The sequence below is a fragment of the Comamonas sp. MYb21 genome (assembly GCF_037479395.1).
GTDB lineage: Bacteria > Pseudomonadota > Gammaproteobacteria > Burkholderiales > Burkholderiaceae_C > Comamonas.
Genome location: NZ_JBBGZC010000007.1, coordinates 254,113 through 310,878, shown reverse-complemented (window position 1 = coordinate 310,878; position 56,766 = coordinate 254,113). Strand labels below are relative to the sequence as shown.

The following is a 56,766-nucleotide window of genomic DNA, read 5'->3' as shown; positions in this document are numbered from 1 at the left end:
ATATGGCTCTTCAAAAAAGCGACCGCATCCTGCTGGGCCTGCGCATGGCGGGTGGCCAGCGCGTCGTAGCGTGACAGGTCCAGGTCGATCAGCGCATAGTTGCCCGCCGCGCCATCGATCTGCCGCTTGGGTGGCGAGGCCTGCAGGATCACACCGGGGATCGCGCGCGATTCGGCCAGCAAAAACAGGCAGATCTGCGCCACATGGGTGCCCGTGGTGATGTTGAGCCAGTACTGGGCGCTGTCGCTGTCGAAGTGGTAGCTGCTGGTCCAGTCGTAGAGCGCGCCGTAGACCTCTTCAAAGTCCCAGGGGTCGCGGATCGGCAGCTCCACCAGGTGGACTTCGGTCTCGGGGCTCACGGTGGCAATGTCCTTTTGCACCAGCCGCGCCAGGTCCACATGCGCGCGGGTGTAGAGCAGCTCCATGCGGGCCACCACCATGTCTTCATGCTGGGTGATGGCCACCGAGGGCCGCCATTTGCTCCAGCGGCCTGCGCCGCGCCCGCTGTCGAGCTGGGTGCCGAGAAAGCCGATGACGGTGATGGGTTTCATAGGGATGGAATCAAATGAATTAGCTTAAATTCTAGTATGACTAGCTAAATCAATATATTTCTAAAAATTTTTATTGCATGTCCAAAACGAAGTTTTGAAAAAATTCCATTTTATTCAACAGCTTGATGATAAATTTTAGTGGCGGCGCATAGTTGGCACACTTCTGGCAAATAAGATGGCAAGCGCCACGTGGCGTGAGTCGGGGAAAGCAGGGCGAGGATCCTGCTTTCCCACCGGACGGGGCCAAGACGCAACTGCGCAAGCCCGCACAGATACAGAAGAAAGAACAGGGAACAACATGACCTACGAACAACGACAAGTGCCCAATGGCGTGCCGATCAAGATGTGGACCAATGGTGTGCCGGTCGAGGCCGAAGCGCAGAACCAGCTGGCCAATATCTCGCGCCTGCCTGTGGTGTTCAAGCACGTGGCGGTGATGCCTGATGTGCACTTGGGGATTGGTGCCACCATCGGCTCGGTGGTGCCTACGCTGAAGGCCATCATCCCGGCGGCGGTGGGGGTGGACCTGGGTTGCGGAATGATGGCCTGCAAGACCACGTTGACGGCCAGCGATCTGCCCGACAACCTGGCGCCGATCCGCGCTGCGATCGAGCGGGCGGTGCCGGTGGGTATGACGCCCAAGCGCTATGGCCGCGACAAGGGAAGCTGGGAGACGCCGCCTGAGGAAACCGATGCCGCCTGGACGGTGCTGGTGAAAGAGTTCGAGGAGATCTGCGAAGCGCACCCGCGCATGAAGAACACCAACAACTACAAGCACCTGGGAACCCTGGGGTCCGGTAACCACTTCATCGAAGTCTGTCTGGACGAGAACCAGGCCGTGTGGATCATGCTGCACTCGGGCTCGCGCGGGGTGGGGAACGCCATTGGCACCCACTTCATCGAGCTGGCCAAGAAGGATGCCGAGCTGCACCAGCGCAACCTGCCCGATAAGGACCTGGCCTACTTTGAAGAAGGCGCCGCCTACTTTGGCGACTATGTCAAAGCGGTGGGTTGGGCGCAGAAGTTTGCGCGTGCCAACCGCGAGGTGATGATGGTCCGCGTGATCCATGCCTTGAAGAAGGTGATCAGCAAACCGTTCGAGACGCACCTGGAAGCGGTGAACTGCCACCACAACTATGTGCAACGCGAGACCCACTTTGGCCAGGAGGTGTTTGTGACCCGCAAGGGCGCCGTGAGCGCCCGCCAGGGTGAGCTGGGCATCATCCCGGGAAGCATGGGGGCCAAGAGCTTTATCGTGCGCGGTAAGGGCAACCCCGAGAGCTTCAACAGCTGCAGCCACGGCGCCGGTCGCACGATGAGCCGGACCAAGGCCAAGAAACTGTTCACCGTCGAGGACCAGATGCGCGCCACCGAAGGCGTGGAATGCCGCAAGGACGCCGAGGTGATCGACGAGATCCCCATGGCCTACAAGGACATCGACGCGGTGATGGCGGCGCAGAGCGACCTGGTGGAGGTGGTGTACACGCTCAAACAGGTGGTGTGTGTGAAGGGGTAGACAAGGGGGCGGCCATGGGGCCGCAACCCTGAGGAGAAGGGTGATGAAGAGCAATAAGCAACGCAAGACAGAGATCAAGCAGCGCCGTTGGGCGCGCATGGAGGCGCAGCGTGAAGCAGCGTTACGCCCAGCCATGCCGCATGGCGCCTTGGCTGCCGATGTGCAGCGTCTTGAACTGATCCATGGCGAGCCTTTTTGGCTCCCGGGCTATTACGTCGATACCAGCTACCGCTGCTGTGATTGTGGCGCCGCCTGTGTCTGGACCGCGCAGGACCAGAAATGGTGGTACGAGCAAGTGCAAGGCAGCCTGTATGCCAGTGCCAGCCGCTGCAAGGACTGCCGTACCCGGCACCGCGCCTGGCGCCAAAGCCATTGTGATGCGGCGGAGATGGCAGCCTTGCGTGCGCTATGGCGTGCCCGCCCCGATGCGTCTGCCCGTGCCCGTGTGCATGCGGCCTTGCAGGCCAAGGCGCCGGATTTGCGCAGCCTGGCAGCGCAGGCCCTCGCCTGGTGGTGGGTGCAGTTTGGTGACAAGCCAGCGCATGCGCAGCTGGAGGCGCTGAGCCTGGAGCGCAGCTGGGCGCCGCGTATCGACCGCATCTTGCGGCGCGAGCTGGAGCTGCGCCCCGGCGTGCATCGCGTCTGCCGAGTAGTTACCTATCCCCGCGTGACCATGGGCGCTGTGCTGTCCGGCCATTGAGCCCAGCCAATTGAATCAGAAGAAGAACACAGAGAGAGGGAACGATTCCAATGCAAATCGCAAGCCAATTCATAGAAAAGGGCTAATCGAGATCGACGGCTCGCAAGGCGAAGGCGGCGGCCAGATGCTGCGCACGGCGCTGGCGCTGTCGGTCATTACGCAAAGGCCGCTGGCGATGCACAGCATCCGGGCCAGGCGCTCCAAGCCGGGCCTGATGCGCCAGCACCTGGCCTGTGTGCAGGCAGCGCAGACCATCAGCGATGCACAGCTGTCGCCCATCGCTGCGGGCGTGATGGAGCTGCAGTTTGCGCCGGTGACGCTCAAGGCCGGGGACTACCGCTTCCCGATCTCAGGCGCGGGCAGCGCCATGCTGGTGCTGCAGACAGTGCTGCCGGCGCTGCTGATGGCTGATGGCGCGAGCACGGTGCAACTGTCGGGCGGCACGCACAATCCGCTGGCGCCCAACTTCCACTTCATTGAACGCGCCTATGCGCCCCTGGTGGCACGCATGGGGGCGGGGCTGGACATGCGCCTGCGCCGCTATGGCTTTTACCCGGCGGGCGGTGGCGAGGCGCTGGCCTGCATCAGCCCGGCAGCGCAAGGGCTGCAGCCTTTTGACCTGCTGGCGCGCGGCATGCTGCAGCATGTGTCGGTGGAGGCGGTCTGCGCGGCCGTGCCGCGTGGCGTGGCGATGCGCGAGTTCGATGAGCTGGCGCGGCTGACCGGTTGGGACCGGCGCGCGATGGAGCTGCTGCCGGTGGGCCAGGAGGAAGGCCCGGGCAATCTGCTGCAGGCCACCTTGCGCTATGACCATGTCACCGAGCTGTTCTGGTGCCTGGGGGCGCACGGCGTATCGTCCGAAGCGGTGGCGCGCAAGCTCTGCCAGGACCTGCGCGATTACCAGAAAAAGCCCGATGCCGCTGTCTGCGCCTACCTGGCCGACCAGCTCTTGCTGCTGCAGGCGCTGGCCGTGTGGCAAAGCGGCCAGCCTGCAGCCTTCAGCTGCAGCGAGGCCAGCGCGCACCTGCACAGCAATATGGCGGTGATTGCGCAGTTTCTGCCGCTGCGCATGTCCATCGAGACAGCCAGCGCGCCAGTGGTGCGGATTGCTCCGCTCTAGCACCGCTCTAGCGCAACGCATGGGGCGCTGGGCGGGCTGGCTAGTACAGCCCACCTTCGAGCGCCTGCATGCCATGGCGCAGGCGGGCCTTGTTGCAGGCCTCGCTGCCGGTGGCAAACTCCCGGCAGGGCGAGGGACGCCATTCATAAATACCGCAGGCGGCTTGCTGGCCAATGGTGCCGGTCAAGGCCGCGCAGCGTGGGCGGGCATAGTCGGTGCCGCGCATGCGGCAGGTCGAGTCGTTGACCTCTTCGGCCAGGCCCGAGGGCACACGGCCGCCGTTGCTGTCGCATTCATGGACGGAAAAATCAACGCGAAAGCTGGCGCAGCAGGCGCCGCAACTGAGGCAGGGATGGGGCATGGGGCATGGGCGTTGTTTGGCGGCTATTGTAGTTTTGCGCCGCTGAACGCCACAAAAAAGCCCGCTGGGTGAGCGGGCTCGGGCTGCGGTGCAGAAGGCGCCAGGTTTACTTGGCGGCCAGCGCTTGCTTGATCCAGCCGTCAAACTTGGCCTGGTGGTTCTTGATCCAGGTGTCGGCATGGCGCTGGATATCGGCGGTCTTGTTTTCGCCATTGCGCATCAGCAGGTTCTGCGCGGTGATGTCCTCGATGGGCACCTGCATCAGCGCAAACAGCTTGGCGGCGGCCGGGTTGGCGTCGGTCCATTTCTTGTTCGCGAGGATGTACTGGTTGTTCACCTTGAAACCATAGTTCTTGCCGTTGGGCAGGCGGGTGTCGTCATCGCCCTTGGCATTGGGGATGTTGGGCACCTGCAGCCAGACGACATCCTGGCCGGGCTTGAGCACGCCGTTGACCCAGTAGGGGGTCCAGACATAGTAGAGCACCGGCTTGCCCGATTGGTAGCGGGCGATGGTGTCGGCAATCAGCGCCGCATAGTTGCCCTGGCGGTGGGTCACGCTGCCTTCCAGGCCCAGGCCCTTGAGGTGCTTGTTGATCGCCAGCTCGCAGCCCCAGCCGGGGTTGCAGCCGGTCAGATCGGCCTTGCCGTCGCCATCGGTGTCAAACAGCTTGGCGATCTTGGGATCCTTGAGCTGCATGATGTCGGTGATCTTGTACTTCTCGGCCGTGGCCTTGTCGATCAGGTAGCCCTGCGCCGCATTGGTCGAGAACATGCCCTCACGGTAGAAGACCTTGGCGCCGCCATTGCGCTCATAGAACTCCTGGTGCAGCGGAATCCAGTGGTTGGCCATAAAGGTGGCATCGCCCTGGCCGACCACCACGTGCTCGGTGCCGTTCTCCAGCCCCTTGGGGTCCTTGACGGTGTAGCCGAGCTTTTCCAGCGCGCGCGAGACGATCAGGGTCTGGAACATCTCCTCGTCCACGGTGCCCAGCAGCGGCAGCACATCCTTGCCCTTGCCGGGCAGGTCTTGCGCCTGGGCGACGGGGCCCCAGGCCATCAGCGCGATGGCGGCGGCGCAGGCCAGGTGGATGGGGCGATTGAGGCGGTTTTTATCAGTCATGGTCTTCTCCTTGGATGGATACGCGATGCACCCGATGTGCACCGAGAGGGAACATGGGCAGCCCTGGGGCAAGACGGCGCCCGGCCGGTGGTGCCGGCTGGTCTGTGTGCAGCTGGCGGGGGGGCTTGGGGCTGCGCAGCACTGGCGCTGCAGCGGTGGGCATGGCGGCATGCCCAGGGGGAAAGGCACCGGCCCGGCAAGGTCCTGCCAGGCGGGTGCTGCAGGCAGGCTTATTGCGCCTTGGCGGCGTCCAGCGCCGTCTTGATCCAGCCGTCAAACTCGGCCTGGTGGGCCTTGATCCAGCCGTCGGCATGGCGCTCGATATCGGCTGGCTTGTTCTGACCGTCCTTCATCGCCAGGTTCTGCGCGTTGATGTCCGCGACCGGCAGCTTCATGATTGCAAACAGCTTGGCGGCCGCTGGGTTGGCTTCGGCAAACTTCTTGTTGGCGACGATCTTCTGGGTGTTGAGCGGGAAGCCGTAGTTCTTGCCGTTGGGCAGCGCGGTCTTCAGATCGGCCTGGTTGCCGGGCAGTGCGGTAAACGGCACTTGCAGCCAGACGACATCACGGCCAGGGCGCAGCTCGGCGCTGACCCAGTACGGCGTCCAGGTGTAGTAGAAGATGGGCTTGCCGGACTTGTAGCGGGCGATGGTGTCGGCCATCAGCGCGGCATAGGTGCCTTGCACATGGGTGACGGTGTCGCGCAGCTTGTAGGCCGTCAGCTGGTGCTCGATCGCGCCCTCGCAGCCCCAGCCGGGGGTGCATCCTGTCAGGTCGGCCTTGCCGTCCCCATCGGTGTCAAACAGCTTGGCGATCTTGGGGTCCTTGAGCTGCTCGATATTGGTGATCTTGTGCTCGTCGGCGGTCTTCTTGTCGATCAGGTAGCCCTGCACGGCGCTGGTCGAGTACTCGCCTTCGCGGTAGAGCTTGTCGGCGCCGCCGGCATTCTTGTAGAAGTCGGCCTGCAGCGGATCCCAGTGGTCGGCCATGTAGGTGGCATCGCCATTGCCGATCGCCACGTGGGCGGTGGCGTACTCCACCTCGCGGATGGGCTGCACGTCATAGCCGAGCTTTTGCATGGCCTTGTTGACCAGCAGGGTCTGGAAGGTCTCTTCGGCGATCGAGCTTTGCAGCGGCTGGACCTTGATGCCCTTGCCGGGCAGGTCCTGGGCCACAGCATGGCCGGCGGCGGCCAGGCCAGCGGCCAGCAGGCTGGTGGTCAGCAGGCTTTTGACCATGCGGGTGGGGGCCGCGAAGGCCTGCCAGGAATGGGGGGTGGATGTCATGGATGCTCCTTGTTAGGGGTTCGGCGCGGGCGCAGTGCGCGCCGCCGATCAATGTGCAAATGGGGCCAAGCGGGTGGGCAGGGCAGCGGGCGGTGGCGGCTGCCCTGGCTGGGCTTAGGCGGCAGGCACGGCGTCCTGGCCGGGCTGCGTGGGTGCCTGCGTCTGCTTTTGGGCGACTGCCTGGGGCAGGGGCTTGGGCGCAGGGCTGGCTTCTGGCTTGTGCAGGGCGCGGGCGATGAGGCCGGCCGGGCCGGTCTGCCACCAGTGGCGCACGCCACGGCGGGGCTGGCCCATGGCCTGGGTGATGCGGTCGAGCAAAATAGCCAGCAGCACAATGCCCAGGCCGCCAACAGTGGCCAGGCCCATGTCCAGGCGGCCAATACCGCGCAGCACCATCTGGCCCAGGCCACCCACGGCGATCATCGAGGCAATCACCACCATCGACAGCGACAGCATCAGCGACTGGTTGATACCGGCCATGATCGAGGGCATGGACAGCGGCAGCTGCACCTTCCACAGCAATTGCAGAGGCGAGGCACCATAGGCACGGCTCGCTTCGATCAGGTCAGGGCGTACCTGGCGGATACCCAGGTTGGTCAGGCGCACCAGCGGTGGCAGCGCAAACACGATGGTCACCACGACGCCTGGCACATTGCCAATGCCAAACAGCATCACCACCGGCACCAGGTAGACGAAGGCCGGGGTGGTCTGCATGGCGTCCAGCACCGGGCGGAAGAACTTCTGCGCCCGGTCGCTGCTGGCCAGCAAGATGCCCAGCGGCAGACCGATGATGATGCAGAAGGCCAGCGAGGTCAGCACCAGCGACAGGGTGACCATGGCCTCGTGCCAGATGCCCAGCATGCCGATGATCAGCAGCGACACCACGGCCCCAATGGCCAGGGCGCCGCCGGCAAATTGCCAGGCGATCAGCGCCAGGATCGCCACCATCGCGAGCATCGGGATGGCGGTCAGAAAATGCTCCACACCGGTGAGCGTGGCGTCAATCGGCGCGCGCACGGTCTGGAAGAAGGGGCGGAAATTGGCCACCACCCAGGTCAGGCCGCTGTTGATCCAGTCCTGCACCGGCAGGCTGCCGTCCCAGAGCTGGCTCAGGTGGAAGCCGCTGTCATGGGCGGCCTGCGCATGCTGCGCCGCAGCCTGGGCGGCGTCCGCGGTCTGGCCCACGGCGTCGGGGCCGCCCAGCCAGTCGGTGTTGCCCGAGACATTGCCCACGGCAACCCAGGGGTCGTCCACTGGTGCGGCCTGGGCGGGTGCTGCAGCGGCGTCCGTAGCGTCGGTGGCGGTCCATGCGGTGGCCGCACTCGAGCTCGTCGATGCGGTATCGGCCCAGGGGTCGGCCGCAGCAGTGTTCTGGGCGATGGTCAGCGTGTTGTCGGTACTCATGCGGCACTCCTGTTGTCGTTGTTGTCGGTATTGGCGGCTTCAGCGGCAGCGGCCTCGGTGGCCGCCTGCATGGCGATCACCGCAGGGTCGGTCGGCGGCACCGGCGGCGTGTCGCGGTCCAGGAAGCGCAGCAGGGTGTTCTTGCTGATTGCGCCGACAAAGCGGCCATCGGCACGCAGCACCGGCAGCGGGCAGGGTGCCTGCGCAACCTGTCCAAACAGATCGGCCACCAGCGCGTCTTCGGCAATGGGCTCGACCTTGTCCAGGTAGGCATGCTGCAGACCCAACGGGCCGACATGGCCCTTCAAGGCATTGCGCAGGGATTCGGTCGAGACCGTACCCAGGTACTGCTTGCGGGGCGAAACGACATAGGCAAAGTCCCGGTCCTCGTCCTGCAGCAGTTGCATTGCGGCGCGCGCACCGCGCTGGTCGCTTTCCTTGACGATGGTGATGCCACGGCGCGCGATATCGGCGGCCTTGAACACGGCTGCGGCATCCACGCCCTGGATAAAGGCGCGCACATAGTCGTTGGCAGGGTTGCGCAGAATGTCGTCAGGCGTGCCGACCTGCTGGACCATACCGTCCTTCATGATGGCAATGCGGTCGCCAATGCGCATCGCTTCGTCCAGGTCGTGCGAGATGAAGACGATGGTGCGGCGCTTGATCTCCTGCAGGCGCATCAGCTCGGACTGCATTTCGGTGCGGATGATGGGGTCGAGCGCCGAGAAGGCCTCGTCCATCAGCAGGATCGAGGGGTCCGATGCCAGCGCACGGGCCAGGCCCACGCGCTGCTGCATGCCGCCAGACAGCTCATCGGGGTAGCTTGCGCCCCAGCCGGCCAGGCCCACCTGCTCGAGCGCTTGCTCGGCAGCGGTCAGGCGCTCTTCGCGGGCCACGCCGGCCAGCTCCAGGCCGAACGCGGTGTTCTCGACCACGGTGAGGTGGGGCATCAGCGCAAAGGACTGGAACACCATCGAGATGTCCTTGCGGCGCAGTGCGCGCAGCTTGCTGTCCGACAGCTGGTTGATGTCCTGGTCATCGACGACGATGGCGCCGCTGGTGGGCTCGATCAGGCGGTTGAGCATGCGCACCAGGGTGGACTTGCCTGAGCCCGACAGGCCCATGACGACAAAGATCTCACCGGCTTCGATGGTGAAGTTGGCGTCAAAGACGCCGATGGAGTTGCCGGTCTTCTCCATGACTTCTTGCTTGGTGGCGCCTTTGCGCACCAGCTCGAGCGCGGCTTTTGGGGAATCTCCGAACACCTTGAAGACGTGCTCGATACGGATTTGTTTGGCCATGTGTGGCTCCTCCCTAAGTTGTAGTGGCTACAACGCTGAAGACGCCCCTGAAGGGCGTCGTCCAGCACGGGACCGTCAATCTCTCAACCCTGATGCCGATAGCTGCGCCTGGCTGTCGAAGCGACAACCATGGCAAGCCCTCGTGGTGTGGGCAGGACACGCAATGTGACCAACAATTTCTGCCTGTACCGGGCGTGCATGCCAGCAGCGATGGGCTCCAGGGTCGAGCCAGGTACAGGGTCTCTCGTGCGCATTGAAACCCGATCGTTTCAATCACGCGAGCGCGGCGGACACTGTAAAAAGGCCACCACGCCGGGGCATCAGGGCCGGGAATATTCCGGCCTGTTGACGGACTTTGGCGTGGCGCCAAAGACCCGACGGAGACGATCCGCACCTGTCAGAAAGGCACGGATTACCTGCGTTGCAGGTTGTAAAACATCCCTTAAGTATACGTATTGGAAATATAGAAGTCAAAAAAAGCGGGTTTCATCCGGGCGAATTTAGCGCTCAACGCGGCCATTTGCAGCATCTGATTTCTGTTTTGCTACTTTTTTAATAGCAATAAAAAACCAAATATGGTCGGATCAAGCGGTCAGGGCTTTGCATGAGAAGGAAACATCTAGTTTCAATTTTATGCGAAGCCAATGCAGAAAAGACCCCAATTTTGGCAATTACGCACCGATCGCGTTGCTTGTACTGTGGATGCTGTCTTTTAAGGGTAAATGACTACTGATATCTGAAAACCAAAGGCTGCCATGTAGGAATTTTTCGCCAATATGGATCGCCAAAGCGCCCATGAAAAAGCCCCGCACGGGGCGGGGCTGGAGGGGGCGCGTAGCGGCTGCTGGATCAGTGGCTGTCCTTGTGCGCAGGGCCTGCGGGGTGCAGGATGCGGTCGGTCCAGGCGATGGCCAGCGCGGACAGCAGGAAGACCACATGGATGATGGTCTGCCACATCAGCACCTTCTCGCTGTAATTGGGCGCATTGATAAAGGTCTTGAGCAGGTGAATGGAGCTGATGCCGATGATGGACAGGCCCAGCTTGACCTTGAGCACCGAGGCGTTCACATGGCCCAGCCATTCGGGCTGGTCCGGGTGGCGGTTGAGGTGCATGCGGCTGACAAAGGTCTCGTAGCCGCCGACGATCACCATGATCAGCAGGTTGGAGATCATCACCACATCGATGAGGCCCAGCACCACCAGCATGATGATGGTCTCGTTGAGCGCCGTGATCTGGACGTCGGGCGAGTAGCCCACCGAGGTGACGAGGATGCGCAGCGCGGTATCGCTGCCAAAGGCCGCTTCAACCAGGTGCAGCAGCTCGACCAGGAAATGCCAGACATACACCAGCTGGGCAACGATCAGGCCCAGGTAGAGCGGCAGTTGCAGCCAGCGGCTGGCAAAAATCAGCGCCGGCAAGGGGCGCAAAGGAGCATTTTGAGGGAGAGACATGGTGGAGGGGGTAGTGGAGAGAGAGCCCTGCAGCAGGTTTGGAATCTGTGTTTCGGCCGTCCATCGCTGAGGTCCGTGCCAGCCTGTCTGGATGCTGGCTCAGCGCGTGCGGAAATGCCGCTAAAAGAGCGTCGCGCATTGTAGCCAGCGCCCTGCGTCTGCAGTGTGGCGATTGGGAAAATTCCTCGCCCCGATCGGGTGGTTGGTTTTGTCTATCGCAAGCGGTGGCAGCCACTGCTGCCTTGTCAGATGCCTGTAAGTGCGCCGGTCCACAGTAGCAGCGATTTTCATACCTACAATGTTTGCAAAGGAGACCCACCCATGACAGCCCCAGCCCAAGGAACCATTGAATCCGTTCTGGTCGAAAACCGCGTATTTCCCCCACCCGCCAGCCTGTCTGCCACGGCCCGCGTCGGCAGCATGGAGGCCTACCAGGCGCTGTGCGCCGAGGCCGAGTCCGACTTTGAAGGTTTTTGGGCGAAACGTGCCCGCGAGCATGTGCAGTGGACCAAGCCCTTCACCGAAGTGCTGGACCAGAGCAATCCACCGTTCTTCAAGTGGTTCCAGGATGGCGAGCTCAACGTCAGCGCCAATTGCCTGGACAAGCACATCGGCACGCCGGTGGAGAACAAGACAGCGATCATCTTTGAAGCTGATGATGGCCAGGTGACCAAGATCACTTACCGCGAGCTGCTGGACAAGGTCAGCGCCTTTGCCAATGCGCTCAAGGCCCAGGGCGTGCAAAAGGGGGACCGGGTCCTTATCTATATGCCGATGACCGTCGAGGGCATTGTGGCGATGCAGGCCTGCGCGCGCATTGGCGCGACCCACTCGGTGGTGTTTGGCGGCTTCTCGGCCAAGGCGGTCAATGAACGCGTCATCGATGCCGGCGCGGTGCTGATCATCACGGCCAACTACCAGATGCGCGGCGGCAAGGAGCTGCCGCTGAAGGCGATTGTCGACGACGCGCTGGCCATGGGGGGCTGCGACACCGTCAAGAAAGTGCTGGTGTTTGAGCGCACCCAGACGGCTTGGAACAAGGTCGACGGCCGGGATGTGAGCTTTGGCGAGGCGCTGGCCGGCCAGAGCAAGGAATGCGCGCCGGTGCCGGTGAATGCCGAGCACCCGCTCTTCATCCTGTACACCAGCGGCTCCACCGGCAAGCCCAAGGGTGTGCAGCACGCCAGCGGCGGCTATGTGCTCTGGGCCAAGATGACGATGGAGTGGACCTTTGATCTGAAGCCCAGCGATGTGTTCTGGTGCACGGCCGATATCGGCTGGATCACCGGCCACACCTATATTGCCTACGGCCCGCTGGCCGCTGGCGCGACCCAGGTGGTGTTCGAGGGCGTGCCGACCTTCCCCAATGCCGGGCGCTTCTGGCAGATGATCGAGCGCCATGGCGTCTCCATCTTCTACACCGCCCCCACGGCGATCCGTTCGCTGATCAAGGCGGCTGACTCGGACGACAAGGTGCACCCGCGCAACTGGAACCTCAGCAGCCTGCGCATTCTGGGATCGGTGGGCGAGCCCATCAACCCTGAAGCCTGGATGTGGTACTACCGCAATATCGGCGGCGAGCGCTGCCCGATTGTCGATACCTTCTGGCAGACGGAGAACGGCGGCCATGTGATCACGCCGCTGCCGGGCGCGACGCCGCTGGTGCCGGGCTCCTGCACCCTGCCGCTGCCGGGCATCATGGCCCAGATCGTCGATGAGACCGGCAAGGAGCTGCCCAATGGCACCGGCGGTATCCTCGTGATCAGCAAGCCCTGGCCGTCGATGATCCGCACGATCTGGAACGACCCCGAGCGCTTCAAGAAAGCCTATTTCCCCGAAGAGATGGGCGGCAGCATCTACCTGGCCGGCGACGGCGCGGTGCGCGATGCTAAGACCGGCTACTTCCGCATCACCGGCCGCATCGACGATGTGCTGAACGTATCGGGCCACCGCATGGGCACGATGGAGATCGAATCGGCCCTGGTCGCCAAGACCGACCTGGTGGCCGAGGCGGCCGTGGTGGGCCGGCCCGATGACATGACGGGCGAGGCGATCTGCGCCTTTGTGGTGCTCAAGCGCTCGCGCCCCACCGGCGACGAAGCCAAGCAAATTGCCAAGGAGCTGCGCGACTGGGTGGCCAAGGAGATCGGCCCGATTGCCAAGCCCAAGGACATCCGCTTTGGCGACAACCTGCCCAAGACCCGCTCGGGCAAGATCATGCGCCGGCTGTTGCGCTCGATCGCCAAGGGCGAGGCGATCACGCAGGACACTTCCACCCTGGAGAACCCGGCGATCCTCGACCAGCTGTCCGATACGCACTGACCGGTAAATGTCAACAAATGGCGCGCTGAAGCCTCCCAGCGCGCCAAGTCGTTGTTAAAGCTGAAGAACCGCTAGGAAATTGCCAGCATTGGCTGACAAGCGCTGGTGCATGGACCGTGCTATGGTCTATGCGTTCCACTATTGCCATCAAAATCCACTATGCGCAGCATTCTTCTTCTCATCATCGCCGTGCTCATCGGCGGCCTGGCGGCCCTCAACTGGGAGGTGCTGTCCACCCCGTCCGAGGTCAACCTGGGCCTGACCACCATCCACGCCCCGCTCGGTGTGCTGATGCTGGCGCTGACGGTGCTGCTGTGCGTCATCTTCATCGCCTATGTGCTGTCCTTGCAGGGCTCGGTCATGCTGGAGGCGCGCCGCCACAACAAGGAGATGACGGCCCAGCGTGAGCTGGCCGACAAGGCCGAGGCATCGCGCTTTACCGAGCTGCGCCAGGTGCTGGAGAGCCAGCACGCCGCTGGCCAGTCGGCACTGCTGGCCCGCCTGGCAGAGCTGGAAGCCCACCTGGTGGCCCGTGCCCAGGAGTCGGACAACAGCAATGCCGCTTACCTGGGCCAGATTGAAGACCGCATGCGCCATGTCGAGCCGCCGCGCAATACGTTCTGAAGGACGCACTTGCGCAGCCAGCAAAAAACCACCTCGCGAGGTGGTTTTTTCATGGGAGTGGGCCGGCAGGCCCGACCTGCATGCGAGGCGCTCTTTACTTGAGGGTCAGCACCCAGTCGGCCAGTTTCTTGGCATCGGCTTCGCTGACCTGGGTGTTGGCGGGCATGGGCACGGGGCCCCAGACGCCGGCGCTGCCCTTGATGATCTTCTGGGCCAGCATGTTGGATGCGCCGGGCTGGCCTGCAAACTTGGCGCCAATATCTTTGAATGCGGGGCCCACTACTTTCTTGTCGACCGAATGGCAAGCCATGCAGTTCTTGGATTGGGCCAATGCCTGATCAGCCCACGCAGGTGCGCTGGCCGACAAGGCCAGTGCCGTGGCAATCAGAATACGGTTCATCGTGTTATCTCCTTAGCGCATGAGGTACATTAATTCTAATGGCTCGCTGCAAGCGCAGATTCTTTGGACTGCGCGGCGGCCATGATGTTCCGCAACCGAGAACACTTTACGAGCCCGATACCCAAGTGGCCAAGCGAGCGAGAAGAGGGAGAGACCATGTATTTTCTGATCCTGGGGATCATTCTGCTGTTGTTGAAGTACCTGGAGATAGGCCCGGTGGCGGCTTGGTCCTGGACTGCCGTGCTGGCCCCTTTTGGCCTGGCTGCGCTGTGGTGGGCCTGGGCCGACTGGTCGGGCTACACCAAGCGCAAGGCGATGGAGCAGGAGGTGCTGAAAAAAGAGCGCCGCCTGCAGAAATCCAAGGAAGCGCTGGGCCAATCGGCCCGCCGGCGCCGCTGACAGCGGCTGCTGGGGCACCAACCGCCGACGAGGCGGTTTTTTTCTGCCCGCCCGCTGCCCCTACGGCCTTTACTGGCTGGAACCCGAGTGTCTCCGTCATTTGCCCAGCTGCGCGATAATCATCGCTCACATCGGCGTGCACTCAAGAGGTTCTCGCCAACTTGCCCGCTGGCCCTGGCGTATATCCAGGCCCGCACTATGCAAGACAGGCCGCATTCTTATTGTTTACTGATTCGTACACCACGATGCCCGCATACCGTTCCAAAACCTCTACCGCCGGTCGCAACATGGCAGGTGCCCGCTCCTTGTGGCGTGCCACCGGCATGAAAGACGACGACTTCTCCAAGCCCATCATTGCGGTGGTCAACTCCTTTACCCAGTTCGTTCCGGGCCATGTGCACCTGAAGGACCTGGGCCAGCTCGTTGCCCGCGAGATCGAAGCGGCAGGCGGCGTGGCCAAGGAGTTCAACACCATTGCCGTCGATGACGGCATTGCAATGGGCCATGACGGCATGCTTTACTCGCTGCCCAGCCGCGAGGTGATTGCCGATTCGGTCGAATACATGGTCAACGCGCACTGCGCCGATGCCATGGTCTGCATCTCCAACTGCGACAAGATCACCCCCGGCATGCTGATGGCTGCGATGCGCCTCAATATCCCCGTGGTGTTTGTCTCGGGCGGCCCGATGGAAGCGGGCAAGGTGCGCCTGGCCGTGCCGGCGGCTGACGGCAGCAAGACCATCCAGATCAAGAAGCTCGACCTGGTCGATGCGATGGTGATGGCCGCTGACAGCAATGTGAGCGATGCCGATGTGGCCGAAGTCGAGCGCTCGGCCTGCCCGACCTGCGGCTCCTGCTCGGGCATGTTCACCGCCAACTCGATGAACTGCCTGGCCGAAGCGCTGGGCCTGGCCCTGCCAGGCAATGGCACCGTCGTGGCCACCCACTCGGACCGCGAGCAGCTGTTCAAGCGCGCAGGCCGCCTGATCGTGGAGCTGGCCAAGCGCTACTACGAGCAAGACGAAGCGACCCTGCTGCCACGCGCCGTCGGCATCAAGGCCTTCGAGAACGCGATGACCTTGGACATCGCGATGGGCGGCTCGACCAACACCATCCTGCACTTGCTGGCGATTGCGCAAGAGGCGGACATCGATTTCACGATGACCGACATCGACCGCATGTCGCGCACCGTGCCGCAGCTGTGCAAGGTGGCGCCCAATACCAACAAGTACCACATCGAAGACGTGCACCGCGCAGGCGGCATCATGGCCATCCTCGGTGAGCTCGACCGCGCCGGCAAGCTGCACACCGATGTGCCCACCGTGCATGCCAAGACCATGAAGGACGCGCTGGACCAGTGGGACATCGTGCGTACCGAAGACGAGGCCGTGCGCACCTTCTACATGGCGGGCCCTGCCGGCATCCCCACCCAGGTGGCTTTCAGCCAAAGCACGCGCTGGCCCAGCCTGGATCTGGACCGCGCCGAAGGCTGCATCCGCTCCTACGACCATGCCTTCTCCAAAGAAGGCGGCCTGGCCGTGCTGCGCGGCAATATCGCGCTGGATGGCTGCGTGGTCAAGACCGCCGGTGTTGATGACTCGATCCTGGTGTTCGAAGGCTCGGCCCATGTGGTCGAGTCGCAGGACGAGGCGGTGGAAAACATCCTGAGCGACAAGGTCAAGGCTGGTGATGTCGTGATCGTGCGCTACGAAGGCCCCAAGGGCGGCCCCGGCATGCAAGAGATGCTCTACCCGACCAGCTACATCAAGTCCAAGGGCCTGGGCAAGTCCTGCGCACTGCTGACCGATGGCCGTTTCTCGGGTGGTACCTCGGGCCTGTCGATTGGCCACTGCTCGCCAGAGGCAGCGGCTGGCGGCGCGATTGGCCTGGTGCAAAACGGCGACCGTATCCTGATCGACATCCCCAACCGCACCATCAATGCGCTGGTGAGCGACGAGGAATTTGCCAAGCGCCGCGAAGCGCAAGATGCGCTGGGCTGGAAGCCTGCCAAGCCCCGTCCACGCAAGGTGTCCACCGCGCTCAAGGCCTATGCCAAGCTGGTGACCTCGGCCGACAAGGGCGCGGTGCGCGATATCTCGCTGCTGGACTGAGCGTCCTTCGCCTTCCATGAAGAACCGCCCCAGGCGCAAGCCGGGGGCGGTTTTTTCATGGGGCAAGTGGGACAGATGGGGCAAACAGGGCGGACATCAGCGCACTTGCCCCGCCGCCACCAGTTACCAGTGCAGGCAGATCTTGCCAAAGTGCTGGGCGCTGATCTGGTGCGCAAAGGCATCGGCGATTTTCTCCAGCGGGTAGCTGCTGTCGATGATGGGGCGCAGCGCCAGCTGCTCGAGCGCACGCACCAGGTCTTGCTGCTGCTCGCGGCTGCCGACGATCAGGCCTTTCAAGGTCTGCTGCTTGCGCATCAGCTCGACGGTGGGCACAGCGCCGGCAAAGCCGGTCAGCACACCAATCAGCGCAATATGGCCGCCAGGCGCGCAGGCGCGGATGGACTGTGGCAGCGTGCCGGGGCCGCCCACTTCCACGACGATATCGGCGCCGCGACCGCCGGTGGCCTGCAGCACCGCATCGCCCCATTCGGGCTGGTCACGGTAGTTGATGACGGTGTCGGCGCCCAGGGCACGCAGGCGCTCTGCCTTGGCGGCGCTGGAGGTGGTCGCAATCACCTTGGCGCCCATCGCATGGGCCAGCTGCAACGCAAAAATGGAGACGCCGCCGGTGCCCAGCACCAGCACGGTTTGCCCCGCCTCGATGCGGCCGTCAACCACCAGCGCGCGCCAGGCCGTGAGGCCGGCGGTGGTCAGGGTGGCGGCTTCCTCATGCGTATAGCCCTTGGGTGCATGGGTAAAGGCCGTGGCGGCCATCGTGACCTGCTCGCGCGCAAAGCCGTCCACACCATCGCCGGGCACGGTGGCAAAGGTGGAGGGCACCTGCTTGCCCGATTGCCACAGCGGGAAAAAGCAGGACACCACGGCGTCGCCGACGGCAAACTCGGTCACGCATTCGCCCACGGCCGTCACCACACCGGCGCCATCGGCCATCGGGATGCGGCCATCGGCCGTGGGCGAGCGCCCAGCGGCAATGGCCAGGTCGTGGTAGTTGAGCGAGCTGGCATGCAGGCGTACCTGGATTTCGCCGGCGCGGGGCGCGGCAGGTGCTGGCAGGTCGACCAGCTGCAGGTGGTCCAGGCCACCGGGGGCGGCAACTTGTATGGCTTTCATGGCGTTTCTCTTTCCTGGGTTGCTATCACGTTGAAGAGCGGTGAAGGCTGCACGGCGCAGCCACCCGGCCATCATGCAAGCGCCGGGCGCAGAAAGCCAGAACCAACATATTTGTGGTCTAGTATTAAAAATGTAAGCAATGCATGGGCATTGGCTTGGCGCTAGGATGGCGCCCTGGTCGTCTGGCTCGGTGGAGAGAATATGAAGCGTTTGAACAGCAAAAGTGGTTGCGCGGTGGAGGTGACCTTGTCCGTCATGGGCGGTACCTGGAAGCCGATTGTGCTTTTCCATCTGCTCCATGGCACCAAGCGCTTTAGCGAACTGTCCCGGGCCATTCCCAATGTCACCCAGCGCATGCTGACCTTGCAGCTGCGCGAGCTTGAAGAGGCCGGCATTGTTGCGCGCACCGTTTATGCCGAGGTACCGCCGCGCGTGGACTATGCGCTGACCGACATGGGGCGCAGCCTCAAACCGGTGCTGATTGCGATGCGCGACTGGGGCATGGACTATGCGCAATCCCAAGGGCTGGAGGACGAGGCGCCAGGCGTGCAGGCCAGCTGCGCGGCCTAGTCCTAGGTCCCCGCTCGGGAGGATAATTCTCCTCTCTGATGTTGCGTGCCCACCTGCCATGATGTCCCGCTTTCCCATCCTGCGCGCGTTTGCGCTGCTGTCCGCGCTGTTTTGTCTGGGCCTGGCGTTGGCCGGCGCTGTGACGGCGCAAGCGCAGGAGCGGCCCGTCTACCCGAGCCAGCCGGTCAAGCTGGTGGTGCCCTTTGCGCCGGGCGGCTCGACCGATATCGTGGCGCGCCTGCTGGCCGATGCGATGCGCGAGCCGCTGGGCCAGCCGGTGGTGGTGGAAAACAAGGCCGGTGCCGCCGGCCTCATCGGCGCCGAGGCGGTGGCCCGTGCCCAGCCCGATGGCTACACCGTTGGCGTGGGAACCATCAGCACCCTGGCCGTCAATACGGTGATGCTCAAATCGGTGCGCCGCGATCCGCTGCAAGCGCTGGCACCGGTCATTGCACTGGCGCAGATTCCGTCGGTGTTCTCCACCCACCCCAGCCTGGGGGTACACGATCTGCAGGGCCTGGTGGCTGCGTTGCGCGCCAAGCCCGAGCACTACACGATCGGATCGGCGGGTGTGGGCTCCATCGGCCACCTGATTGCCGAGGCGATGAATGAAGCGCTGGGCGTGCGCCTGCGCCATATTCCCTACAAAGGCCAGGGCCCGGTGATCAACAGTGCGCTGGCCGGCGAGACCCAGGTGCTGAGCGACCAGTACCCTTCGTCGAGCAGCCTGGTGCAATCGGGGCGGCTGGTTCCGTTTGCCGTGGCCGCGCCCCAGCGGCTGCCGGCGCTGCCGGGCGTGCCGACCCTGGCAGAGGCCGGCTTCCCCGCGCTCAACCGCCTGGCCATCACCTGGTTTGGCTTGGTGGCGCCCGCTGGCACGCCGCCGGCCGTGGTCGACACCCTCAACCGCGCAGCGCAAGAAGCGATGCGCCAACCGGCCGTGCAGGCGCGCCTGGCGCAGTTGGGTGTTGTGCCCATGGGCGGCAGCCCGCAAGATTTTGCGCTGCTGATCAGCGATACGCGTGCCCAGATCCAGCAACTGGTGCAGCAGCGCAAGCTGGTGCTGGACTGAGCGTTTTGAAAAGCGCAGGTAAAGCGTGATTCGTGCTTTCCAAACCACTGGCAGTTTCAGGAACGTTGATCTACAATCGGCCAACTTTTTTATCAGGAGTAACCCTGTGGACTTACCGAGTTGTTGGCCAGCGGCCAACCGACCACAGGCAAGGTAATCGCAAACGCCCCAGCTTTGCGCGCTGCCTTGCCCAACCAGGCGGGCAGCTGTCAGGCGCCGTAGTTTTTTAGACCTACGCGCCTACGGCATCCCATTCGATCTTCCAGTCTTGCCCCGTGGCGAGTGCCTTTGTTGCGCGCTGCCACGCCGGGTGTGGGAGCTTTTCATGCCACTGCGTATGTCTTCGCTGGCCCCCTTGCGCGCACTGCGGCGCAAGGCTGCGCCATGGGCCATCACGCCTTGCTGCGGTCTGGGCTTGCCCTGCCGCCTGCAGCGCCAGCTCGCGACCATGCTGCGCCGCCGCGCCCCGGTGGGCAAGGGCGCAGCGCAGTCCTGCTCGGCATCGGCTGCGCTGGACCCCTTCAGTCGCTGACCTTTCTTCTGTCTGAGGTGCATATGTGCGGCCGCACTGCAGCGGCAGCGCAGCTGCACGCCTGTATTGCTTGCAGACGCCATGCGGCGCGGATCAGCCGCGCCCCTGGCTGGGAGATTGGTCATGTTGAACCTGCTGAAGAATGGATTCGTCAACTTTTTGCGCTCGCGCCACTGGGGCGTGCATTTCCGCCGCTTGCCCATGTTGGAGCAACTGGCCCAGACACCGGTGGATGCCGGTATTTCCAAGGCCATGGGCGAGCGGCTGCGCGACGCCGCCCATGCCCCTGAACCCGCATTGCTGCACAGCCTGAACACCAGCCGCCAGGGCCTGGACGATGCACAGGTGCAGCAAGCCCGTGCGCAAGCGGGCTGGAACAGCATTGCGCAGGACCAGGCCATGACCCGCAGCGAGCACCTGTGGCTGTGCTTTCGCACGCCTTTCAACCTGCTTCTGACGGTGCTGGCCGCCGTCTCCTGGCTGACCGGCGATACCAAGGCCACGGTGGTGATCGGCAGCATGGTGGCGCTGGCCACCGGCCTGCGCTTTTGGCAGGAGGGCCGCGCCAACAAGGCCGCTGCTGGCCTGCAGGCGATGGTCTCCAACACCGCCGCTGTGCTGCGCCGTACGGCGCAAGATGAAGAGGGACGGGCGCTGGATGCACCACCCTCGCGCCTGTCGGCACTGCAGGCCGTGCGCGAGCTGCCGGTGCGCGAGCTGGTGCCAGGCGACATCATCCAGCTGGCTGCCGGCGACATGGTGCCCGCTGACTGCCGCCTGCTGAGCGCCAAGGACCTGTTTCTGGCGCAATCGGCGATGACCGGCGAATCCATGCCGGTGGAGAAATTCGCCCAGCTGCCCGATGGGGCACAGCACAACCCGGTGGAGCTGTGCAACCTGGTGTTCATGGGCACGAACGTGGTCTCGGGCGCTGGCCTGGCCGTGGTGCTGACCACCGGCAACCACAGCTACCTGGGCGCGCTGGCCGGCAAGGTCTCGGCGATGGACCGCAGCCCCACCGCGTTCCAGATGGGCGTCAACAAGGTCAGCTGGGTGCTGATCCGTTTCATGCTGGTGATGGTGCCGCTGGTCTTGCTGATCAATGGGCTGACCAAGGGCGACTGGACCGAGGCCCTGCTGTTTGCGCTGTCGGTGGCCGTCGGCCTGACGCCCGAGATGCTGCCGATGATCGTGACCGCCACCCTGGCCAAGGGCGCGGTGTTCCTGTCGCGCAAGAAAGTGATCGTCAAGCACCTGGATGCCATCCAGAACTTTGGTGCGATGGATGTGCTGTGCACCGACAAGACGGGCACCCTGACCGAGGACCGCATCTCGGTCGAGCGCCACCTCGATGCCTGGGGTGATGTGTCGCAGCATGTGCTGGATATGGCCTACTTGAACAGCTACTACCAGACGGGCCTCAAGAGCCTGCTCGATGTGGCCGTGCTCGCCCATGCCGAGCACGCCCCGCTGGTCGATGCCTATGCCAAGGTCGATGAAGTGCCGTTTGACTTCGTGCGCCGGCGCATGTCGGTGGTGGTGAGTGACGCTGCCGGCATCGGCAAGATCATCACCAAGGGCGCGGTCGAGGAAATCCTGCAGGTCAGCAGCACGGTGCAGGCCGCAGGCGGCGTGCTGGACCTCGATGCGGGCCTGCGCAAGCGCATTGTGGCGACGGCCGAGGCGCTCAATGCCCAAGGGCTGCGCGTGGTGGCCGTGGCCACGCGCGCGACGCAGGCGGGCCAGAGCAACTTTGGCGTGGCCGATGAGGCCGGTATGGTGCTGTGCGGCTTTCTGGCCTTTATCGATCCGCCCAAGGAAAGCGCAGCGCCGGCGCTGCAGGCGCTGGCCCGGCATGGTGTGCAGACCAAGGTGCTGACGGGCGACAATGCCGCCGTCACCGCCAAGGTCTGCGCGCAAGTGGGCATCACCGCGCAGCACATCGTGCTGGGCGGCGATATCGAGCAGATGGACGACCAGCGCCTGGCCCAGGTGGTCGAAGAAGCCCATATCTTTGCCAAGCTGAGCCCCGCGCACAAGGAGCGCATTGTGCGCATGCTCAAGGCCAATGGCCATGTGGTGGGCTTCATGGGCGATGGCATCAACGATGCCGCAGCGCTGCGCACGGCCGATATCGGCATCTCGGTGGACACGGCCGTCGATGTGGCCAAGGAAGCGGCCGACATCATCTTGCTGGACAAGAGCCTGATGGTGCTCGACCAGGGCGTGCAGGAGGGCCGGCGCACCTTTGCCAACATGCTCAAGTACATCAAGATGACGGCGAGCTCGAACTTTGGCAATGTGTTCTCGGTGTTGATTGCCAGTGCCTTCATCCCCTTCCTGCCCATGCTGCCGATGCAGTTGCTGGTGCAGAACCTGGTGTATGACTTCTCGCAGTCGGCGATCCCGTTTGACCATGTCGATCCCGAGCTGCTGACCCAGCCCCAGCGCTGGAACCCCGCCGATGTGGGCCGCTTCATGCTGTTCTTCGGCCCCATCAGCTCGATCTTCGATATCACCACCTTTGTCGTGATGTGGAAGGTGTTTGGCGCCAACACGCCTGAGCGCCAGGCGCTGTTCCAGTCCGGCTGGTTTGTCGTGGGGCTGCTCACGCAGTCGCTGATCGTGCACATGATCCGCACCATGCGCATCCCGTTCATCCAAAGCCGCGCTGCCTGGCCGGTGAGTCTGATGACCCTGGTGGTGGTCGCCATCGGCATCTACCTGCCCATGGGCGCGCTGGCCCCTTATTTCAAGCTGGAGCCCCTGCCTGGCATGTACTTTGTGTTCCTCGTTGCCGTGTTGCTGGCCTATATGGGTCTTACGCAGGTCATGAAAAAGTGGTACATCCGTCGCTACGGCTGGCAATAAGCGCCATGAAAAATAACCATCTGCTAAGGAGGGCGCGATGCTCGAAGCGCTGAACTACACACAAGCCAATTCGCTGATCAACACGGCCATCAGCCTGGTCACCGCCTTTGTGCTGGGCACGGTCATTGGCCTGGAGCGCCAGTACCGCCAACGCACGGCCGGGCTGCGCACCAATGTGCTGGTCGCCGTGGGCGCGGCCATCTTTGTCGACAGCGCCAACACCATTGCCGGGCCGGATGGCGCGGTGCGCGTGATGGCCTATGTGGTCTCGGGCATCGGCTTTCTGGGCGCCGGTGTCATCATGCGCGAAGAGGGCAATGTGCGCGGTCTGAACACCGCCGCGACGCTCTGGGGCTCGGCCGCAGTGGGCGCTGCCGCAGGCGCTGATCTGATCGTGCAGGCGGCCATGGGCACCGTGCTGGTGCTGGCGGCCAATACCTTGCTGCGGCCGCTGGTCAACGCCATCAACCGCAAGCCGCTGGATGTGGCCTCCGCCGAAATGACCAATGCCGTGTTTGTCGTGGCCGAGCGCCTGCACCAGCGGCTGGCGCTGGCCATGCTGCAGGATGTGCTCGAGCGCGGCGGCTACCCGCCTGGCGACATCGACATCCAGCCCTTTGGCGAGGGCGAGGTCGTCATCGAAGCGACCTTGGCCGCGCAATCGGTGGAGGGCGAGGAGCTCGATGCGATGGTGCAGCAGCTGGCGGCCAAGCCGGGCGTGCGCCAGGCGTTCTGGAGCCCCAGCACGCGGGATTGATGAGGGCGCCAGGGCAGGTGCTCAGGCCGCCCAGACCACCACAGTGCGGTGTCTGGCGGCTTGCTCAGTCTTCAAACGCAAAGCCGACGCCATAGATCGAGCGGATGCAGTCCGCATCATCGCCCATCACCGTGCGCAGCTTCTTGCGCAGGTTCTTGATATGGCTGTCGATCGCGCGGTCGCTCACCTCCAGCGCATCGGCATAGGCCAGATCCAGCAGCTGGCTGCGCGGGTAGATCTTGCCGGGGTGGCGCTGCAGGATGTGCAGCAGTGCAAACTCGCGCCGCGTCAGGCCCAGGTCCTGGCCGCGCCAGCTCGCCTGGCTGGTGGTCTCGTCCAGCTGCCAGTCGCTGGCGGCCAGGCTGGCTGGCGCACCAGGGGCGGGCGGCGCGTGGCGGCGCAAGATCACCTTGACGCGGGCAATCAGCTCGCGCGGTGAAAAGGGCTTGCAGATGTAGTCGTCGGCGCCCATCTCCAGGCCCACCAGGCGGTCCACCTCCTCGACCTTGGCAGTCAGGCAGATGACGGGGCAGATCTGGCGGGCCCGGCATTCGCGCAGAATGCTCAGGCCATCGGTGCCGGGCAGCATCAGGTCAAGAATGGCCAGCTGCGGCGGGCGTGCGCGCAGCGCGGCCATGGCCTGGCTGCCATCGGCAAAATGCTCGACCTCGAAGCCGGCATGGTGCAGGTAGTCGATGACCACCGAGGCAATATCGGCCTCGTCTTCGGCGTAAAGAATGCGGGGTTTGGCGGTGTTCATGCAACAGGGTCTATCAAGGGCAGGATCAAGGTAAGGCGCAGCCCGCCCAAGGACGAGATGGAGGCCTGCAATTGTCCTCCATGGGCTTGCACAATGCTTTTGCAAATCGCAAGCCCCAGGCCGGAGCCGCCGCTGGCGCGGCTGCGCGAAGTCTCTACGCGGTAAAAGCGTTCAAAAATGCGGGGCAGCTCCGCAGGCGGCACGGAGGGGCTGCTGTCATCGAGGTGCAGCTCCAGCCAACGCTGGCCCGACGCGGGCGCGGGCCCGTGCAGGCTGGCGCTGATGCTGAGCCGCCCGGGGGCATCGGTGTAGCGCAGGCTGTTTTCCAAAATATTGCTCAGCACCTGGTGCAGCTGCTGGGCATTGCCCTGCACCCAGGCGGGCGGCAGCGCATGCAGCAGCTCTTGCACCGTGGGCAGCGCGATGCCGGCCTGGCCAAAGCGGATCTGCACGGCTTCCACGGCCTCGATGGTCAGCGCCCGCATATCGAGCGGGCGCGCGGTGGCGGGCAGGTGGGCGGTCAGCTGCAGTGCGGGTGCGGCCTCGGGCGCATGCACGACCAGGGCTGTGGGAATGGTGGCGCGCATGTCGCTGACCAGCTGGGTCAGGCGCAGAATCTGGCGGTGCAGGCGCGCAGCCGTCTGCGCATCAAAGCTGCGGATGCCGTCTTGCACCGCTTCGATCTCGGCCCGCACTGCGGCCAGCGGCGTGCGCAGCTCGTGGGCCACCTGGGTCAGCCATTCATGCTGCTGGGCCTGGGCCTGGGAGAGCTGCTCGGCCATGTGGTTGTAGCGGTCGGCCAGCTCCACCAGCTCGTCGTGGCCCGCCACGGCGATGCGGTAGTCGAGCTGGCCGCTGGCAAAGGCCTTGGCGCCTTCGCTCAATGCCTCGATGGGGCGAATCCAGCGCCGGCTCAGCCACCAGGACAGGGCGCCGGCCAGCAGCAGGCCCAGCAGACCGGTAATGGCCAGGAACACCAGGTGCTCCTTCAAAAAGGCATTGTCGATCTGGTTTTTCAGGTCTTCAGGCTGGTTCAGCGTCAGGGTGCCGATCAGCATGTGCTGGCTGTCGAACAGCGGGTTTTTGGCGCTGCCTGGTGTGGGCGCTACACCAGCGATCAGCTTGCCCTGGTTGTCGAGCAGGCCCAGGCGCTGGTGCAGCGGGTGGCGTTCAATGGGGCGCAATTGCTGGGTCAGCATGGGGCCAATCGTCGCGCGGCGCGGCGCCTCGCTCTCCGCTGGGGGCGAGACGGGCACGGCCGCCTGGCTGCCAAAGCGGGTCAGCGCGTTCCAGCGCTCCGGCGTCAGCGAGACCCAGTGCGGGTCCTTGGCATACTCGCGCCGCAGCTGGCTCTCCAGGTATTCCAGCCGTCCCAGCTCGATCTGCGCGACATAGCCGCCCAGGCCGCGCTGCAGGCTCCAGTACGAAAAGCCGAAAAACCCCAGCAGCAGGCCCAGCAGCAGCAGCACCATGGCCAGCAGCACCCGTGTTTGCAGACGGGTAAAGCGAAACAGCTGAAGGCGGGGCGTGGTCACAGGGGGCAGGTGGGCAAATGGACGGAGAGGGCCAAACGGCAAAAACGGGCAGGCGCAATGCCTGCCCGGCTATTCTCTTACACAGTGCGTGGGTGTGTAAAAGTGTTGCTTGATCGGCGCAATGCCAGCGGTCTTATCAAGGCCCGATGGTGGCGCCGCGCTGCGCCACCAGCTGCTTGCCCACCAGGCGGCAGGTGGCCTTGGCTGTTTTCCCGTTGTCCAGCGTCAGCTGCACGCTATCGCCGGCCTTCTTGCCCTGGCAGGCCTCAATGGCTTGCTTGGACGGCGCGGGCTTGGCGGGGCTGGCCGCGTAGGCCTGGGCGGCGGCGATCCAGAGGGCTGCAGTCACGGCGGTGCTGCACAGCAGCCGGTGGCGAAGTGGTTGAGAACTCATGGCATTCCTTGTGTAAAAAGAGGCTCTGCGGCCAGGCCGCGATCTGGTGTGGGACAGAAAGAAGCGGGTGAAACAGAGAAACTGGAGTGTGTTTACGCCTCTCCGCAGAGCCCATGACTGAACTATAGGAGCCAAATGTGGAGGAAGTTGGGCCGGCTTTGTGGCAGGTGTGACAAAGCGAAAACCGCATGCCCATTGGGTTTGGGCGGGGTCAGGCCGATTTTGCAGCGCCGCAAAGTTATGCAAAGCGGCCCTGGCTTCAGGGCAGCGGCGCGGGTGGCGGTGGGCTGTCACCCAGTGGGCGGCGTGCCGCAATGCGCTGCACCACCCGCTCCGGCGTGCGCAGCAGGCCCGCTTCATAGGCGATGACGGACCAGCCGGCACAGACTTGCAGCAGCTCGCCGGGCTGCAGCAGGAAGTCGGGCCGGGAAGGCTTGCCATAGGCGGCATTGCCTTGGGCAAAGGTCTCGTATAGCAGCAGACCGCCGGGCGCCACACTGGCCAGAATCTGCGGCCACAGCGGGCGCCACAGATAGTGCGTGACGACCACCGCATCAAACACCCGGCCCTCGAGCGGCCAGGCCCCGTTTTCGATATCGGCCAGCAGCCATTCGCCCGCCGTATCTGCTTGCAGCAATTGCAGCGCTGCGCCATCGCGGTCAACGCCTGTCACCCGCAAGCCCTGTGCTTGCAGGTAGCGGGCATGGCGGCCCTGGCCGCAGGCCAGGTCCAGCACCTGGCCGCCTGCAGGTAGCAGCGGTGCAAAGCGGGTGATCCAGGGCGAGGGGGCGGGGCTATGGGACATGCGCTAGAAACAGGCCCAGACATGATCGGCCATCTGCACCATGAATTCCGGTTGCGTGTAGAGCATGAACACCAGCGTCAGCAGCACCGCCACCAGCAGCCAGATGGCGGCGCGCTGCCAGCCGCGCAGCGGCGCGGCGCCAGCAGTGGGGAGTGAGGGTGGTGCAGGCTGTTGCATGAAAGTTCGCTTATCAGGCCGTCAGCGGCAGGCGCTGCACGGGCTCTTCCTTGACCGGCAGATTGACCAGGCCGGCGAACACGCCCAGGCCAATGGCCACGTACCAAACCACATCATAGCTGCCGGTGTGGTCGTAGAGGTAACCGCCCAGCCAGATGCCCAGGAAGCTGCCGATCTGGTGGCTGAAGAACACAAAGCCGCTGAGCATGGACAGGTGCTGCACGCCAAAGATCTGCGCGATGGCGCCATTGGTCAGCGGCACGGTGGACAGCCACAAAAAGCCCATCACGGCGGCAAAGACATAGACCGACCAGGGCGACAGGGGCACCAGCAGGAACACCACGATGGCGATGGCGCGGATGAAATAAATGCCCGAGAGCAGGTAGCGCTTGGCCATGCGCTGGCCGAGCGACCCGGCCAGGTAGGTGCCAAAGATATTGAAGAGGCCGATCAACGCCAGCGAATAGCTGGCCACATGGGGCGGCAGGCCAAAGTCCTTCAGGTAGCTGGGCATGTGTACGCCGATGAACATCACCTGGAAGCCACAGACAAAATAACCGGCGGTCAGCAGCAAAAAGCTGGGGTTGCGAAAGGCTTCTGCCACAGCCTGGGCAATGGTTTGCTGCGCGCCAGCGCCAGCACTGCGCTTGAGCGCATGGAAGTTGGGCTCGCGCAGCGCAATGGCCAGCGGCACGATGGTCAGCACCAGGATGGCGCAGACCAGCAGCGCGTTCTGCCAGCCCAGGCTGGCGATCAGCTGGCCCTCGACCGGCACCATGAAGAACTGGCCAAAGGAGCCTGCGGCCGCGGCCACCCCCATGGCCCAGGAGCGTTTCTCAGCGGGCAACTGGCGCCCGATGACGCCATAGATCACCGCATAGGTGGTGCCCGTTTGCGCCATGCCGATCAAAAGGCCGGCGGTGAGCGCAAACATCAGCGTATTGGGCGCCCAGGCCATGCCGGCCAGGCCCAGCGCGTACAGCAGCGCGCCGCAGACCAGCACCTTGCTGGCGCCAAAGCGGTCGGCCAGCATGCCGGTAAAGATGCCGATCAGGCCCCAGCTGAGGTTTTGCACCGCCAGCGCCAAGGCGAAGGACTCGCGCGTCCAGCCCATCTCCTGGGTGATCGGCTGCAGCCAGAGGCCAAAACCGTGGCGGATGCCCATGGACAGGGTCACTACGGCGCCGCCACAGAGCAGCACGCGGGCCATGGACAATCGTTGTGCGTTGTTTTGCATAGTCTAAGGATGTCTCGTTATCCAAGAATTGTTACTCCAACGCCAAAAACCGGCTGTCGCCCGCATATTGCCCGGTGGCCGCCCAAGCCCATTGCAGGCTTTTGCGGCCAAGCGTCGTGAATCGTCAACAAGTTCCACCTGTTTATCTATACAGCTATTTACAATGGCAGCCGCTAGAATGGAAAGTTATGGCAAGCAAAAACACGTCTACCAGTGAATACGCAGAGGGCTCGATACGGGTCCTCAAGGGGCTTGAGCCGGTCAAGCAGCGCCCGGGCATGTATACCCGCACCGACAATCCGCTGCACATCATCCAGGAGGTGATCGACAACGCGGCCGACGAGGCGCTGGCCGGCTTTGGCAAGAAAATTCGCGTCTACCTGCACACCGATGGCTCGGTGAGCGTGGAGGACGATGGCCGGGGCATTCCCTTTGGCCTGCACCCCGAAGAACATGCGCCCGTGGTGGAGCTGGTCTTCACCCGCCTGCATGCGGGCGGCAAGTTCGACAAGGGCCAGGGCGGTGCCTACAGCTTCTCGGGCGGTCTGCACGGCGTGGGTGTCTCGGTGACCAACGCCTTGGCCACCCGCATGGAGGTGACGGTGCACCGCGATGGCTCGGTCGCCACGATGGCCTTTGCCGGTGGCGATGTGGTCGAGCCCCTGCAGGTGCGCGCGATGGTCAGCGGTGACCGCAAGCAGGGCACGACGGTGCGCGTCTGGCCCGATGCCAAGTATTTCGAATCCAGCCACCTGCCGATGGGCGAGCTGGTGCACCTGCTGCGCAGCAAGGCCGTGCTGATGCCGGGCGTGAGCGTGCAGCTGACGCAGGACAAGAGCCGCGAGACGCAGACCTGGCTGTACAAGGGCGGCCTCAAGGACTACCTGCTGCAGACCTTGCCGGTGGACCCGATCATTCCCGTGTTCGAGGGCGAGGGCTTTGCCGGCCGCAGCGATGACCATTTTGCCGAGGGCGAAGGGGCATCGTGGTGCGTGGCCTTTACCGACGAAGGCCAGCCGGTGCGCGAGAGCTATGTCAACCTGATCCCGACCACGGCGGGCGGCACGCATGAAAGCGGGCTGCGTGATGGCCTGTTCCAGGCGGTCAAGAGCTTTATCGAGCTGCATTCGCTGCTGCCCAAGGGCGTCAAGCTGATGCCCGAGGACGTGTTTGCCCGTGCCAGCTATGTGCTCTCGGCCAAGGTGCTCGATCCCCAGTTCCAGGGCCAGATCAAGGAGCGGCTGAACTCGCGCGATGCAGTGCGCCTGGTCTCGGGCATGGTGCGGCCGGCGCTGGAGCTGTGGCTGAACCAGAACGTCGAGTACGGCAAGAAGCTCGCCGAGATCGCGATCAAGGCAGCACAAACGCGCCAGCGCGCTGGCCAGAAGGTGGAAAAGCGCAAGGGCAGCGGCGTGGCCGTGTTGCCCGGCAAGCTGACCGATTGCGAAAGCCGTGACCTGGCCTACAACGAGGTGTTTCTGGTCGAGGGCGATTCGGCCGGCGGCAGCGCCAAGATGGGCCGCGACAAGGAAACCCAGGCCATCCTGCCGCTGCGCGGCAAGGTGCTCAACACCTGGGAAGTGGACCGCGACCGCCTGTTTGCCAATACTGAAATCCACGATATCTCGGTGGCCATCGGCGTGGACCCGCATGGCCCCGATGACGAGGTCGACCTGAGCGGTCTGCGTTACGGCAAGATCTGCATCCTGAGCGACGCCGACGTGGACGGCTCGCACATCCAGGTGCTGCTGCTGACGCTGTTCTTCAAGCATTTCCCGCAGCTCATCGACAAGGGCCATGTCTGCGTGGCGCGGCCGCCGCTGTTCCGCGTCGATATTCCTGCCCGGGGCAAGAAGCCTGCGGCCAAGGTCTACGCACTGGACGAGGCCGAGATGCATGCCATCTTTGACAAGGCCGCCAAGGATGGCGTGCCGCGCGAGAAATGCCAGGTCAGCCGCTTCAAGGGCCTGGGCGAGATGAATGCCGAGCAGCTGTGGGAAACCACGCTGAACCCGGACACGCGCCGCCTGCTGCCGGTGCGCCTGAGCCAGACCGATGTGCTGCAAACCCGTGAGGTCATGACCCAGCTGATGGGCAAGGGCGAGGCTGCGGCCCGCCGCGACCTGATGGAGCTGCACGGCCATGAGGTCGAAATTGATATCTGATGTCCTGCTGCCCACGCCGCTGAATAAACAATCGAACCCAAGCCAGCCGCGCGCAGCCGTGCCACAAGCAAAGAAAGCTGAACCCCTATGAGTGAAGAGAACGGTCAGGACCTGCTGTCCAACCCGGTGCCCGACGACGGCGACAGCCTGGACCTGGGCAATTACGCGCAGCGCGCCTATCTGGAGTATGCGCTGTCGGTGGTCAAGGGCCGCGCGCTGCCCGACGTCTGCGATGGCTTGAAGCCTGTGCAGCGCCGCATCCTGTTTGCGATGGAGCGCATGGGCCTGGGCTACAGCGGCCCCAACCGCGCAACGGCGGCCAAGCCTGTCAAAAGCGCCCGTGTGGTGGGCGATGTGCTGGGCCGCTTTCACCCGCATGGCGACCAATCGGCCTATGACGCGCTGGTGCGCATGGCCCAGGACTTTGCCCAGCGCTACCCGCTGATCGATGGCCAGGGCAACTTTGGCAGCCGCGATGGCGATGGCGCTGCGGCCATGCGTTATACCGAGGCGCGCCTGTCCAAGATCACCAGCCTGCTGCTCGACGAGATCGACATGGGCACGGTGGACTTTGTGCCCAACTACGACGGCTCCACCCAGGAGCCCAGCCAGCTGCCCGCGCGCCTGCCGTTCTCGCTGCTCAATGGCGCGAGCGGCATTGCAGTGGGCCTGGCCACCGAAATCCCCAGCCACAACCTGCGCGAGGTGGCCGATGCCTGCGTGGCGCTGATCAAGAAGCCGGCGATGACCGACTTCGACCTGCAGCAGATCATCCCCGGCCCGGACTTCCCCGGTGGCGGCCAGATCATCAGCAGCGACAAGGACATTGCCGATGCCTACCGCACGGGCCGCGGCTCGATCAAGGTGCGTGCGCGCTGGACCATCGAAGAGCTGGCGCGTGGCCAGTGGCAGCTGGTCGTCAACGAGCTGCCGCCTGGTGTGTCCTCGCAAAAGGTGCTCGAAGAGATCGAGGACCTGACCAACCCCAAGATCAAGACCGGCAAGAAGACCTTGACGCAGGAGCAAAGCCAGCTCAAGGCCACCGTGCTGTCCTTGCTCGATGTGGTGCGCGACGAGTCGAGCAAGGATGCGGCCGTGCGCCTGGTGTTCGAGCCCAAGACCGGCAAGACGCCGCAGTCCGAGCTGATCACCTGCCTGCTGGCGCATACCAGCCTGGAGAGCTCCTCGTCGGTCAACCTGACGATGATCGGCATCGACGGCAAGCCCACGCAAAAGTCGCTGCGCCTGATGCTGGAAGAGTGGATCGAGTTCCGCCAGACGACGATTACGCGCCGCTCCGAGCACCGGCTCGCCAAGGTGCTCGACCGCATCCATATTCTGGAAGGCCGGCAGACCATTCTGCTCAATATCGACGAGGTGATCGCCATCATCCGCGCCAGCGACGAGCCCAAGGCCGCGCTGATGGCGCGCTTTGACCTGAGCGAGCGCCAGGCCGACGACATCCTGGAAATCCGCCTGCGCCAGTTGGCCCGCTTGGAAGCGATCAAGATCGAGCAGGAGCTGAGCGAGCTGCGCGCAGAGCAGGGCAAGCTCGAAGACATTCTGGCCAACCCCGCCTCGCTCAAGCGCCTGATGGTCATGGAGATCGAAGCGGATGCCAAGCAGTTTGCCGATGCGCGCCGCACCCTGATCCAGGAAGAGAAAAAGGCCGTCGCCGAAGTCAAGGTGGTCGATGAGCCGGTCACCGTTGTGGTGTCGGAAAAAGGCTGGGTGCGCGCCCGCACCGGCCACGGCCATGCAGCCGACAGTTTCAGCTTCAAGTCGGGTGACAGCCTCTATGGCACCTTTGAATGCCGCACGGTCGACCAGCTGCTGGTCTTTGGCAGCAACGGCCGGGTCTACTCGGTCGCCGTCGCCAACCTGCCCGGCGGGCGCGGTGATGGCCAGCCGGTCACCACCTTGATGGAGCTGGAAGCGGGCACCCAGATCCAGTACTACTTTGCCGGTCCGCTGTCGGCCCATTTGTTGCTGGCCAGCAGCGCGGGGTATGGCTTCACGGCCCTGGTGGAAAACATGGTCTCGCGCCAAAAGGGCGGCAAGGCCTTTGTCAGCCTGGACGATGGCGATACGCTCTGCGCCCCCTCGCATATCTCGGGCAGCAGCGGCAGCCTGCCGCTGGCCGATGCCAGCCACGTGGCCTGCGCCTCGGTGGGCGGCCGGATCCTCACGTTCGAGATCGGCGAGCTCAACCACATGGCCAAGGGCGGCAAGGGGCTCAAGCTGATTGACCTGGAAGACAAGGACCGCTTGGCCGGTGTGGCCGTCTACACGCGCAGCATCCGTATCGAAGGTGTGGGGCGCGGCGGCAAGGCCCGTGAGGAAACCCTGGAGATCCGCAGCCTCAACAACGCCAAGGCCGGGCGCGCCAAAAAGGGCAAGCTCGCCGATCTGGGCTTCAAGCCCAGCGCCGTGTTCCGCGTCGAATAAAGCGCGCGGTTCATCACGCCCCAGCCCTGCCTGGCATCGCCCGGCAGGGCTTTTTTACGGCCTGTGCTTGGGTATCCGATCAGCGCTGCGCCGGCAGCAGCGCCCGCAGATGGTCGACAAAGGCGCGCACGCCCCGGGGCAGATTGCGGCCCGTCAGCGTTTGCAGCTCGATGGAGCGCGCATGCATGCCGCGCTCACGGATGGGCACGGTGTGCAGCAGGCCCCGGCGCACATACTCGCGCACGGTGACCTCGCCGCCCAGGGTGAGCCCGCCGCCATGCAGCACAAAGCGCACCAGCGCATCAAACTGCCCGCTCTCGAGCACCGGGTCAAACACCAGGCCGCGCTGCCCGCTGGCAATGTCAAACAGCTGGCGCGCGGTGTTGCCGTCGTCCAGCAGCGCGAGCGGGTAGGGCTGCATCTGTGCCAGGCTGACGCTGGCAAAGCGGGCCAATGGGTGGCCGGGCGGCATGATCAGGATGACAGGAGAGTTCTGGCGGTGCTGCACATCGATATCGCGCACGGCAGCGCGGCTGTAGGTCAGGCCCACATCGGCCTCGCCATTGCGCACCGCCTGGGTCACCTGGGCGGGTGAGGCCGAGACCAGCTGGAACTGCATGCCCGGGTGCTGCTCGCGGAACGTGGCCATTGCGAGGGGCAAAAACTCAAATGCAAAGCCGGCCGATGCGCAGACCCGCACCTGGCCCCGGCGCAGGCCTTGCAGTGCCTCGATATCGGCGACCACGCGCTCGGCATCCAGCGCATGGCGCTTGGCATGGGTGGCCAAGAGCTCACCGGCCGCACTGGCCACCATGCCGCGCGGGCGGCGCTCGAACAGCGGCACCTGCAGCACTTCCTCCAGCGATGCGATCTGGCGGCTGACGGCCGAGGCCGAGACATTGAGGCGCAGTGCGGCCTCGCTCACCGAGCCGCTGCGCACGACCTCCAGAAAATAGCGGATGGCGGTGTCCTGGAGGTGCTGCGAGGGTGTCATGGTCTGCTTTGCAAAAAACGCAACGATAACCGCAAAAAATTGTGATTGTCGAAATAGGCCGCATTGCCTATGCTGGATTTTTCTGACATCCAAGAGACATACCTCCCATGCCATCCCAGCCTGTTCCTGCCGACCACAGCATCGTCGAGTTGAGCGCCGTGGCGCTGTCGGCAGCCATCCAGCGGCGTGCGCTGTCCTGCACCGAGGTGCTGCAGGCCTTCTGGGGCCAGATCGACCGGCTCAATCCCCAGGTGAATGCGCTGGTCGCGCCCATGCCGCGCGAGTCCCTGCTGGCCCAGGCCGCGCAGCTCGATGCCGAACTGGCCCAGGGCAAAAGCCGGGGGCCGCTGCACGGCTTTCCACAGGCGCCCAAAGATATTTCGCCGGCCGCCGGCATGGTCACCACCAAGGGCTCGCCGATCTTCCAGGGTCAGATCAGCAGCAGCGATGCGGTGATTTTTGAGCGCATGCGCGCAGGCGGCGCGCTCTTTGTAGCGCGCAGCAATTCACCGGAATTTGGCCTGGGCGGCCACACCTACAACCCGGTCTACGGCACCACGCGCAATGCCTTTGACCAGAGCCGCTCGGCCGGTGGCAGCAGCGGCGGTGCAGCCGTTGCGGTGGCCTTGCGCATGCTGCCCGTGGCCGATGGCTCGGACATGATGGGCTCGCTGCGCACGCCGGCGGCCTTCAACAATGTCTACGGCCTGCGCACCTCCGTGGGTTGTGTGCCGCATGGCCCGGGCGACGAGGTGTTCTTCCAGCAGTTCAGCGTGGCCGGGCCCATGGCACGTGATATTCCCGATCTGGCCTTGCTGCTGTCGGTGCAGGCGGGCTTTGATGCGCGCTTGCCGCTCACGCGCCGCAGCGAAGGCGCGCAGGACTGGGGCCTGGGCCTGGAGCGTGACTTCCGGGGCCGCAAGATCGCCTGGCTGGGCGACCTGGGCGGGCACCTGCCGACCGAGCCGGGCCTGCTCGAGACCTGCCGCGCGGCGCTGGGCGCCTTTGCTGATATCGGCTGCACGGTGGATGAGGTGCTGCCCGACTTTGACCTGGAGCAGCTGTGGCGGGCCTGGATCGATCTGCGCAGCTTCAGCGTGGCAGGCGCCAATGCGGCGCTGTATGACGATCCGCAAAAGCGGGCGCTGCTCAAGCCCGAAGCGCTGTGGGAGATGGAGCGCGGCCGCGCGCTGTCGGGCATGGATATCTATGCCGCCGCCAAGGTGCGCAGCAGCTGGTACGAGGTGCTCCGCCGCCTGTTTGAGCGCTATGACTTTGTCGTGCTGCCCGCCGCGCAGGTGTTTCCGTTCGATGCCGAGCTGGACTGGCCCCATGCCGTAGGCGGCCGCAGCATGGACACCTACCACCGCTGGATGCAGACGGTGGTGGGCGCCACGATGGCGGGCTTGCCGGCCTTGTCGGTGCCGGCCGGCTTTGGCCCCAACGGGCTGCCTGCCGGTCTGCAGATCATCGGCCCGGCCCAGGCCGACAAGGCGCTGCTGCAGATCGGCCATGCCTACGACCAGGCCAGCGGCCATGCCCGGCTGCGCAGCCCTGTGCTGGGCTGACAGCACGCTGTTGATCGTTGACCCGGCGCGTCTTCTAAGGCTGCGCTCCCACCCAGACAGGCGTTGCTGCAACGCCTGTCTGGTCCCTCCCTTGCCCCCGTTTTCCGCAAAAAAGGTAGATCCCATGTCCATGCCGATATCCCGTCACCGCTTTTTGACCTACCTGGCCGCAGGCGCTGCCGGCCTGGCCTTGCGCCCTGCGCTGGCGCAGGGCTACCCCGACCGCGCGATCAAGCTGGTGGTGCCTTTTGCACCCGGCGGGGCCACGGATATCCTGGGCCGGCTGCTGGCCTCGCAGCTCAGCGAGAAGCTGGGCCAGTCGGTGTTTGTCGAGAACCGCCCTGGGGCCGGCACGGCCGTTGCTGGCGGCCAGGTGGCCAAGTCGGCTGCCGATGGCTATACCTTGTTTCTGGGTGCCAGCTCCACCTTGGCGATGAACCCGGTGGTGCGCAAGGCGCTGCCCTATGACCCGATGCGCAGCTTCAGCATGCTGGGCCTGGTCGCAGACATGGGCCTGGTGCTGGTGGCGAACCAGGCCGTCAAGGCCACATCACTGCAGGACCTGGTGGCGCAATCGAAGGCCGCACCAGACCGCTTTTCCTACGGCTCCTTCGGCCCGGCCTCGTCGGTGCACTTTGCCGGCGAGATGCTCAAGACGGCGACCGGCATGCGCATGCTGCATGTGCCCTTCAACGGCAGCACGCCGAGCCTGACCGCGCTGATGGGGGGCCAGGTGCAATTGGCGGTGGACACCGTGGTGGCGACCACGCCGCTGATCAAGGCCGGCAAGATCAAACCGATTGCCGCGCGGGGCGCCCAGCGCCTGGCCTTGCTGCCCGAGGTGCCGACCGTGGCCGAAAGCGGCTTTCCCGGTTTTGACATGAGCACCTGGTTTGCCTTTTTGGCGCCCGCTGGCCTGCCTGAGCCGGTGCGTGCCAAGCTCGAAGCCGCCTTGGCCGATGTGATGGCCCAGCCCGCTACCCAGCAAAAGCTAGAAAGCATTGGTCTCACGCCCGCCTGGGGCAATGGCCGTGCGCTGCAGGCACGGGTGGAGCGCGAGCTGCCGCTGATGCGCGATGTGGCGCAGCGCGCCCAGATTGAGGTGGAGTAAGCCTTGGTTTGAGCGGCTGGGGAAACTTGGGAGCGGCGCTTAGCGCAGCGCTTCCCACCACTGCTTGTTGCTGCGCGGCTGGCCCACGGTCAGCACCTCGCCGATCTCGGGCGTGGCCAGTTGGATGCCCTGCTGCTGCGCCAGCGCCGCGAGCCGGTCCAGCGGCTCACGCCAGCCGTGCATGGCCAGCGCAAAGGTGCTGTTGTGCACGCTGTAGAGCACCTGGCCGCGCACATCGCTGAAGGCCTGGATGGTCTCTTCCGGCGTCATGTGCACGGAGGGCCAGTAGGCGTCGTAGGCGCCGTTTTCCATCAGTGCGAGGTCCATCGCGCCAAATTTGTCGCCAATGGCCTTGAAGCCGGGGAAGTAGCCGGTATCGCCGCTGTAGTAGATGCGCTGGCCACCGGTCTGCAGCACCCAGGATGCCCAGAGCGTGCTGTTGCGGTCATTGAGCGTGCGGCCCGAGAAATGCTGGCTGGGCGTGGCGGTGACTTCGACGCCGGCGTGCTGCTCCTGCTGCCACCAGTCGAGCTCGACAATGCGCTCGGGCGCCACGCCCATGTCCCGCAGGCGCGCGCCCACGGCCAGCGGCACAAAGTAGCGCTCGACCTTGCCCAGCAGGAACTTGATCGTCGGCTCATCCAGGTGGTCGTAGTGGTCGTGCGACAGGATGAGACCGGCAATCGGCGGCAGGTCCTGCAAGGGCAGTGGCGTGGGGTGGAAGCGCTTGGGGCCGATAAAGCTGAATGGCGATACGCGCTCACCAAACACCGGGTCGATGAGCCAGTACTGGCCCTGGAGCTTGAGCAGGTGCGAGGAGTGGCCGAGCCGGATCACATGGTTGGCATCGGCGGGCAGCGCTTGCAGCTGCGCCGGGGTGACGGTGTGGACCGGAATGCTGTCCTGCGGTGTGGTGCCGCTCTTGTCACCAAACAAAAAGCGCGACCAGATCTGAAAGCCGCCGGCATGGGGCTTGGCCGCCGGGTTGGGCGGGTTCTGAAAGCGCTTGTCGGCCGATGAATACTGGGGCGATGCCTGGTAGCGGCGCTGGCTGTCCTCGTCGGGGGTGGAGGCGCAGGCCACCAATGAGCAGGCAGTGGCCACCAGCCAGCCGCTGCGCAGGCGCTGAAAGCCGCCGTTGCCGCGGGTGGTGTTGCTGGAGGAGGGCGCGGGGCGGGGCTCTTGCATGGGGTGTGTCAATCAGGCAGGGGGGCGTTAGCGACTGCCATGATACGGCGCCCATAAGAAAGCCGCATGGCTGCGGCTTTTGTAGGGATTTAGCGAAAAATCTATTGATTAATCGACAGATTTATTCCACTTCGGCGATGAGTTCGATCTCGACACAGGCGCCCCGTGGGACCTGGGCCACGCCAAAGGCGCTGCGTGCGTGGGCTCCCTTGGCGGGCCCAAAGACCTGGGCCAGCAATTCGCTGGCGCCGTTGGTGACCAGATGTTGCTCGGTGAAGTCTTCGGTGCTGTTGACCAGGCTCATCAGCTTGACAATGCGCTTGACCCGGTTCAGATCGCCGCCCACTGCCGCCTGCAGGGTGCCCATCAGGTCGATGGCGACCGCGCGCGCTGCCTGCTGGCCTTCGGCGGTGTCCATGGTCTTGCCCAGCTTGCCGGTCCAGGGCTGGCCGTTCTTGCTGGCCGTGTGGCCGCTGATAAAGACCAGCTGGCCGGTTTGTGCAAACGGTGCGTAAGCCGCAGCCGGTGTGCGCACGGGCGGCAGTTCAATGTTCAGCGCTTTGAGTTGGTCGTAGATGCTCATGCCGGTGTTGTCCTTGCTGGGTGGAAGACAGGCATCTTAGAGCCCCCGCCGGGCGTGGATGCATGCAAAAACAATGCGGCGCCATACCCGCAGGGCATGGGCGCCGCATGGCGGGTTGCGTGGGTTAGGCCAGTTCGGCGATCAGCTCGATCTCGACGCAGGCACCCATGGGGATCTGGGCGACGCCAAAGGCGCTGCGGGCATGGGCACCCTTTTCAGGGCCAAACACTTCGGCGAACAACTCGCTGGCGCCATTGGTCACCAGGTGCTGCTCGGTGAAGTCACCGGTGCTGTTGACCAGGCTCATCAGCTTGACCACGCGCTTGACACGGTTCAGATCGCCGCCAGCTGCATGCTGCAAGGTGCCCAGCAGGTCGATGGCCACCGCGCGGGCCGCGAGCTTGCCTTCTTCGGTGTTGATGTTGCGGCCAAACTGCGCCACCCAGGGCTTGCCATCCTTGCGGGCGATATGGCCGCTCAAAAACACCATGTTGCCGGTCTGTACATAGGGCAGATAGGCGGCTGCGGGTACCGCCAGTGGCGGCAGGCTGATGCCGAGGGCCTGGAGTTTGTCGTAAACGCTCATGGAGTCCTTTCAAAAGTGGAGGCGGGGCAAAGCGCCAAGTGTGGCACAAATGCCCTGCCAGGGCGCCATGTCCCATGTCGCCTGAGAGGGGCGGCGGTGAACTCTAGGGCAAGCCCTGATCGGGCCTGCAGGCAGCGCTACCTAGCATGTGGAGATGATGGAGACCTCTTCCTGCAAGCGGGCAGACCAGCGCAGTGTGGGGCCGGGCTGGGCGGGCTATTGGCGACCGGCGGCCTGGCTCTGGGGCATCCTGGCGGGCACGGCGCTGCAGCTGCAGCAGGCCAGCCTGGCGCCTGTCTGGCAGTACGCGGCATTGGCGCTCTTGGGGGCCGTGGCCAGCCTGCTGCTGAGCCGCTGGCGCGGGCCGCTGCCGTGGCCGGATCGCGCGCTGTGCTGCCTGGCCGCCGCTGCGCTGGCCTTGGGCCTGGCGGGCATGCGTGCCGCCCATCAGGCGCAAACGCAGCTGCTGCCAGCGTTGGAAGGGCTGGACCTGCAGGTCGAGGGCGTCATTGTCGCCATGCCTTTGCCGATCACCGGCGGCCAGCGTTTTCGGCTCAAGACCGGGCAGGCCTGGCGGGGCGGACAAGGCGGGCAGGAGGGGGCGCCGGCGCCGGTGGCGGTGCCGCCGCTGATCGACCTGTCGTGGTACCGCGCCGACCACCGGGCTTTTTCGGCTGCGGCGCCCGAGCCGTCTGCATCGGCAGAGGCTGATCTTCCGCTGCTGCAGGCGGGGCAGCGCTGGCGGCTGCCGCTGCGTTTGCGTGCCCCCCATGGCAGCCTCAATCCGCATGGTTTCGACTACGAGATGTGGATGTGGGAGCAGGGCGTGCAGGCCACGGGCTATGTGCGCCACGGCCAGGCCCAGGGGCCGCAGCTGCTGGCCTCCGGCCAAGGCCATGTGGTGCAGCGCTGGCGGCAGGCGGTGCGCGATGCCATGGTGCAGCGCCTTGCCCCGCCGGGCCAGGCGCAAGCGGCGGAGCAGGCGCGCATTGCCGGCGTGCTGGTGGCGCTGGTGACCGGGGAGCAGCGTGCCATAGAGCGCGAGGACTGGCGTGTGTTCCGCACCACCGGCGTGGCCCATCTGATGGCGATATCGGGCCTGCATATCACCTTGTTTGCCTGGGTGGCGGCGGCGCTGATCCGCATGGGCTGGCGGCGCAGCCCGGCGCTGTGCCTGTGGCTGCCGGCACCCCATGTCGCCCTGTGGGGCGGGGTGCTGTGCGCGGGGCTCTATGCGCTGTTCAGCGGTTGGGGCATTCCGGCGCAGCGCACGGTGCTGATGCTGGTGGTGGTGGCCGTGCTCGCATCGAGCGGCCGGCAATGGCCCTGGCATATGCGCTGGCTGCTGGCCTGTGTCTGTGTGGTGCTGGCCCAGCCCATGGCCTTGCTGCAGGCGGGGTTCTGGCTGAGCTTTCTGGCAGTCGGTATCTTGTTTGCATCCGACCGAGGGGGGGGGAGCCGCAGCGCTGCGCTGCCCGAGCAAGGCAGGGCGCAGCGCGGCCTGCGCGGCGCCTGCGCTGCCGCCGCCAAGCTGCTGCGCGAGCAGTGGGTGGTGACCCTGGCGATCACGCCCTTGTCCCTGCTGCTGTTTGGCCAGGTGTCGCTGGTCGGCTTTGTGGCCAATCTGCTGGCCATCCCCTGGGTGACCTGGGTGGTCACGCCGCTGGCCTTGCTGGGCGCCGTGCTGCCGCCATTGTGGACGGCAGCGGCCTGGGCGCTGCAGCCCTTGATGGCGGCGCTGCAGTGGCTGGCCAGTTGGCCCCATGCGGCGCTGTGGCTGGCGGCAGCGCCGGGCTGGGCGGCGTTCGTTGCCGTGCTGGGTGGCATCTGGCTGGTGCTGCCCTGGCCTTGGCGCTTGCGGCTGCTGGGTCTGCCTTGCCTGCTGCCCGCCTTGTTCTGGCAGCCGCTGCGGCCACCCCATGGCCAGTTTGCGCTCTGGGCGCTGGATGTGGGCCAGGGCCAGGCGGTGGTGGTGCAGACGGCCAGGCACAGCCTGCTGTATGACGCGGGCCCGCTGTACGGGTCTGGCAGCAATGCCGGCGACCGGGTGGTGGTGCCGGCGATGCGGGCGATGGGCGTGCGCGGGCTGGACAGCGGCCGGCTCGATCTGCTGGTGCTCAGCCACGCCCATGTGGACCATACGGGCGGTGCCCAGGCGGTGGTGGAGCAGCTCCAGCCGGTGGGCATGCTGGGCTCGCTGCTGCCCCATGAGCGCCAGCGCCTGGGCATTGCCGAAGCGCCCTGGCAAGATTGTGCTGCTGGCCAGGCCTGGACCTGGGATGGAGTGCATTTCAGCGTGTTGTTTCCGAGCGAGGCAGCGCTTGGCGAAGCCGAGGAAGAGGGGGCCATCCAGCGGCCAAGCTCGGGCAATGCCCACAGCTGCGTGCTGCGCATCGAGGCGGTGGCGCACGGCGGCCATGCCGCCAGCGCCTTGTTGCCCGGCGATATCGAGCGGGCCCAGGAGTGGGTGCTGGTGCAGCGCTATGCGGGCGCGCCGTCTGTGTTGCGGGCCGATCTGATGCTGGCCCCACACCACGGCAGCAACACCTCGTCCACGCGGCCGCTGCTGGAGGCGGTGCGCCCGCGCTGGGTGGTGGCACAAACGGGCTACCGCAACCGCTTCAGGCACCCGGCTGCGCGGGTACAGCAGCGTTACCAGGAGATGCAGATTGTGCTGCGCAACACGGTCCATTGCGGTGCAGCACACTGGCGCTCCGACCAGCCCCAGGCGCTGCTGTGCGAGCGGCAAAAGCGGCCGCGCTATTGGCGCCACCAGGCTGCCGAGCAGGGCCAGACAAGCGACATATTGGATATTAACAAAACAAATCAAGCACTAATTCTTGATGAAGGTTAGTACTTAGTTTTGGGTGGCGCGAAACTTGCTAAGCTGCTGGTGCCAGAAAGGATTTTGCGATGCAAAAGTTCGATGAGATGTACCAGGGCCTGCCTTATGCAGCAGGTGCCGAAAGAGCGCACTACCAAAGCTATGCCAAATGGCTGCAGCTGCAGCCCTTCGAGAAGATGCAAGCCTTGCGCGAGGAGGCCGAGCTGATATTCCGCCGCGTAGGGATCACCTTTGCGGTCTATGGCGAAAAGGACGAAGACGGCTCGGGCACCGAGCGCCTGATTCCCTTTGATCTGATCCCGCGCATCATCCCCTCGCAGGAGTGGGCCCAGATGCAAAAGGGCCTGGTGCAGCGCGTGGCAGCCCTGAACCGCTTTATCCACGATGTCTACCACGACCAGGAAATTCTGAAGGCCGGCATCATTCCGCGCGACCTGGTGCTGGACAACAGCCAGTACCGGCCCGAGATGCGGGGCGTGCATGTGCCGCTGGACACCTATGCGCATATCGCCGGCATCGACATCGTGCGCGCAGCCGAGGTGGACGGCAGCGGCACCTACTATGTGCTCGAAGACAACCTGCGCGTGCCCTCGGGCGTGTCGTACATGCTGGAAAACCGCCGCATGATGATGCGCCTCTTTCCCAGCCTGTTCAGCAGCCATGCGGTGGCGCCGGTGGCGCATTACCCGGATATGCTGCTCGACACCTTGCGTGCCAGTGCGCCCAACCAGGCGGCCAACAACCCCACGGTGGTGGTGCTGACGCCGGGCATGTACAACAGCGCCTACTTTGAGCATGCCTTCCTCGCCCAGCAGATGGGCGTGGAGCTGGTTGAAGGCCAGGACCTGCTGGTGCGCGATGATGTGGTCTACATGCGCACCACGCAGGGCCTGCAGCGGGTGGATGTGATCTACCGCCGGGTCGATGACGACTTTCTTGACCCCACTGTTTTCCGCCCCAGCTCCACCCTGGGTTGCGCCGGCCTGATGCGCGCCTACCGCAAGGGCAATGTGGCCATCTGCAATGCGGTGGGCACGGGCGTGGCCGATGACAAATCGGTCTACCCCTATGTGCCGGCGATGATCCGCTTCTACCTGGGCGAAGAGGCCATCCTGAAGAACGTGCCGACCTGGATGTGCCGCAAGCCCGATGACCTGGCCTATGTGCTGGACCACCTCGATGAGCTGGTGGTCAAGGAGGTGCATGGCGCTGGCGGCTACGGCATGCTGATCGGCCCGGCCTCCACACGCGCCGAGATCGAGGCCTTCCGCGCGGTGCTCAAGGCCAAGCCCAATGGCTATATCGCCCAGCCGACCTTGAGCCTCTCGAGCAGCCCCACCTATGTGGAAAGCGGCATCGCGCCGCGCCACATCGATCTGCGCCCCTTTGTGCTGAGCGGCAAGGAAGTGCAAATGGTGCCCGGGGGCCTCACGCGCGTGGCGCTCAAGGATGGATCGCTGGTAGTCAACTCCTCGCAAGGCGGAGGTACCAAGGACACCTGGGTGCTGCGCGGCCCGGAGGACGATTACAGCGAATGGGATGGCATGCAGCAGTGAGCCCCGGAGGTTCCTGATTGAAAGCCATCCATCTGCCTAGCGAAAGAATGTCACTATGTTGAGCCGAACCGCCGATCACCTCTACTGGATGTCCCGCTACACCGAGCGGGCAGAGAACACAGCCCGCATGCTCAATGTGAGCTACGAGACCTCCATGCTGCCGCAGTCCGCGACCGCCGCGACCAAGGCCTGGCAAAGCGTGCTGTCCATCAGCGAGCTGCTGCCTGCCTACTACGAGCGCCATGACGAGATCACCCTCGATGGGGTGTTGCACTTCATGGTGCGCGACGAGACCAACACCTCATCGATCTACAGCTGCCTGCTGGCTGCGCGCGAGAACGCGCGCGCCGTGCGTGGCGCCTTGACCACCGAGGCCTGGGAGACGCAGAACCTGACCTGGCTCGATATGAACCGGCTTTTCAAGGCCAAGAAGTTCGAGACCGACCCGGCCAAGTTCTTCGAGTGGGTCAAGCACCGCTCGCACCTCTCGCGCGGTGTGGTCTCGGGCACGATGCTGCAAGACGATGCCTTTTTGTTCTTGCGCCTGGGCACCTTCATCGAGCGGGCCGACAACACGGCCCGCCTCCTGGATGTGCGCTTCCATGCTGTCAAGAACGACTACCACGGCTCCTACCAGCCGGGCAAGGGCAGCCAGCCCTCGGACTTCTACCACTGGAGCGCGATCTTGCGCAGCGTATCGGCCTTCGAGGTCTACCGCAAGGTCTACCGCAATGTGATCACGCCCGAGCGCGTGGCCGAGATGCTGATCCTGCGGCGCGACATGCCGCGCTCCCTGCATGCCAGCATGTACGAGGTGGTGCAGATCCTGCAGGCCGTTGCCAATGACCACTCGGCTGAAACCCAGCGCCAGGCCGGCCTGCTCTTGGCCGAGCTGCAGTACGGGCGCATCGATGAGCTGCTGGCCACCGGCCTGCATGCCTTTTTGGTGCGCTTTTTGGAGCGCGTGCATGCGCTGGGCGGCCGCATTGGCCAGGATTTTCTGGCGACCACGGAGCCGGTGGCTGCCTGATTCGCGACCAGCCAGAAAGGCAAAAGGCTGCGGTGTTTATCGCAGCCTTTTTTTGCGTCCATGTCGCGGGCATTCAGCTGCCCGCGACCAGAGCTGACTCTTGGCGATCAGTAGCGGTAGGTCGCGGTCAGCAGAAAGTTGCGGCGCTCGCCGTAGAAGCAGTCGCCGCGTGAGAGGCACTGCGTGATCACGACCTTGTCGGTCAGGTTGTTGGCATGGAAGGCCAGGCGCCAGTCGCCGCTGTCATAGGCCACCATCGCATCGGTCAGCAGCGAGGAGGGCGTGTCGATGGCGCTGGTGCCCGACCACTGCGAGCCGGTGTAGCGCATGCCCGCACCCACGCTCCAGCCGCCGCGCCCCTGGCTGGCAAAGCGGTGTGTCAGCCAGCTCGATGCCATGTGGCGCGAGACGGCGGCCACGCGCTGGCCCTGGTCGCCCGCATTGCTGCGGCTGATCTTGGCGTCGGTATAGGCATAGGCGACGGTCCAGTCCCAGCGCTTGGCCAGACTGGCGGTCATCTCGGCTTCAAAGCCCTGGGTCTTGACCTCGCCCAGCTGCAGGCTGTTGAGCGGGTTGGCCGGGTCATTGGTCTTGCGGTTTTGCTCGCGCAGGCTGTAGACGGCGGCATAGCCGGAGATGCCCCGGCCCTCGGGAATCCACTTCACACCGGCTTCGACCTGCTTGCCGCGCTGGGGCTTGTAGGGCGTGCCGTAAAAGTCCACGCCGCCCAGCGGCTGGAAGGACTCGGTGTAGCTGATGTAAGGCGCCCAGCCGCCGCCGGCCTGGTAGGTCAGACCGACGCGCTTGGTCCAGGCCGAATCGTCGGCAGCGGCTGCGGGCCGCCCTTCGGTCTCGGTCTTGGCATGGTCGCGGCGCAGGCCGGCCGTGGCGCTCCAGTCGCCCCAGCGCACCTGGTCCTGCAAGTAAAAGCCCAGCTGGCGCTGCGACACGTTGGGCGCCTGCACCAATTGTGAGGCCGTGGGCGGCGTGAACGAGCCATAGACGGGGTTGTAGACATCGAGCGGCGTGCCCAGCGCGCGCCAGCTCGCCTGGCTGGTGGTGTTGCGCTGCCAGTCCATGCCAGCGAGCACCGTGTGCTGCACTTCGCCGGTCTGCAGCTTGCCTTCGAGCTGGGTATCGACCAGCAGCATGCGGCCGCCATTGACCTGCCAGACAGCATCGCGCTGCACGGTGCGGCCATCGGCATCGAACACCGGCCGGGCAGGGCGGCCAGCAGCTGCGTTGGCGGCAAAGCTGGTGTAGAGCGTGCGGTAGTCCACCTCGCTGGTGGTGCGGCGCAGGTTCTGGCGCAGGGTCCAGCTGTCGTTCAGCTGGTGGCTGAACAGATAGCCAAAGGACTTGTTCTCGGAGTCGTACTTGTCAAAGTTCGGCTCGCTGATGAAGGTGTTGGTCGGAATCTGGCCATAGGGGCTGGGTAGGCGCGTGCCCTGCCAGGGGAAGAACTGGGTGATCGAGCCGCTCTTGTCCTTGTGGTACATGGCCTGCAAGGTCAGCGAGGTGCCGGCAAAGGGCTTGAAGGTGAGCGAGGGCGCAATGACCAGGCGGTCGTCCTTGACATGGTCGACCTGGGTGTTGCTGTCACGGCCCACTGCCACCAGGCGGTAGAGCCAGCGGCCGTCTTCGTCGATGGGGCCGGTGATGTCGCTGGCAATCTGCTTGCGGCTGTGGCTGCCCAGCTGAACCTGCAGCTCGCGCTGGGGCTGGTCCACCGGGCGTTTGCTGGTCAGGTTGAGCACGCCGCCCACACTGCCCTGGCCGTAGAGCACCGACGAGGGGCCGCGCAGAAACTCGACCCGCTCCAAGGTATAGGGCTCGACCTTGATGTTGTTGTAGGTGCCATAGATGCGCAGCAGGCCATCCTGGTACTGGCTGACATCGCCGCCGCGCGCCTTGAAGCTGTCGACCCGGTTGTCGAAATAGCTGGAGTTGATGCCCGCTGCATAGCGTGTGGTCTCGCGCAGGGTCGTCACGCCCTGGGCTTCAAACTGGTCGCGCGTCACCACGCTGATCGCTTGTGGCGTCTCGATCAGCGGCGTGTCGGTCTTGGTGGCCGAGATGGCGCGTTTGGCGACAAAACCTTTGACCGGGCCGGTGGCCGTCTCGGCTTGGCTCTCGCCCTGCACGGTGATGGGGGCGAGTGTGGTTTCTGCCGGCGCAACAGTTACCGATTGCGTGCTTTGTGCCAATGCGTTGCCACCCCAGCAGGCCAGGGCAGCCCACAAGGCCGTGTGCAAAGCGGAGTGCAGCGCACGCGGCGCGGCTGCGGGGATCAGGGTGTCAGACATGGTGGTCGGGTGTTGAACGCGGAAAAACGGCGCGCTGAAAGGTGCAGCGCTTGAGCATTACCGGGCCTGACCACTGCCATGCAGGGGGCTGCGCTGTGGATGCAGGTGCTGGCATCCGAGCGCCCAGCTGCGGCCTGTGGACCGCAAGGCGAAGGGATAGTCGTGCACGCAGCATGGCAGTGAGGGCGGACCCGGTGCGCTGGCTGACATCGGTAAACAAACGATGCTGGCGTGCGAAGAAAGATGAAGGCGCAGTGTAATAGAAGTCGCGAATGATTATTGTTTAACCATCAATGCAAGCAGGTTTGTGCGACAGATACAACAAAAAAGGACCCGAAGGTCCTTTTTGCGTGGTGTTGCTGGAGGCGCAGCTTATTCGACCTCGCCCATGATGGACTGCAGGTAGTTCTGGATGCCGACCTTGTCGATCAGGTCCAGCTGGGTCTCGAGAAAATCGATGTGCTCTTCGGTGTCGTCCAGGATCTTTTGCAGCAAGTCGCGCGAGACATAGTCACGCACGCTTTCGCAGTGGGCAATGCCGTCCTTGATGGTGGCTTGCGCGGCTTGCTCCAGACGCAGGTCACAGGCCAGCGCTTCTGGCACGTCTTCACCGATCTGCAGCTTGCCCAGGTCCTGCAGGTTGGGCAGGCCGTCGAGCATGAAGATGCGGTCCATCAGCCAGTCGGCATGCTTCATCTCGCCAATGGATTCCTCGTATTCCTTCTTGGCCAGCTTGTCCAGACCCCAGTGCTTGTACATGCGGTAATGCAGAAAGTACTGGTTGATGGCGGTGAGTTCGTTTTTCAGCTGCGCTTGCAGAAAACCGATGGCCTTGGGATCGCCTTTCATGGTGGGCTCCTTCTCTTGTGTGAATGACGGGTATTGGGGCTATTGTCCTTGCGAAAGGTCAAGCAACCAAACCGAGCAGCGCTTATCCCCCGTGCTTTTGCTCTGGCTGCGTGTAAGGCTGAGTCGTGTTCTCATTTGACGCAGCCCGCAGCTTGCTTGCATGATGCGGCTTGCTGCAGCGCAACTGCGCTGTCATGGCGCTGTGCTAAGTTGCAGTGAGCAAGGCGCGCTTAGCGGTGCAGGCTTGCAAAACAGGCCGCTGCCCGCATATAGCCATCTGCCTTGGGTCAGGATTTAAATAATAGTTTGTTTAAATTGAAATGATTATATTAATTGAATTGATCAATTAGTAAGATCTTTTTATACTGACTCCTGTCAATCGTTTTTACTCAACAGAAGGAAACCACCATGTCCGTACTCAACAGCAAGATCAAGCCTTTCGCGACGCAAGCATTCAAGGATGGCAAGTTCATCGAAGTGACCGAAAAAGACGTCCTGGGCAAGTGGGCTGTGTTCTTCTTCTACCCTGCGGACTTCACCTTCGTGTGCCCCACCGAACTGGGCGACGTGGCTGACCACTACGCTGAACTGCAAAAGCTGGGCGTGGAAGTCTATTCCGTCTCGACCGACACCCATTTCGTGCACAAGGCATGGCACGACACCTCGGACACCATCGCCAAGATCAAGTACACGATGCTGGGTGACCCAACCTGGCAAATCAGCCAGAACTTTGACTGCCTGCGCGAAGGCCAAGGCCTGGCAGACCGTGCCACCTTCATCGTCGATCCAGAAGGCGTGATCCAGGCCATGGAAATCACCGCTGAAGGCGTCGGCCGCAATGCAGAAGACCTGCTGCGCAAGATCAAGGCGGCCCAGTACGTGGCTTCGCACCCCGGTGAAGTCTGCCCAGCCAAGTGGCAAGAAGGCGAAAAGACCCTGGCTCCTTCGCTGGACCTGGTCGGCAAGATCTAAGCCTAAGCCTTTACTTACTGCTGCAATTCCAACGTAGTAGACGCCCGGGTGCCTGGCGCCCGGGCTTTGTTTTTTTGAAAAGTGCTGCATCGCCCCCTGGCGGGGCACGAGAAGTTTGAAGGAAGTCCCATGCTCGACAACACCATGAAAGCCCAACTGAAAGCCTACCTGGAGCGCTTGACCAAGCCCGTCGAGCTGGTGGCGACCCTGGATGACGGTGACAAGTCGAAGGAAGTGCGCCAGCTGCTGGCCGATATCAAAGAACTGAACGACAAGATCACGGTGGTCGAAGACAATGCGGCCGATGTGCGCAAGCCGTCTTTCCTGATCACCAACCCGGGCACCGATGTCGGCGTGCGTTTCGCCGGTGTGCCGCTGGGCCATGAATTCACCTCGCTGGTGCTGGCGCTGCTGCAAGTGGGCGGCCACCCCTCCAAGGAGTCCGCCGAGCTGCTCGAGCAGGTCAAGAACATCGACACGCCGCTGCACTTCGAGACCTTCTACTCGCTGTCCTGCCACAACTGCCCGGACGTCGTGCAGGCGCTGAACCTGATGTCCGTGCTCAACCCCAAGATCACGCACACCGCGATCGATGGAGGCCTGTTCCAGAAGGAAGTGCAAGAGCGCGAAATCATGGGTGTGCCCACCGTGTTCGTCAACGGCCAGCGTTTTGGCCAGGGCCGCATGGAGCTCGCCGAGATCGTTGCCAAGGTCGATACCGGCGCTGCAGCCCGCGAAGCGCAAAAGATTTCGGGCAAGGACGCCTTTGATGTGCTGATCGTCGGCGGTGGCCCCGCAGGCGCGGCCGCAGCAATCTATGCGGCGCGCAAGGGCATCCGCACCGGCATTGCGGCCGAACGCCTGGGTGGCCAGGTGCTCGACACCGTGGATATCGAGAACTTCATCTCCGTGAGCAAGACCGATGGCCCCAAGTTTGCGGCCGCGATGGAGAGCCATATCCGCGACTACGAGGTCGACATCATGAACCTGCAGACCGCCAAGGCCCTGACGCCCGCAGCGCAGGAGGGTGGCCTGATCGAGATCGAGACCGAATCGGGTGCCAAGCTCAAGGCCCGCACGGTGATCCTGTCGACCGGCGCGCGCTGGCGCAACATGAATGTGCCCGGTGAGGATACCTACCGCACCAAGGGCGTGACCTACTGCCCGCACTGCGACGGCCCGCTCTTCAAGGGCAAGCCCGTCGCGGTGATCGGTGGTGGCAACTCGGGTGTCGAGGCGGCCATTGACCTGGCTGGCGTGGTCAAGCATGTGACCTTGCTGGAGTTTGCCGCCGAGCTGAAGGCCGATGCCGTGCTGCAGCGCAAGCTGCGCAGCCTGCCCAATGTGACGGTCATCCTGAATGCGCAGACCACCGAAGTGAACGGTGACGGCAAGAAGGTGACGGGCCTGACCTACAAGGACCGCACGAACGATGAGACCAAGACCGTGGCGCTCGAAGGCATCTTTGTGCAGATCGGCTTGCTGCCCAACACCGGCTGGCTCAAGGGCACCGTGCAGCTGACCCCGTTTGGCGAGATCGAGATCGACGCCAAGGGCCACACCAACCTGCCCGGCGTGTTTGCCGCTGGTGACTGCACCAATGTGCCCTACAAGCAGATCGTCATCGCCGCAGGTGCCGGTGCGACTGCTGCGCTGAGCGCGTTTGACCACCTGATCCGCACCACGGCTCCGGCTGCCTGATCTGCCGGATCAGCGCTGAAATAACAATGCCCCGAAACCGCAAGGTTCGGGGCATTGCTACATCTGGACCGACTTGGGTAGCTGAGCCAGCTGAACGACGGTTAGCTGGCTGGCGGCAACTTACCCCTGTTTGCCGATCAGCAGGTACTCCATCAAGGCCTTTTGCACATGCATGCGGTTCTCGGCCTCGTCCCAGACGACGGACTGTGGGCCGTCGATGACCTCGGCCTGCACCTCTTCGCCGCGGTGGGCGGGCAGGCAGTGCATGAAGAGGGCGTCCTTCTTGGCCACGGCCATCATGTCGAGGTCCACGCACCAGTCGGCAAAGGCCTTCTTGCGCTTTTCGTTTTCCTCTTCATAGCCCATGCTGGTCCAGACATCGGTGGTGACCAGATCCGCGCCCTTGCAGGCCTCGTGCGGATCGCTGAACAGCTGGTAGCAGCCCTTGTCGTAGGCGCGGCCGCTGAAGGCCAGTTGCTCGTCGATGCCGTAGCCGCTGGGCGTGCTGACATGGACCTTGAAGCCCAGCAGGTTGGCCGCCTGCAGCCAGGTGTTGGCCATGTTGTTGCCGTCACCCACCCAGGCCACCGTCTTGCCCTGGATCGAGCCGCGGTGCTCGATGAAGGTGAAGATGTCAGCGAGGATCTGGCAGGGGTGGAACTCGTTGGTCAGGCCATTGATGACCGGCACGCGTGAGTGCGACGCAAAGCGCTCGATCTTGTCCTGGCCGAAGGTGCGGATCATCACCAGATCGGTCATGCGGCTGATCACGCGCGCGCTGTCCTCGATGGGCTCGGCGCGGCCCAGCTGGCTGTCGCCGGTGGTCAGGTGCACCACCGAGCCGCCCAACTGGTACATGCCGGCTTCAAAGCTCACACGGGTGCGGGTGCTGGCCTTCTCGAAGATCATCGCCAAGGTGCGGTCAGCCAGGGTGTGGTGGGTCACATAGCCCTTGAACTTCTGCTTGATCAGCGCCGCGCGCTTGAGCAGGTATTCGTATTCGTCAGCCGTGAAGTCCTGGAATTGCAGATAGTGTTTCATTGCGTTCTTTTCTGGCCTTATTGGCCCGCCAGGAAGGATTTGACCAGCGGCACGAGCTTGGCGACGATCTCATCGGCCTCGGCTTCGGTCAGGATCAGCGGTGGCACGATGCGGATCACGGTGTCGGCGGTGACGCTGAACAGCAGGCCGGCTTCTTGCACGCCGCGTGTGATCAGCTCGCCGCAAGGCTTGTTCAGCTCCACGCCGATCATCAGGCCCTGGCCGCGCACTTCAACAAAGCCGGGCGTGCCCGCCAGCGCCTGGTTCAGCGCGGCCTGCAGGTAGTCACCCACCTTGGTGGCATTGGCCAGCAGGCCTTCTTCTTCCATGATGGCAATGGTTTCCACACCGGCACGCATGGCCAGCGGGTTGCCGCCAAAGGTGGTGCCATGGTTGCCCGGTTGCAGCACCTTGGCAGCCTTGGGGCCGGCGACGACCGCACCCACCGGTACGCCCGAGCCCAGGCCCTTGGCCAGCGACATCACATCGGGCACGATGCCGGCCCACTGGTGGGCAAACCACTTGCCGGTGCGGCCCATGCCAGCCTGGATTTCGTCGACGATGAACAGCCAGTCCTTGGCGTCGCAGAGCTCACGCACCTGCTTCATGAAGTCGGCGCGCATCGGGTGCAGGCCGCCTTCGCCCTGGATGGGCTCCATCATCACGCCGACGATATTGGGGTTGCCTTCGGTCGCTTCCTGCAGCGCGACGAAGTCATTGGCCGGCACGCGCAGAAAGCCGTCGAGCAGCGGGCCAAAGCCATTGCGCACCTTGGGGTTGGCGGTGGCGCTCATAGTGGCGATCGAGCGGCCATGGAAGGCATGGTCGAACACGACGATCACCGGCTTTTCGATGCCCTTGTCCACGCCGTACTTGCGCGCGATCTTGATCGATGCCTCGTTCGCTTCCAGGCCGGTGGAGCAGAAGAAGACATTGGTCATCTTCGAGCGCTCGACGAGCAGGGCCGCCAGCTTTTCCTGGCCGGGCACATAATAGTAGTTGCTGGTATGGATCAGCTTGGTCATCTGGTCGTGCAGCGCAGCGACCAGCTTGGCGTGGTTGTGGCCCAGCGTGTTGACGGCGATACCGCCCAGCGCATCGAGGTATTCCTTGCCGTTGACATCCCAGACACGCACGCCCTGGCCTCGCTCCAGTGCGACCGGCACGCGGCCATAGGTAGTCATCACATGGGGCTCAGAAGGCTTGACGGTGTCTTGCATGGAAATCTCCGGAAAAAAGAAACAGAATCAAAAAATCCGCCATGGCCCAGGCCCCTATGGCATGGCACCAGCGGAAGTCCCATTCTAGGGGCTGCGTAGCGACAGACTAGTGAAGAATGCGCATCACAGAATCGCAGTGGAGCCAGAGTGCCGGCGAGGCCCAATCCTCGCAAGCTAGACTACGCAGCGCCAAGGCCTGGGCATATCCGCTGCGGCGGCCCTGGCCTGCTGCGCAAAGTTATGCACTTCTTGCATTTGATGATGTTTTGAACTTATGCCTTGCGCGTGCGTATCTCTTATATAAGAGTTAAAATACGGGTTTGGCCTGAGGCAGTGATCCTGTGCTCAGGCGTCTATCAGAGGCTTCCATCCCATGGTTTCTCCCACATCTCAAGAAGTTTTCATTCTGGGCCTGACCCAGAATGGCAAGACCTTTCGCCCCAGTGACTGGGCGGAGCGTCTGGCGGGGGTGATGAGCCAGTTTCGTCCCGGCGGCATGCGCCGTGGTGGCCATCTGGGCTATTCGCCCTGGTGCGTTCCCACGACGATGAACGGCGCCAAATGCGTAATCGTCAAGCGGGAGTTGCAGGTGCACGAGCCGATGGCTTGGGACTTTGTGATGAACTTTGCGCGCGACAATGGCCTGCAGACCACCGATGCCTGCCTGATTCCGGAGGCGCCAGGCAACCCTGGCGGCCCCGCCAGTCCGGCTGGCAGCACCGGCAACACCACCACCAAGGCCTGAGTTTTCAGGCCTTTTTTGCGAGCCGGTATTTGGCATGTCTTGGTGCGGTGCGGGTGCCGGCGGTGCATCGGCTGCCCCATGGCCTAGATGCATGGGCGCCTAGCCTGCTGGGCTGGACTTGGCTGCCTGCAGGTTGGCCCTTCTCACCCGGCACTGCAAAGAAACGGCCCACACAACGAAAAAAGCCGTCTTGCGACGGCTTTTTAGTTCACTGAGAGCGCACCCGTTACAAACGGCGGGCAGGGGATCCTGCCCGTGCGATTGCCTAATGGGCTTAGGCGGCCAGTGCCAGGGCCTTGACCTTGGCAGCAATGCGGCTCTTATCGCGAGCAGCCTTGTTCTTGTGGAAGATGCCCTTGTCGGCAATCGTGTCCAGCACGGATTGCGCCTTGGCAAACAGTTCGGTGGCCTTGGTCTTGTCGCCAGCGGCAACAGCCTTTTCCACGTTCTTGATAGCGGTACGGTACTTGGAACGCAGCGAGGTGTTGGCGGCGTTCAGCTTGATGGTTTGGCGGGCGCGCTTACGGCCGGATGCCAAACGGGGGTTCTTTTTGACTGGCTTAGATGCCATGATGAGTGTCCTTTGAGTCTGCGGATGTTTTCAGTGAATCGGGCATTATAGCCGCTGTTTACTCAGAAATCCAGATAACCGGCAATTTCCCGCCAGCGGCGCGGCTACACTGCCCGGGTGTCACTGTTCAAAGCTGCCTCCACCGTCTCCCTGTTTACGCTGCTCTCGCGTATCACAGGGCTTGCCCGCGATCTGCTGATGGCCACCATGTTTGGTGCCAGCGCACTGACCGACGCGTTCAACGTTGCCTTTCGCATTCCCAACCTGTTCAGGCGCCTGTTTGCAGAAGGGGCCTTCAGCCAGGCCTTTGTGCCGGTGCTGGCCACCACCTTGACCAAGGAAGGCGAGGAGCGCACACGTGACTTGGTGCACAGCGTGGCCACGGTGCTGTTCTGGATTCTGGCGCTGACCTGCGTGCTGGGCGTGGTCGCGGCGCCCGCGCTGGTCTGGCTGCTGGCCAGTGGCCTGCGCCAGAACCCGCACAGCTATGACGCAGCGGTGCTGATGACGCGCTGGATGTTCCCGTATATCGGCTTCATGTCGCTGGTGGCGCTGGCTGCGGGCGTGCTCAATACCTGGAAGCGCTTTATCGTGCCGGCCTTCACGCCGGTGCTGCTCAATGTCAGCATGATTGTGGCGGCCCTGGCGCTGACCCCCTGGATGCGCAGCCATGGCCTGGAGCCCATCTATGGCATGGCTGTTGGTGTGATGGCCGGCGGCGTGCTGCAGCTGGTGGTGCAGTTTCCCGCGCTGCGCCGCATCGGCATGCTGCCGCGTATCTCCTGCCGGCCCTCGGTCATCAAGCAGGCCTGGGCCGATGCCGGTGTGCGCCGCATCCTGTCGCTGATGGCGCCCGCCCTGCTGGGCGTGGGCGTGGCCCAGATCTCGCTGATGATCAATACCCAGATTGCCTCCTACCTGGCACCGGGCAGCGTGACCTGGCTGTTCTATGCCGACCGCCTGATGGAGTTCCCCACCGCCTTGCTGGGCGTGGCGCTGGGCGTGGTGCTGACGCCGCAGCTGTCGTCGGCCAAGGCGGCCGGTGATGATGAGCGCTATGGCGCCATGCTCGACTGGGGCCTGCGCATTGTGGTGTTGCTGGCCGCCCCTTGTGCGGCGGGCCTGCTGCTGTTTGCCAAGCCCTTGGTAGCGGTGCTGTTCCACTACGGCGCGCTCAAGGGCTCGGATGTGGGCCAGATTGCGCTGGCGCTGCAAGGCTATGGCGTGGGCCTGCTGGCCATGGTCGCCATCAAGGTGCTGGCGCCGGGCTTCTATGCCAGCCAGGACATCCGTACGCCGGTGAAGATTGCCATCTGTGTGCTGGTGCTGACGCAGCTGTTGAACCTGGTGCTGGTGCCCACGATGGCCCATACCGGTCTGGCCTTGTCGATCGGCCTGGGTGCGGTCATCAATGCGCTGTGGCTGCTGGTGGGCTTGATCCGGCGCGGCAGCTTCAAGCCCAAGCCGGGCTGGTGGATCTTTCTGGCCCGGGTATCGCTGGCCGTTGCGCTGCTGGGCATCTTTCTGGCCTGGGGCGCGCAGATGACCGATTGGGTCGCGCTGGGCGCGCACCGCCTGGAGCGCGTGGGTCTGCTGGCGCTGTGGATGGCGGGGGCGGCGCTGCTGTATTTTGGTGTGCTGGCCTTGTCCGGCATGAAGCTGCGCGCAATGTTGCGCCGCTGACAGAATAGTTCCCTCTATTAGGGAATATGCGGTTTTTGCGTGATTTCCATCGCGCAGACCCTGCAGGCCAGCCCATCTGGTGGTATACATGGCGTCATGGCACTGGCAGCGCCCCAAGGTGCCAGCGATGTATGCGAAGGCGCTGCAGTTGGGATGTGTATGGACTTCCGCTTTTCTATCCCCACACCGTTGGAGCATTTTGAATCGCTGGTCAGCAGTGACGATGGTTTTCCGCTGCTCGAAGCCGCCGCTGCCGTGGCCTGCATCGAGTACCCGCAGCTGGACACCCAGCAGGTCCTGAACGAGGTCGACCAGCTGCTGGGCCAGCTGATGGAGAGCCGCGATGCCAGCAGCCGCAGTGCGCTGACGCGGCTCAAGGCGCTCAACCACCGTTTTTATGCCGAGTGGGGTTTCCAGGGCAACCCCAATGACTTCTATGCGCTCGACAACAGCTGCCTCAATGCCGTGCTGCACCGCCGGCGCGGCATTCCCGTGTCGCTGGCGGTCATCTGGCTGGAGCTGGCCACGGCTTTGCAGCTGCCCGCGCATGGCATCTGCTTTCCCGGCCATTTTCTGCTCAAGGTGAGCGTGGCAGAGGGGCAGATCGTGCTCGATCCGCTGTCGGGCCAGTCGTTTTCCAGCAATATGCTCGCCGAGATGCTCGAGCCCATGCAAAAGGCGTTTCACCGCGTCGATGAAGACGATGTGCCGCTGGGCCTGTACCTGCAGGCCGCAACGCCACGCGACATCATTGCGCGCATGCTCTCCAACCTCAAGGAGGTCTACCGCAGCGACAAGAACTGGGGCAAGCTCATTGAGGTGCAAAACCGGCTGCTGGTGCTGCTGCCCAGCGAATGGTCGGAGCTGCGCGACCGGGGCCTGGCTTATGCAGAGCTGGGCGTGCACGACCGGGCCCGGGAAGATCTGCAAACCTACCTCAACCAGACCGGCAATCCAGAGGATGCGGCCACTATTCGTGCGGCTTTGTTAGATTTGCAACGAATGTAACGTTTGACGTTGTTTTGACATTTTCTTGTCATTCTGTCGTCACACAACTTCGGCAAGATAGCGGCACTAGGGATGCGCCACTATGAAA

General features: G+C 64.1%; 48 protein-coding genes (1 of these 48 only partly in view). 24 read left to right on the top strand and 24 right to left on the bottom strand.

From position 1 onward, the window contains the following. On the bottom strand, positions 1-551 hold the beginning of the coding sequence (rtcR, locus tag WH367_RS12745; RefSeq protein ID WP_339536424.1) for an RNA repair transcriptional activator RtcR. 1,066 nt of this gene lie to the left of the window's left edge; 551 of the gene's 1,617 nt are visible here — the first part of the coding sequence; the start codon lies at positions 549-551; the stop codon falls past the left edge of the window. A 298-nt stretch (positions 552-849) separates the two neighbouring features. On the opposite strand from rtcR, the gene WH367_RS12740 reads away from it, so the two are divergent. The 3 genes from WH367_RS12740 (at position 850) to rtcA (ending at position 3,887) form a co-directional block, all read left to right on the top strand. Next, positions 850-2,067 (top strand): RtcB family protein, encoded by a 1,218-nt coding sequence (locus WH367_RS12740; protein ID WP_339536422.1) that lies wholly within the window; start codon positions 850-852, stop codon positions 2,065-2,067. 43 nt (positions 2,068-2,110) lie between these two features. Next, positions 2,111-2,767: a zinc-ribbon domain containing protein gene (locus WH367_RS12735; RefSeq protein ID WP_339536420.1), complete on the top strand. Its 657-nt coding sequence runs from the start codon at positions 2,111-2,113 to the stop codon at positions 2,765-2,767. A gap of 67 nt (positions 2,768-2,834) precedes the next feature. Next, positions 2,835-3,887 (top strand): RNA 3'-terminal phosphate cyclase, encoded by a 1,053-nt coding sequence (gene rtcA, locus WH367_RS12730; protein WP_339536438.1) that lies wholly within the window; start codon positions 2,835-2,837, stop codon positions 3,885-3,887. 40 nt (positions 3,888-3,927) lie between these two features. On the opposite strand, the gene WH367_RS12725 is transcribed toward rtcA, so the two are convergent. From WH367_RS12725 to WH367_RS12700, 6 genes are all read right to left on the bottom strand, one after another. Continuing rightward, entirely contained in the window at positions 3,928-4,248 is a 321-nt protein-coding gene (locus WH367_RS12725; protein WP_339536418.1) for a YkgJ family cysteine cluster protein, read from the bottom strand. Between the two features lie 106 nt (positions 4,249-4,354). Then, the gene (gene proX, locus WH367_RS12720; RefSeq protein ID WP_339520870.1) at positions 4,355-5,368 is read right to left on the bottom strand and encodes a glycine betaine/L-proline ABC transporter substrate-binding protein ProX; all 1,014 of its coding nucleotides are present in this window, start codon (positions 5,366-5,368) and stop codon (positions 4,355-4,357) included. 230 nt (positions 5,369-5,598) lie between these two features. Further along, a complete protein-coding gene (gene proX / locus WH367_RS12715) occupies positions 5,599-6,606 on the bottom strand; it encodes a glycine betaine/L-proline ABC transporter substrate-binding protein ProX (protein WP_021027708.1) in 1,008 nt (335 codons plus the stop codon). A 162-nt stretch (positions 6,607-6,768) separates the two neighbouring features. Beyond that, positions 6,769-8,058: a glycine betaine/L-proline ABC transporter permease ProW gene (gene proW, locus WH367_RS12710; RefSeq protein WP_339536416.1), complete on the bottom strand. Its 1,290-nt coding sequence runs from the start codon at positions 8,056-8,058 to the stop codon at positions 6,769-6,771. Next, positions 8,055-9,359 carry a glycine betaine/L-proline ABC transporter ATP-binding protein ProV gene (proV, locus tag WH367_RS12705; protein WP_021027706.1) on the bottom strand — a complete coding sequence of 435 codons (1,305 nt, stop codon included), beginning with the start codon at positions 9,357-9,359 and terminating at the stop codon, positions 8,055-8,057. The genes proW and proV overlap by 4 nt, the downstream gene beginning before the upstream one ends. Before the next feature lie 849 nt (positions 9,360-10,208). After that, positions 10,209-10,811 (bottom strand): TIGR00645 family protein, encoded by a 603-nt coding sequence (locus WH367_RS12700; RefSeq protein ID WP_027011086.1) that lies wholly within the window; start codon positions 10,809-10,811, stop codon positions 10,209-10,211. Positions 10,812-11,132: 321 nt separating this feature from the next. On the opposite strand from WH367_RS12700, the gene acs reads away from it, so the two are divergent. Both acs and WH367_RS12690 read left to right on the top strand, forming a co-directional pair. Next, the gene (gene acs, locus WH367_RS12695) at positions 11,133-13,133 is read left to right on the top strand and encodes an acetate--CoA ligase (protein WP_339536414.1); all 2,001 of its coding nucleotides are present in this window, start codon (positions 11,133-11,135) and stop codon (positions 13,131-13,133) included. A gap of 159 nt (positions 13,134-13,292) precedes the next feature. Beyond that, positions 13,293-13,757, top strand: a complete 465-nt coding sequence (locus WH367_RS12690) for a hypothetical protein (protein ID WP_021027703.1) — start codon at positions 13,293-13,295, stop codon at positions 13,755-13,757. Positions 13,758-13,851: 94 nt separating this feature from the next. Here WH367_RS12690 and WH367_RS12685 read toward each other — a convergent pair whose 3' ends face one another. Then, positions 13,852-14,157: a c-type cytochrome gene (locus WH367_RS12685; protein ID WP_021027702.1), complete on the bottom strand. Its 306-nt coding sequence runs from the start codon at positions 14,155-14,157 to the stop codon at positions 13,852-13,854. 156 nt (positions 14,158-14,313) lie between these two features. Here WH367_RS12685 and WH367_RS12680 point away from each other — a divergent pair, with 156 nt between their 5' ends. Further along, complete coding sequence (locus WH367_RS12680) at positions 14,314-14,556, top strand: TIGR04438 family Trp-rich protein (RefSeq protein ID WP_021027701.1); 243 nt, start codon at positions 14,314-14,316, stop codon at positions 14,554-14,556. A 245-nt stretch (positions 14,557-14,801) separates the two neighbouring features. Next, on the top strand, positions 14,802-16,667 hold the full coding sequence (gene ilvD / locus WH367_RS12675) for a dihydroxy-acid dehydratase (protein WP_116927242.1): 1,866 nt from the start codon (positions 14,802-14,804) through the stop codon (positions 16,665-16,667). A 123-nt stretch (positions 16,668-16,790) separates the two neighbouring features. On the opposite strand, the gene WH367_RS12670 is transcribed toward ilvD, so the two are convergent. Further along, the gene (locus WH367_RS12670) at positions 16,791-17,798 is read right to left on the bottom strand and encodes a zinc-dependent alcohol dehydrogenase family protein (protein ID WP_339536412.1); all 1,008 of its coding nucleotides are present in this window, start codon (positions 17,796-17,798) and stop codon (positions 16,791-16,793) included. A gap of 201 nt (positions 17,799-17,999) precedes the next feature. On the opposite strand from WH367_RS12670, the gene WH367_RS12665 reads away from it, so the two are divergent. The 5 genes from WH367_RS12665 to WH367_RS12645 all read left to right on the top strand — a co-directional run bounded on the left by WH367_RS12665 (position 18,000) and on the right by WH367_RS12645 (position 23,600). Next, the gene (locus WH367_RS12665) at positions 18,000-18,368 is read left to right on the top strand and encodes a winged helix-turn-helix transcriptional regulator (protein ID WP_021027698.1); all 369 of its coding nucleotides are present in this window, start codon (positions 18,000-18,002) and stop codon (positions 18,366-18,368) included. Between the two features lie 61 nt (positions 18,369-18,429). Beyond that, positions 18,430-19,440, top strand: a complete 1,011-nt coding sequence (locus WH367_RS12660) for a Bug family tripartite tricarboxylate transporter substrate binding protein (RefSeq protein ID WP_339536410.1) — start codon at positions 18,430-18,432, stop codon at positions 19,438-19,440. A gap of 325 nt (positions 19,441-19,765) precedes the next feature. After that, a complete protein-coding gene (locus WH367_RS12655) occupies positions 19,766-19,972 on the top strand; it encodes a hypothetical protein (RefSeq protein ID WP_172690139.1) in 207 nt (68 codons plus the stop codon). A gap of 123 nt (positions 19,973-20,095) precedes the next feature. Further along, positions 20,096-22,843: a magnesium-translocating P-type ATPase gene (gene mgtA, locus WH367_RS12650; protein WP_339536408.1), complete on the top strand. Its 2,748-nt coding sequence runs from the start codon at positions 20,096-20,098 to the stop codon at positions 22,841-22,843. Positions 22,844-22,880: 37 nt separating this feature from the next. Beyond that, the gene (locus WH367_RS12645; protein ID WP_021027694.1) at positions 22,881-23,600 is read left to right on the top strand and encodes an MgtC/SapB family protein; all 720 of its coding nucleotides are present in this window, start codon (positions 22,881-22,883) and stop codon (positions 23,598-23,600) included. Between the two features lie 64 nt (positions 23,601-23,664). Here WH367_RS12645 and WH367_RS12640 read toward each other — a convergent pair whose 3' ends face one another. The 6 genes from WH367_RS12640 to WH367_RS12615 form a co-directional block, all read right to left on the bottom strand. Beyond that, positions 23,665-24,360, bottom strand: a complete 696-nt coding sequence (locus WH367_RS12640) for a response regulator (protein WP_021027693.1) — start codon at positions 24,358-24,360, stop codon at positions 23,665-23,667. Next, positions 24,357-25,895 carry an ATP-binding protein gene (locus tag WH367_RS12635; RefSeq protein WP_339536406.1) on the bottom strand — a complete coding sequence of 513 codons (1,539 nt, stop codon included), beginning with the start codon at positions 25,893-25,895 and terminating at the stop codon, positions 24,357-24,359. The genes WH367_RS12640 and WH367_RS12635 overlap by 4 nt, the downstream gene beginning before the upstream one ends. Before the next feature lie 136 nt (positions 25,896-26,031). Next, the gene (locus WH367_RS12630) at positions 26,032-26,289 is read right to left on the bottom strand and encodes a hypothetical protein (protein ID WP_021027691.1); all 258 of its coding nucleotides are present in this window, start codon (positions 26,287-26,289) and stop codon (positions 26,032-26,034) included. 259 nt (positions 26,290-26,548) lie between these two features. Further along, entirely contained in the window at positions 26,549-27,094 is a 546-nt protein-coding gene (locus WH367_RS12625) for a class I SAM-dependent methyltransferase (protein WP_339536404.1), read from the bottom strand. A 3-nt stretch (positions 27,095-27,097) separates the two neighbouring features. After that, positions 27,098-27,271: a hypothetical protein gene (locus WH367_RS12620; protein ID WP_021027689.1), complete on the bottom strand. Its 174-nt coding sequence runs from the start codon at positions 27,269-27,271 to the stop codon at positions 27,098-27,100. Between the two features lie 13 nt (positions 27,272-27,284). After that, positions 27,285-28,481, bottom strand: coding sequence for an MFS transporter (locus WH367_RS12615; protein ID WP_339536402.1), 1,197 nt, complete (start codon positions 28,479-28,481; stop codon positions 27,285-27,287). A gap of 215 nt (positions 28,482-28,696) precedes the next feature. On the opposite strand from WH367_RS12615, the gene WH367_RS12610 reads away from it, so the two are divergent. Next, positions 28,697-30,673: a DNA topoisomerase IV subunit B gene (locus WH367_RS12610; RefSeq protein WP_021027687.1), complete on the top strand. Its 1,977-nt coding sequence runs from the start codon at positions 28,697-28,699 to the stop codon at positions 30,671-30,673. Between the two features lie 87 nt (positions 30,674-30,760). Continuing rightward, the gene (gene parC / locus WH367_RS12605) at positions 30,761-33,121 is read left to right on the top strand and encodes a DNA topoisomerase IV subunit A (protein WP_339536400.1); all 2,361 of its coding nucleotides are present in this window, start codon (positions 30,761-30,763) and stop codon (positions 33,119-33,121) included. 79 nt (positions 33,122-33,200) lie between these two features. On the opposite strand, the gene WH367_RS12600 is transcribed toward parC, so the two are convergent. After that, a complete protein-coding gene (locus WH367_RS12600) occupies positions 33,201-34,115 on the bottom strand; it encodes a LysR family transcriptional regulator (RefSeq protein ID WP_339536398.1) in 915 nt (304 codons plus the stop codon). 107 nt (positions 34,116-34,222) lie between these two features. On the opposite strand from WH367_RS12600, the gene WH367_RS12595 reads away from it, so the two are divergent. Both WH367_RS12595 and WH367_RS12590 read left to right on the top strand, forming a co-directional pair. Then, a complete protein-coding gene (locus WH367_RS12595) occupies positions 34,223-35,683 on the top strand; it encodes an amidase (RefSeq protein WP_339536396.1) in 1,461 nt (486 codons plus the stop codon). Positions 35,684-35,813: 130 nt separating this feature from the next. Beyond that, positions 35,814-36,794 (top strand): Bug family tripartite tricarboxylate transporter substrate binding protein, encoded by a 981-nt coding sequence (locus tag WH367_RS12590; RefSeq protein WP_339536394.1) that lies wholly within the window; start codon positions 35,814-35,816, stop codon positions 36,792-36,794. 39 nt (positions 36,795-36,833) lie between these two features. Here the strand turns inward: WH367_RS12590 and WH367_RS12585 are convergent, their stop codons facing one another. From WH367_RS12585 to WH367_RS12575, 3 genes are all read right to left on the bottom strand, one after another. Continuing rightward, positions 36,834-37,982, bottom strand: a complete 1,149-nt coding sequence (locus WH367_RS12585) for an MBL fold metallo-hydrolase (protein WP_021027682.1) — start codon at positions 37,980-37,982, stop codon at positions 36,834-36,836. Positions 37,983-38,103: 121 nt separating this feature from the next. Continuing rightward, on the bottom strand, positions 38,104-38,565 hold the full coding sequence (locus WH367_RS12580; RefSeq protein ID WP_339536391.1) for a RidA family protein: 462 nt from the start codon (positions 38,563-38,565) through the stop codon (positions 38,104-38,106). A 124-nt stretch (positions 38,566-38,689) separates the two neighbouring features. Further along, the gene (locus WH367_RS12575; protein ID WP_021027680.1) at positions 38,690-39,151 is read right to left on the bottom strand and encodes a RidA family protein; all 462 of its coding nucleotides are present in this window, start codon (positions 39,149-39,151) and stop codon (positions 38,690-38,692) included. 154 nt (positions 39,152-39,305) lie between these two features. Between WH367_RS12575 and WH367_RS12570 the strand changes: the two genes are divergently transcribed. Genes WH367_RS12570 through WH367_RS12560 form a run of 3 tightly spaced genes read left to right on the top strand, consistent with a single transcriptional unit; the run spans position 39,306 to position 44,582 of the window. Continuing rightward, positions 39,306-42,005, top strand: coding sequence for a DNA internalization-related competence protein ComEC/Rec2 (locus tag WH367_RS12570; protein ID WP_339536389.1), 2,700 nt, complete (start codon positions 39,306-39,308; stop codon positions 42,003-42,005). A gap of 59 nt (positions 42,006-42,064) precedes the next feature. Then, positions 42,065-43,552 (top strand): circularly permuted type 2 ATP-grasp protein, encoded by a 1,488-nt coding sequence (locus tag WH367_RS12565; protein ID WP_021025530.1) that lies wholly within the window; start codon positions 42,065-42,067, stop codon positions 43,550-43,552. A gap of 55 nt (positions 43,553-43,607) precedes the next feature. After that, positions 43,608-44,582, top strand: a complete 975-nt coding sequence (locus WH367_RS12560) for an alpha-E domain-containing protein (protein WP_021025531.1) — start codon at positions 43,608-43,610, stop codon at positions 44,580-44,582. Positions 44,583-44,689: 107 nt separating this feature from the next. Here the strand turns inward: WH367_RS12560 and WH367_RS12555 are convergent, their stop codons facing one another. Together WH367_RS12555 and bfr are read right to left on the bottom strand one after the other, a co-directional pair. Then, positions 44,690-46,888: a TonB-dependent siderophore receptor gene (locus WH367_RS12555; protein ID WP_339536387.1), complete on the bottom strand. Its 2,199-nt coding sequence runs from the start codon at positions 46,886-46,888 to the stop codon at positions 44,690-44,692. A gap of 372 nt (positions 46,889-47,260) precedes the next feature. Further along, positions 47,261-47,737, bottom strand: coding sequence for a bacterioferritin (bfr, locus tag WH367_RS12550; protein WP_116927314.1), 477 nt, complete (start codon positions 47,735-47,737; stop codon positions 47,261-47,263). Between the two features lie 408 nt (positions 47,738-48,145). Between bfr and ahpC the strand changes: the two genes are divergently transcribed. Both ahpC and ahpF read left to right on the top strand, forming a co-directional pair. Continuing rightward, positions 48,146-48,709, top strand: a complete 564-nt coding sequence (ahpC, locus tag WH367_RS12545; protein ID WP_339536385.1) for an alkyl hydroperoxide reductase subunit C — start codon at positions 48,146-48,148, stop codon at positions 48,707-48,709. 129 nt (positions 48,710-48,838) lie between these two features. Continuing rightward, on the top strand, positions 48,839-50,410 hold the full coding sequence (gene ahpF, locus WH367_RS12540) for an alkyl hydroperoxide reductase subunit F (RefSeq protein ID WP_339520829.1): 1,572 nt from the start codon (positions 48,839-48,841) through the stop codon (positions 50,408-50,410). A gap of 120 nt (positions 50,411-50,530) precedes the next feature. On the opposite strand, the gene argF is transcribed toward ahpF, so the two are convergent. Together argF and WH367_RS12530 are read right to left on the bottom strand one after the other, a co-directional pair. Next, positions 50,531-51,451, bottom strand: coding sequence for an ornithine carbamoyltransferase (gene argF / locus WH367_RS12535; RefSeq protein ID WP_339520827.1), 921 nt, complete (start codon positions 51,449-51,451; stop codon positions 50,531-50,533). 17 nt (positions 51,452-51,468) lie between these two features. Beyond that, positions 51,469-52,671, bottom strand: a complete 1,203-nt coding sequence (locus tag WH367_RS12530; protein ID WP_021025537.1) for an aspartate aminotransferase family protein — start codon at positions 52,669-52,671, stop codon at positions 51,469-51,471. 373 nt (positions 52,672-53,044) lie between these two features. Between WH367_RS12530 and WH367_RS12525 the strand changes: the two genes are divergently transcribed. Then, complete coding sequence (locus tag WH367_RS12525) at positions 53,045-53,416, top strand: DUF3579 domain-containing protein (protein ID WP_021025538.1); 372 nt, start codon at positions 53,045-53,047, stop codon at positions 53,414-53,416. A 274-nt stretch (positions 53,417-53,690) separates the two neighbouring features. On the opposite strand, the gene rpsT is transcribed toward WH367_RS12525, so the two are convergent. Beyond that, entirely contained in the window at positions 53,691-53,987 is a 297-nt protein-coding gene (gene rpsT / locus WH367_RS12520; protein ID WP_021025539.1) for a 30S ribosomal protein S20, read from the bottom strand. 117 nt (positions 53,988-54,104) lie between these two features. On the opposite strand from rpsT, the gene murJ reads away from it, so the two are divergent. Both murJ and WH367_RS12510 read left to right on the top strand, forming a co-directional pair. After that, complete coding sequence (gene murJ, locus WH367_RS12515) at positions 54,105-55,670, top strand: murein biosynthesis integral membrane protein MurJ (protein WP_339536383.1); 1,566 nt, start codon at positions 54,105-54,107, stop codon at positions 55,668-55,670. Between the two features lie 159 nt (positions 55,671-55,829). After that, positions 55,830-56,678: a SirB1 family protein gene (locus tag WH367_RS12510; RefSeq protein ID WP_339536381.1), complete on the top strand. Its 849-nt coding sequence runs from the start codon at positions 55,830-55,832 to the stop codon at positions 56,676-56,678. Positions 56,679-56,766 lie beyond the last annotated feature (88 nt).

Excerpts from the sequence above, each read along its gene's own strand:
- WH367_RS12740 (WP_339536422.1), top strand. The coding sequence starts at position 850 with ATGACCTACGAACAACGACAAGTGCCCAATGGCGTGCCGATCAAGATG.
- WH367_RS12735 (WP_339536420.1), top strand. The coding sequence starts at position 2,111 with ATGAAGAGCAATAAGCAACGCAAGACAGAGATCAAGCAGCGCCGTTGG.
- WH367_RS12725 (WP_339536418.1), bottom strand. The coding sequence starts at position 4,248 with ATGCCCCATCCCTGCCTCAGTTGCGGCGCCTGCTGCGCCAGCTTTCGC.
- proX (WP_339520870.1), bottom strand. The coding sequence starts at position 5,368 with ATGACTGATAAAAACCGCCTCAATCGCCCCATCCACCTGGCCTGCGCC.
- proX (WP_021027708.1), bottom strand. The coding sequence starts at position 6,606 with ATGGTCAAAAGCCTGCTGACCACCAGCCTGCTGGCCGCTGGCCTGGCC.
- proW (WP_339536416.1), bottom strand. The coding sequence starts at position 8,058 with ATGAGTACCGACAACACGCTGACCATCGCCCAGAACACTGCTGCGGCC.
- proV (WP_021027706.1), bottom strand. The coding sequence starts at position 9,359 with ATGGCCAAACAAATCCGTATCGAGCACGTCTTCAAGGTGTTCGGAGAT.
- WH367_RS12700 (WP_027011086.1), bottom strand. The coding sequence starts at position 10,811 with ATGTCTCTCCCTCAAAATGCTCCTTTGCGCCCCTTGCCGGCGCTGATT.
- acs (WP_339536414.1), top strand. The coding sequence starts at position 11,133 with ATGACAGCCCCAGCCCAAGGAACCATTGAATCCGTTCTGGTCGAAAAC.
- WH367_RS12690 (WP_021027703.1), top strand. The coding sequence starts at position 13,293 with ATGCGCAGCATTCTTCTTCTCATCATCGCCGTGCTCATCGGCGGCCTG.
- WH367_RS12685 (WP_021027702.1), bottom strand. The coding sequence starts at position 14,157 with ATGAACCGTATTCTGATTGCCACGGCACTGGCCTTGTCGGCCAGCGCA.
- WH367_RS12680 (WP_021027701.1), top strand. The coding sequence starts at position 14,314 with ATGTATTTTCTGATCCTGGGGATCATTCTGCTGTTGTTGAAGTACCTG.
- ilvD (WP_116927242.1), top strand. The coding sequence starts at position 14,802 with ATGCCCGCATACCGTTCCAAAACCTCTACCGCCGGTCGCAACATGGCA.
- WH367_RS12670 (WP_339536412.1), bottom strand. The coding sequence starts at position 17,798 with ATGAAAGCCATACAAGTTGCCGCCCCCGGTGGCCTGGACCACCTGCAG.
- WH367_RS12665 (WP_021027698.1), top strand. The coding sequence starts at position 18,000 with ATGAAGCGTTTGAACAGCAAAAGTGGTTGCGCGGTGGAGGTGACCTTG.
- WH367_RS12660 (WP_339536410.1), top strand. The coding sequence starts at position 18,430 with ATGTCCCGCTTTCCCATCCTGCGCGCGTTTGCGCTGCTGTCCGCGCTG.
- WH367_RS12655 (WP_172690139.1), top strand. The coding sequence starts at position 19,766 with ATGCCACTGCGTATGTCTTCGCTGGCCCCCTTGCGCGCACTGCGGCGC.
- mgtA (WP_339536408.1), top strand. The coding sequence starts at position 20,096 with ATGTTGAACCTGCTGAAGAATGGATTCGTCAACTTTTTGCGCTCGCGC.
- WH367_RS12645 (WP_021027694.1), top strand. The coding sequence starts at position 22,881 with ATGCTCGAAGCGCTGAACTACACACAAGCCAATTCGCTGATCAACACG.
- WH367_RS12640 (WP_021027693.1), bottom strand. The coding sequence starts at position 24,360 with ATGAACACCGCCAAACCCCGCATTCTTTACGCCGAAGACGAGGCCGAT.
- WH367_RS12630 (WP_021027691.1), bottom strand. The coding sequence starts at position 26,289 with ATGAGTTCTCAACCACTTCGCCACCGGCTGCTGTGCAGCACCGCCGTG.
- WH367_RS12625 (WP_339536404.1), bottom strand. The coding sequence starts at position 27,094 with ATGTCCCATAGCCCCGCCCCCTCGCCCTGGATCACCCGCTTTGCACCG.
- WH367_RS12620 (WP_021027689.1), bottom strand. The coding sequence starts at position 27,271 with ATGCAACAGCCTGCACCACCCTCACTCCCCACTGCTGGCGCCGCGCCG.
- WH367_RS12615 (WP_339536402.1), bottom strand. The coding sequence starts at position 28,481 with ATGGCCCGCGTGCTGCTCTGTGGCGGCGCCGTAGTGACCCTGTCCATG.
- WH367_RS12610 (WP_021027687.1), top strand. The coding sequence starts at position 28,697 with ATGGCAAGCAAAAACACGTCTACCAGTGAATACGCAGAGGGCTCGATA.
- parC (WP_339536400.1), top strand. The coding sequence starts at position 30,761 with ATGAGTGAAGAGAACGGTCAGGACCTGCTGTCCAACCCGGTGCCCGAC.
- WH367_RS12600 (WP_339536398.1), bottom strand. The coding sequence starts at position 34,115 with ATGACACCCTCGCAGCACCTCCAGGACACCGCCATCCGCTATTTTCTG.
- WH367_RS12595 (WP_339536396.1), top strand. The coding sequence starts at position 34,223 with ATGCCATCCCAGCCTGTTCCTGCCGACCACAGCATCGTCGAGTTGAGC.
- WH367_RS12590 (WP_339536394.1), top strand. The coding sequence starts at position 35,814 with ATGCCGATATCCCGTCACCGCTTTTTGACCTACCTGGCCGCAGGCGCT.
- WH367_RS12585 (WP_021027682.1), bottom strand. The coding sequence starts at position 37,982 with ATGCAAGAGCCCCGCCCCGCGCCCTCCTCCAGCAACACCACCCGCGGC.
- WH367_RS12580 (WP_339536391.1), bottom strand. The coding sequence starts at position 38,565 with ATGAGCATCTACGACCAACTCAAAGCGCTGAACATTGAACTGCCGCCC.
- WH367_RS12575 (WP_021027680.1), bottom strand. The coding sequence starts at position 39,151 with ATGAGCGTTTACGACAAACTCCAGGCCCTCGGCATCAGCCTGCCGCCA.
- WH367_RS12570 (WP_339536389.1), top strand. The coding sequence starts at position 39,306 with ATGATGGAGACCTCTTCCTGCAAGCGGGCAGACCAGCGCAGTGTGGGG.
- WH367_RS12565 (WP_021025530.1), top strand. The coding sequence starts at position 42,065 with ATGCAAAAGTTCGATGAGATGTACCAGGGCCTGCCTTATGCAGCAGGT.
- WH367_RS12560 (WP_021025531.1), top strand. The coding sequence starts at position 43,608 with ATGTTGAGCCGAACCGCCGATCACCTCTACTGGATGTCCCGCTACACC.
- WH367_RS12555 (WP_339536387.1), bottom strand. The coding sequence starts at position 46,888 with ATGTCTGACACCCTGATCCCCGCAGCCGCGCCGCGTGCGCTGCACTCC.
- bfr (WP_116927314.1), bottom strand. The coding sequence starts at position 47,737 with ATGAAAGGCGATCCCAAGGCCATCGGTTTTCTGCAAGCGCAGCTGAAA.
- ahpC (WP_339536385.1), top strand. The coding sequence starts at position 48,146 with ATGTCCGTACTCAACAGCAAGATCAAGCCTTTCGCGACGCAAGCATTC.
- ahpF (WP_339520829.1), top strand. The coding sequence starts at position 48,839 with ATGCTCGACAACACCATGAAAGCCCAACTGAAAGCCTACCTGGAGCGC.
- argF (WP_339520827.1), bottom strand. The coding sequence starts at position 51,451 with ATGAAACACTATCTGCAATTCCAGGACTTCACGGCTGACGAATACGAA.
- WH367_RS12530 (WP_021025537.1), bottom strand. The coding sequence starts at position 52,671 with ATGCAAGACACCGTCAAGCCTTCTGAGCCCCATGTGATGACTACCTAT.
- WH367_RS12525 (WP_021025538.1), top strand. The coding sequence starts at position 53,045 with ATGGTTTCTCCCACATCTCAAGAAGTTTTCATTCTGGGCCTGACCCAG.
- rpsT (WP_021025539.1), bottom strand. The coding sequence starts at position 53,987 with ATGGCATCTAAGCCAGTCAAAAAGAACCCCCGTTTGGCATCCGGCCGT.
- WH367_RS12510 (WP_339536381.1), top strand. The coding sequence starts at position 55,830 with ATGGACTTCCGCTTTTCTATCCCCACACCGTTGGAGCATTTTGAATCG.